The sequence below is a fragment of the Pseudomonas hunanensis genome (genome assembly GCF_013393325.1).
In the GTDB taxonomy this organism is placed as follows: domain Bacteria; phylum Pseudomonadota; class Gammaproteobacteria; order Pseudomonadales; family Pseudomonadaceae; genus Aquipseudomonas; species Aquipseudomonas putida_P.
This window is the reverse complement of record NZ_QJRC01000086.1, coordinates 1-55,436: the sequence shown is the minus strand read 5'-3', so window position 1 is coordinate 55,436 and position 55,436 is coordinate 1. Positions and strand designations below refer to the sequence as shown.

Sequence of the window (55,436 nt, the reverse complement as noted above, 5' to 3'; positions counted from 1 at the left end):
TGTAGGCCAGGGCGAGGTCACGGGCGGTGGCAGTGGGCTTGGAGAGTTCGACGCTCAGTTTCCCCGGACGAGGTTGAGCGTGATATTCGAGAGCGGCGGTTTTCAGGTCTGACATGGTGGGCATTCCGCTATTTACTGTTCTGACGGACCGCCGAGGATACGCAAAGAGCCGGGGAGTCACAAGACTGGTCGGTCACTTGTGTCAAGGCCTTTAGCCTACGACTTTACGCTATAACCCACGGGGCATACGGCTCACAGTGTGTACAATCCAATAGCGAAATGTCTACATCTTTTAGCCTGAAATTCGCTCCAACATGCTCGGATCGGTCAATGGCAACACCCAACGTCGCTGCCCAGGCTTGAGGCCGCCCCTGCGGGAACGATCCAGCACCCAACCACGCGCTTCGACCTGGCGTCCTTTGAGGTTATCGAAGAAGCTGGCAGGGAAGTTGCGCTGCAGACGAGCGGGAACCTGTAGCACCACAGCATCGTCCAGGGTCAGCCAGACCCCGCCGCGGTTGCGCTCGATGCCCTTGATGCGGCCACCGACCAAAGCAAAACCCGACTGCCTGACAGCGCTTGCGGGCACCACGGGCGAACGGCGCCACAGGTTGCTACCCGCCTTGCGCGCGGCTTGCTCCGCGAGCTGCTGGCAGCCGTTGAGGCGCACATTGGGGGCAACCGCCACGCGATAACCCAAGCCCTCGCTAAGCAACTGTGCTTCCAGATTGTTGCCATTACGGCCATAGACGTGCGCCAGTGTGCGGCCGTATTTGTCCTTGGATTCAACGCCAGGCACCAGCCCGACACGCCCGTCACTTTCCTGAACCAACGCCTGCAGGCGCCGCTTGGCTGCCTCGGCATAGGGCTCGCTGCTGCGCCCTTTGCGGCCGATTTCCGGAGCATTGATACCGATCAGCCGCACACTGCGGCCATCGGCCAGGCGCAAGGTATCGCCATCGACCACCTGTCGCACCGCTACCAACTGGGGCTTGCCTGGCAGCGGGCAGAACGCATGGGCCGAAGAATGCCAGATAGCGGCCACAAAAAAGGCGCCCACAAGGGGCGCCTTCTTCAGCAACAACGCGAAGCCCGAAGGATTCGCCATGCGCATGATTACTTCTTGGTACCGAACATACCGAAGCGGTCGGCGAACTTCTGTACGCGACCACCGGTGTCCAGGACTTTCTGCTTACCGGTGTAGAACGGGTGGCACAGGTTGCAAACGTCGATCGACAGGACATTGCCCAGGGTCGAACGGGTTTCGAACTTGTTGCCGCAGCTGCAGGTGACTGCAACTACTTCGTAGTTCGGGTGGATACCTTCTTTCATGGTCACTTCCTCGAGCTGCGTGCCGCCACCCAACACCAATTGTTGAATACCGCACGTAATTAGGCGGCGAATAATACCAGAGCACACCGTCAGCGCAAGATGTCGCTTGCACCGACCGTCGTCTGCTAGGCTCGCCAGTTCTTGTAACGCCCTCCGAGACTTTTTGCGTGTCCGACGTCATCCTGCGCCTTGCCCTGCCCTCCCCGCTGCGTCGCCTGTTCGACTACAAGGCGCCGGCGAGCATGGCACGCCAGACCTTGACCCCGGGCATGCGCATTCGCGTGCCCTTCGGTCGCCGCGAAATGATCGGCGTGTTGGTGGAGGTGTGCACGCAGAGTGAAGTACCCGCCGACAAACTCAAGCCGGCCAGCGCCTTGCTCGACCCGGTGTCCCCCATCCCGGCGTCGCTGTTCAAGTTCTGCTTATGGACAGCCCAGTACTACCAGCACAGCCTGGGCGACACCCTGAGCTGGGCCTTGCCCACGCTGCTGCGCCAGGGCGAACCCGCTGAAATGCGCCAGGAACGCTTCTGGCACATTGCCCCCGGCGCCCGCCTGGAAGACCCGCGCATCGCCCGCGCGCCGCGCCAGCGCGACGCCCTCAAGACCCTGGCCCAGCACCCGCACGGCGTGGCCCACAGCCTGCTGACCAAGCTCAACCTGAACAAGGACAGCCTCGACTTGCTGCTGGCCAAGGAGCTGGTTCAGATCGAGGTGCGCCGGCACCTGCCGGCGCTACGCCATGAGCACTGGCTGGCACAGCCAGAACTCCCGCTCAACGAAGAGCAACGCAATGCCTTCGACGCCGTGCGAGAAGGCTTTGACGGCTTCGGCGCGTTCCTGCTGGCCGGCGTCACCGGCAGCGGCAAGACCGAGGTCTACCTGCAACTGATCCGCGAGACGCTGGAGGCCGGCAAGCAGGCACTGGTGCTGATCCCGGAGATCAACCTCGGCCCACAGACCCTGGCGCGCTTCGAACAACGCTTCAATGCCCGCATCGCCCTGCTGCATTCGGCGGTCAACGACCGCGAGCGCCTGGACGCCTGGCTGGCCGCTCGCGACGGCGAGGCCGACATCATCATCGGCACCCGCTCGGCACTGTTCACGCCGATGAAAAACCCCGGTCTGATCATCATCGACGAGGAGCACGACGGCTCTTATAAACAGCAGGAAGGGCTGCGCTACCACGCCAGAGACCTGGCAATGGTACGCGCCCACCAGGAGAACATCCCGATCCTGCTCGGTTCTGCCACACCGTCGCTGGAAACCTTGCATAACGCCCTTACCGGCCGCTACCGCCTGCTGCGCATGAACCAGCGCGCTGGCGGAGCCCGCCCGCCGCGCATGCTGCGCCTGGATGTAAAGAGCTTGCCGCTGGACAGTGGCATCAGCGGCCCGTTGCAACAAGCCATCCGCCAGACCCTGGAGGCCGGCCAACAAGTGCTGGTGTTCCTCAACCGCCGCGGCTTCGCCCCGACCCTGCTGTGCCACGATTGTGGCTGGCTGTCCGAGTGCCCGCGCTGTGATGCGCGCATGACCGTGCACCAGCGCTCTGGCGTGCTGCGCTGCCACCACTGCGGCTATGACGAACGCCTGCCGCACCAGTGCCCGCAGTGCAATCACGTCGACCTGCGCCCGGTCGGCGCGGGTACCGAGCGTGCCGAAGAACGCCTGAAGGTGCTGTTCCCGGACTACCCGATCCTGCGCGTGGACCGCGACAGCACGGCGCGCAAGGACGCCATGCACAACCTGTTCAATACCATTCAGCGCGGCCAGCCGAGCATCCTTGTCGGCACGCAGATGCTCGCCAAGGGCCACCACTTCCCCCGGGTGACCCTGGTGGCCATCCTCGATGCCGATGGCGGGCTGTTCTCGGGTGATTTTCGCGCCAGCGAGCGCATGGCGCAGCTGATCGTACAGGTAGCCGGACGGGCCGGGCGGGCCGAAGAGCCCGGCAAGGTCATCATCCAGACCCACCTGGCCGACCACCCGCTGCTGGTGCAGTTGACCGAGCAGGGCTACTTTGCCTTTGCCGAACAGGCTCTGGATGAACGCCGCGCCGCCGGGCTGCCACCTTACTCCCACCTGGCCCTGCTGCGTGCCGAAGCGCACAAGCCGGGGCAGGCCGAAGGTTTCCTCGACGAAGCCTGCGCCGCCGCCGAGCGCCTGGTGGCCGAACAGCGCCTGCCAGGCATAGAGCTGCTGGGCCCGGTGCCGGCGCCCATGGAACGCCGCGCCGGGCGCTACCGCGCGCAACTGTTGATACAGGCCAATACCCGGGCGCCTTTGCATCGACTGATCAGCGCCTGGTTGCTAGTGTTGGAGCAAATGCCGAGCGGGCGCCAGGTGCGTTGGTCGCTGGACGTCGACCCGGTCGACCTGTACTGACCTCTGACGCTGCTTTGCAGCCCCAAAGGTTGGCAACCCGCTTCCAGCAACGGATAATGCCCAGTTTTTCCACCTGCGCATCCAGGCGCTCACCGCGCTTGCGGTCGAAAAGAGATCCCCATGAAAGACACCATTCGCCAGCTGATCCAGCAAGCCCTCACCCAACTCGTCAACGACGGTGTGCTGCCTGAAGGGCTGTCGCCGGCGATCCAGGTGGAAAACGCCCGGGACAAGACCCACGGCGACTTCGCCAGCAACATCGCCATGATGCTGGCCAAGCCGGCTGGCATGAAGCCGCGCGACCTGGCCGAGAAACTGATCAATGCCCTGCCGGCCAGCGCCGACATCAGCAAGGTTGAGATCGCCGGCCCCGGCTTCCTGAACTTCTTCCAGAACACCGACGCTTTGGCCAACCGCCTGGATGCCGCCCTGGCCGACGCCCGCCTGGGCGTGCGCAAAGCTGGCCCGAGCGAAAAGGTCGTCATCGACATGTCGGCGCCGAACCTGGCCAAAGAAATGCACGTCGGCCACCTGCGCTCGACCATCATCGGTGACAGCGTCGCGCGCGTGCTGGAATTCCTGGGTGACAACGTCATTCGCCAGAACCACGTCGGCGACTGGGGCACCCAGTTCGGCATGCTGATGGCCTACCTGCAGGAAAACCCGATCACCAGTGACGAGCTGTCAGACCTGGAAAACTTCTACCGGGCGGCGAAGAAACGCTTCGACGAATCGGAAGAGTTCGCCACTCGCGCCCGTGGCCTGGTGGTCAAGCTGCAGGCCGGCGACCCCGAGTGCCTGGCCCTGTGGACACGCTTCAAGGACATCTCGCTGTCGCACTGCCAGAAGACCTACGAGCTGCTCAACGTCAAGCTGACCATGGCCGACGTGATGGGCGAAAGCGCGTACAACGACGACCTGGCCAACGTGGTGGCCGACCTCAAGGCCAAGGGCCTGCTGGTCGAAAGCCAAGGCGCCCAGTGCGTGTTCCTCGAAGAATTCAAGAACAGCGAAGGCGAGCCACTGCCGGTGATCGTGCAAAAAGCCGACGGCGGCTACCTGTACGCCACCACCGACCTGGCCGCCGTGCGCTACCGCAGCAACGTGCTCAACGCTGACCGTGCCCTGTACTTCGTCGACCAGCGCCAGGCCCTGCACTTCAACCAGGTGTTCGAAGTGGCACGCCGCGCAGGCTTTGTCGGCCACCCGATGCAAATGGAGCACATGGGTTTCGGCACCATGAACGGCGCTGACGGCCGCCCGTTCAAGACCCGTGACGGCGGCACCGTAAAGCTGATCGACTTGCTCACCGAGGCCAAGGAGCGCGCCTACGCGCTGGTCAAGGAAAAGAACCCGAGCCTGACCGAAGCCGAACTGCGCCACATCGGCGAAGTGGTGGGCATTGGCGCGGTGAAATACGCCGACCTGTCCAAGCACCGCACCAGCGACTACAGCTTCAACTTCGAGCTGATGCTCAACTTCGAAGGCAACACCGCGCCTTACCTGCTGTATGCCTACACCCGCGTAGCCGGCGTGTTCCGCAAGCTGGGCAAGGGCTTTGACGAAGTTGAAGGCAACATCGTATTGCAGGCGGCCCACGAGCAGGACCTGGCCGCACGCTTGGCGCAGTTTGGCGAAATCCTCAACAACGTCGCCGACAAAGGCACGCCGCACGTGCTGTGCAGCTACCTGTACGACTTGGCCGGCTTGTTCTCCAGCTTCTACGAGAACTGCCCGATCCTCGCCGCCGAAACCCTGGAACAGCAGCAGAGCCGCCTGCGCCTGGCCGCCCTGACCGGCCGTACCCTCAAACAAGGTCTGGAACTGCTCGGCCTGGAAACCCTGGAGCGCATGTAAGTTGGCTGCCAAGAAAAAACCTGCCCCAAAGCGCGGCGCCAGCCGTCAGACGGCGCCGGCCAAACAGCCGATCCCCGGCTGGGTATGGCTGGCAGTCGGCCTGACCGTAGGCGCGTTCATCGTGTTCTTGATGAAGCTCGAACCCGGTGGCGACGACATCAAGCGCGCCAAACCCGAGCAGCAGAAGCCGGAGAAGGTGGCCGAGGCCAGCAAGCCCGCGCAGGCCACCCCGCAGCAGCCGGTGAAGCCGAAGTATGACTTCTACACCCTGCTGCCGGAGTCCGAGGTAATCGTGCCGCCAGAGGCCGTGCCAGAGAAGACGCCTCCGGTCCCGGCACAGCCGGTAACCCCGGTGACCCCGGCCGAAGCGGCGAAGATAGACACCGCTCGTGCACAGGCAGCCTTACTCGGTCAGACCCCGCCACCGCCACCACCGGTGATCAAGCCGGCAGCGACCACCCAGTACTTCCTGCAGGCGGGCTCGTTCCGCAAGCAGGCCGATGCCGACAAGGTGCGCGCACAGATCATTCTGCTGGGCCAGGCGGTAAAGGTGGAGTCAGGTACGGTCAAGGACGAAACCTGGTACCGCGTGCTGGTCGGGCCGTTCAGCAACCGTGAGCAGTTGACCGGCGCACAGAAGCAGCTGGCCGGGGCTGGGTTCAGCAACCTGTTGCTGCAACAGCGCCAGACCCGCCAGTAAGCCTTGGTTGGGGGCTGCGTTGCAGCCCCCGCCTACCTCATCCCCGCCCCGCATTCCGCTCGGAAACCTGGCTGTTCAGCGTCCAGAAGTCATACAGCACCCCCACCAGGAACAACCCGCCGGAAAAGAAGTAGATGATCGCGGTGATCCATTTACCCTGATACAGGCGATGCAGGCCGAACACCCCCAGGAAGGTCAGCAGAACCCAGGCGATGTTGTAGTCGATACGCCCCGACTGGAACCTCAGGTCAGCCTCACGGTCCATGGACGGGATCAGAAACAGGTCGATCAGCCAACCGATTCCCAGCAGGCCGAAGGTGAAGAACCAAAGGGTCCCCGTAATCGGCTTGCCATAGTAGAAACGATGGGACCCGGTGAAGCCGAAAATCCACAGCAAGTAGCCAATGGTTTTGCTGTGGGTGTCGTGAAAGGGCGCCCCCTGTTGATAACTGTTCATTCATAGCCCCTTTGGGTTATCCGAAAATTTTCTAAAAAAAAATGTGACTTTCTCGTCGCAGGCCGACGTACGGCACCTGGGCAATCGACCAACGGATCAAAGATTGATCAAAAAGCTGTTATAAAGTTGCGCGCCCAACACATAACTATTCATAAGAGCTTCATCTATGCCGCCTTTGATCAAGACATGGCTGACCCTCTGCCTATTATTGCCCCTGGCCGCCCACGCCACCAATCGTGAGCAACGTCTTCCCAATGGTTTCACCGGCTACACCACCAACGCCTCGGTGAAACACGCACCGGTCAAGCAAACCACACTGCGCGCTCGCCCAAGCAATGCCGCCAGCAGCCGCGGCGTGCAGGTTGCCGCCATGTCGCCGAAGCAAAGCAGCGATGTGCTCAGCCGTGCGGTGAATGTGCTCGGTACCCCCTATGTTTGGGGCGGCAGCAGCCCGAAAAAAGGCTTCGACTGCAGCGGGCTGGTCAAGTACGCCTTCAATGACGTCGCCGATGTCGACCTGCCGCGCACCTCCAATGCCATGGCCCAGGGCCACGGCGTGAAGGTGGCCAAAGGTGACCTGAAGCCTGGCGACCTGATTTTCTTCAACATCAAGAGCCGCCGGGTGAACCATGTTGCCATTTACCTGGGCAACGACCGCTTCATCCACGCCCCACGGCGCGGCAAGCGGGTGAGCATCGACACCCTGAGCAAGCCGTACTGGCAGAAGCATTACGTCGTGGCCAAGCGAGTACTGCCGAAGGAACAGCAGCAGCTGAGCCTGGCCAAGCGTTAAGCAGGCCAGCCTCTTCGCGGGCCAGCCCGCTCCCACAGCGATGACACAGCCCTCAAAATCTGTGCTGACCCTGTGGGAGTGGGCTTGCCCGCGAAAGGGCCGGTGTAAACACTACAGGTCGTTGATCAGCCCCTTCTCTTTCAACCCCCGCATCGCCCCCTCCATCGTCCGCATCCCCTCCACCCCTCCCGCCTGCATCACCGAACACAACTGCGCCACCCGCCCCTCCCGAACCAGATTGCGCACCGCCGGCGTCGCCACCAGCACTTCCCGAGCCGCCACCCGTCCACCACCCACACGCCTGACCAGCACCTGCGCGACCACCAGGCGCAGCGACTCGGCCAACATCGCCCGCACCAACGGCTTTTCCTCGGCAGCGAATACCTCCACCAACCTGTCGATACTGCTGGCCGCCGAACGTGCATGCACGGTTGCCAGCACCAGATGCCCGGTTTCGGCCGCGCGCAGGGCCAGGCGAATGGTTTCCAGGTCACGCAACTCGCCGATCATGATCACATCCGGGTCCTGGCGCAGCGCACTGCGTAGCCCCTGAGCAAAGCTGTGGCTATGACGCCCCACCTCACGCTGATTGACCAGGCTGCGCTGGCTGCCGTGGATAACTTCGACAGGGTCCTCCAGGGTAATGATGTGCAGCGCCCGCTCGCGATTCAGTTGATCAACCAGCGTCGCCAGGGTGCTGGACTTGCCACTGCCGGTCGGCCCACCCACCAGAATCAAGCCATCACGGCATTGGGCAACAGCTTGAAACACATCTGCCAGATCAAGCTCATCCAGCGTGGCAATTCGCCCCTGAATCAACCGAAAAGTGACAGCTGGACCATTCAATTGGCGAAACAGGTTCAGCCGAAAACGCCCAAGGGCAGGTAACTCCAGCGCCAGGTCCAGTTCATCGCCATGGGCCCACTGTCGTCGCTGGTGGTCATCCAGCACGGCAGCCATGCCATCGATCAAGGCATCCGCCCCCAAGGTCGGCAAATCCATCCCCTGCAACTCGCCATCCAAACGCAGCATCGGTATCTGGCCCGCCGCCAGGTGCAGGTCCGAAGCCCCCGCATCCACGGCCCGGGCCAACAGGTCAGTCACGTCCATGAGACTCCCCAAAGGCCTTCAAGTAGGTAGAATGCCGCAAACCCTTCAGTTGCCGGCATCCGTCCATGTCCACCCTAGCAGACAACCTTTCCGCGATTTCCGCCCGTATCGCCAGCGCCGCCCAGGCAGCCGGGCGCGATCCGGCCAGCGTTCAGTTGCTGGCCGTGAGCAAGACCAAGCCGGCCAGCGCCATCCGCGAGATCCACACCGCAGGCGTGCGCGATTTCGGGGAGAACTACCTACAGGAAGCGCTGATAAAGCAGCAGGAGCTCAGCGACTTGCCCTTGATCTGGCACTTCATCGGCCCCATTCAGTCGAACAAGACCAAGGCCATCGCCGAGCATTTCGACTGGGTACATTCCGTGGACCGCCTGAAAATTGCCCAACGCCTGTCCGAGCAGCGCCCTGCCGGTCTGGCGCCGCTGAACCTCTGCCTGCAAGTGAACGTGAGTGGCGAAGACAGCAAGTCTGGCTGCGCCCCCGCAGACCTGCCGGCCTTGGCCAAGGCCGTGGCCGGGCTGCCCAACCTGCGCTTGCGCGGGCTGATGGCAATCCCCGAGCCCACCGACGACCGCGCCGCCCAGGAGGCTGCCTTCGCCCATTTGCGCCAGTTGCAGGAAAACCTGGGGCTTGATCTGGACACCCTGTCCATGGGCATGAGCCACGATCTGGAAGCCGCGATCGCACAGGGTGCGACCTGGGTGCGTATCGGCACCGCCCTGTTCGGTGCCCGCGACTACGGCAACACCTGATTCCATGCTTCACTCACTCTTTTCCACAAGGACCTGACATGAGCAAGACACGTATTGCCTTTATCGGCGCCGGCAACATGGCCGCCAGCCTGATCGGCGGTCTGCGTGCCCAGGGGCTGGACGCCTCGCAGATCCGCGCCAGCGACCCGGGCGCCGAGACCCGCGGCCGCATCCAGGCCGAGCACGGCATCGAAACCTTCGAGGACAACGCCCAGGCCATCGAGGGCGCCGACGTCATCGTGCTGGCGGTCAAACCACAAGTCATGAAGGCCGTGTGCCAGGCCCTGCAACCCAACCTGCGGGATGGCCAACTGATCGTTTCCATCGCTGCCGGCATCACCTGCGCCAGCCTGCAAAGCTGGGTGGGCGCTCGCCCGGTGGTACGCTGCATGCCCAATACCCCCGCACTGCTGCGCCAGGGCGTGAGCGGCCTGTACGCCACCGCCGAAGTGTCCGGCGAACAGCGCCAGCAGGCCGAACAACTGCTGTCGGCCGTGGGCACCGCCTTGTGGTTGCAGCAAGAACAGCAACTGGACGCCGTTACCGCCGTATCCGGCAGCGGCCCGGCCTACTTTTTCCTGCTGATCGAGGCCATGACCGCAGCCGGCGAAAAACTTGGCCTGCCACGCGAAACCGCTTCCCAGCTAACCTTGCAGACCGCCCTGGGCGCCGCGCGCATGGCGGTTGCCAGCGATGTCGATGCCGCCGAACTGCGCCGCCGCGTCACCTCGCCCGCCGGCACCACGGAAGCGGCGATCAAATCGTTCCAGGCCAGCGGCTTCGAAGCCATCGTCGAGCAGGCGCTGCAAGCTGCAGCCACGCGCTCCGCCGAACTGGCCGAACAACTGGGCAAATAAGGAGCTTTAGATGAATGCACTGTCCGGCGCCGCGATCTTCGTGGTGCAAACCTTGGTCAGCCTGTACCTGGTGATCGTCCTGCTGCGCTTCGTGCTGCAACTGGTCAAGGCCAATTTCTACAACCCGCTGTGCCAGTTCGCGGTGCGTGCCACCCAGCCGCTGCTCAAGCCGATCCGTCGGGTCATTCCCAGTGTCGGTGGGCTGGACACCTCGTCTCTGCTGTTGGCAATCGTGATCCAGGCGCTGCTGATGGGCTTTGTGCTGATGGTCACCTATGGCACCTTCGGCGACATCCTGCACCTGCTGATGTGGGCGATCATCGGCATCACTTCGCTGTTCCTGAAGATCTTCTGGGTGGCCATGATCGTCATGGTGATCGTGTCCTGGGTAGCCCCCAACAGCCACAATCCGGCGGCCGAGTTGGCCTACCAGATCAGCGAGCCGGTACTGGCACCGTTCCGCCGCCTGGTGCCCAACCTGGGCGGCATGGACATCTCGCCGATCTTCGCCTTCCTGGCGATCCAGGTGATCCAGTCGTTCGTAATGCCCCCGCTGGCCGCCTACGCCGGCATGCCACAAGAACTGTGGCGCATGATCTGACCCTGCTTACCCCCAGCGGCAAGCCTTTGCTTGCCGCTGGGGGTAGCGCTCTTTAGACTTACGCCTCCGTCAAGCGTGAGCAGGGTCGATGTCCACTGTCTTTCCCGTAGATTCCGTCGGTCTGGTAGTACCGCAAACCGCCCGGTTCGATGAACCGCTGGCCCTGGCCTGTGGCCGCTCCCTGGCCAGTTACGAACTGGTCTACGAGACCTATGGCACCCTGAACGCCAGCGCGAGCAACGCCGTGCTGATCTGCCATGCCCTTTCCGGCCACCACCATGCCGCTGGCTACCATGCCGCCACCGACCGCAAGCCGGGCTGGTGGGATAGCTGCATCGGCCCCGGCAAGCCAATCGATACCAACCGCTTCTTCGTGGTCAGCCTGAACAACCTCGGCGGCTGTAACGGCAGCACCGGCCCCAGCAGTGTCAACCCGGCCACCGGCAAGCCCTATGGCGCCGATTTCCCGGTACTGACCGTGGAGGACTGGGTGCATAGCCAGGTGCGCCTGGGCGAACGTCTGGGCATCCAGCAATGGGCCGCCGTGGTCGGCGGCAGCCTGGGCGGCATGCAGGCGCTGCAATGGACCATCAGCTACCCCGAGCGCGTGCGCCATTGCGTCGACATTGCCTCGGCGCCCAAACTGTCGGCACAGAACATCGCCTTCAACGAGGTGGCCCGTCAGGCCATTCTCACCGACCCCGAGTTCCACGGCGGTTCGTTCCAGGACCAGGGCGTAATCCCCAAGCGCGGCCTGATGCTGGCACGCATGGTCGGCCACATTACCTACCTGTCCGACGACTCGATGGGTGAAAAATTCGGCCGTGAGCTGAAAAGCGACAAGCTCAACTACGACTTCCACAGCGTCGAGTTCCAGGTCGAAAGCTACCTGCGCTATCAGGGCGAGGAGTTTTCCGGCCGTTTCGACGCCAATACCTACCTGCTGATGACCAAGGCGCTGGACTATTTCGACCCAGCCGCCGCCCAGGGTGGTGACCTGGCTGCCACCCTGGCCCATGTCACGGCGGACTACTGCATCATGTCGTTCACCACCGACTGGCGCTTCTCGCCGGCCCGTTCACGCGAGATCGTCGACGCCCTGATGGCCGCGCGTAAAAACGTCTGCTACCTGGAGATCGACTCGCCTTATGGGCACGATGCCTTCCTGATCCCCACACCTCGCTACATGCAGGGTTTCTCGAACTACATGAACCGCATTGCCATCTGAGGACAGCATGAGAGCCGATCTGGAAATCATCCACGACTGGATCCCCGCCGGCAGCCGGGTACTCGACCTGGGCTGCGGCAGTGGCGAACTGCTGGCCTCGCTGCGTGACCGCAAGCAGGTCACCGGCTATGGCCTGGAGATCGACGCCGACAACATCGCCGCCTGCGTGGCCAAGGGCGTCAACGTCATCGAGCAGGACCTGGACAAAGGCCTGGGCAACTTCGCCAGCAACAGCTTCGACGTGGTGATCATGACCCAGGCCCTGCAGGCCGTGGAGTACCCTGACCGCATCCTCGACGAGATGCTGCGCGTGGGCCGCCAGTGCATCATCACCTTCCCCAACTTCGGCCACTGGCGCTGCCGCTGGTACCTGGCGACCAAAGGCCGCATGCCGGTCTCGGACTTCATGCCGTACACCTGGTACAACACACCGAACATCCACTTCTGCACCTTCGCCGACTTCGAAGAACTGGTGCACGAACGACGGGCCAAGGTGCTCGACCGCCTGGCGGTCGACCACCTGCACCGCAACGGGTGGGGTGGCCGGCTATGGCCTAATCTACTAGGTGAGATCGGCATCTACCGCGTCAGCAGCCCGAGCCTGCAAGAGCACCAGCTCGCGGTCTGACGCCCACCGGAGGAATCGCCCCATGCGTCGCCTAGCCCTGTTCCTGATCAGCCTGTGCCTGGCCCTGCCGGTACTGGCTGCCGATGCCGCCCGCCCCGAGCGCAAGGAAGTGTTTGGCGACGTGACGGTGCACTACAGCGCATTCACGTCGAGCATGCTTACACCCGAAGTGGCCGCAGCGACTGGTCTTGTACGCAGCAAGAACCAGGGCGTGCTCAACATTGCCGTGCTCAAGGCCAACAAGTCCACCCCGGCGTTGGTCAGCGGCACGGTCAAAGACCTGACGGGGCGCAGCAGCCCGCTGTCGTTCAAGCAAATTACCGAACAAGGCGCGGTGTACTACATCGCCCAATTCAAGATCGACCAACCAGAAACCGTCACCTTCGACCTGAACATCGAAACCGGCGGGATCAGCAACTCCCTCAGCTTCAACCAGGACGTGTTCCCAGGCGAATGATGAATTTCCAGCAACTCGTATTGGCCAGCCACAACGCCGGCAAACTCAAGGAACTCCAGGCCATGCTCGGCCAGTCCGTGCAACTGCGCTCGATTGGCGAGTTCAGCCAGGTCGAGCCAGAAGAGACCGGCCTGTCGTTCGTCGAAAACGCCATCCTCAAAGCGCGCAATGCCGCCCGTATTTCCGGCCTGCCAGCCCTGGCCGACGACTCTGGCCTGGCGGTGGACTTCCTCGGCGGCGCGCCGGGCATCTACTCGGCACGCTACGCCGATGGCAAGGGTGACGCGGCGAACAACGCCAAGCTGCTCGAAGCGTTGAAAGACGTGCCTGAAGCCGAGCGCGGCGCGCAGTTCGTCTGCGTACTGGCGTTGGTACGCCACGCCGACGACCCGTTGCCAATCCTCTGCGAAGGACTGTGGCACGGCAGCATCCTTTTTGAAGCCAGCGGCGAGCACGGCTTTGGCTACGACCCATTGTTCTGGGTACCGGAGCGAAGCTGCTCCAGCGCCGACCTGGCTCCGGCAGACAAGAACCAGCTCAGCCACCGCGCCCGTGCCATGGCCCTGCTGCGCCAACGTCTGGGCCTGGCATGATCGCAACGCTGTCCACTCCCGGCGCGGTGCGCTTCACCAGCCTGCCGCCGCTGGCGCTGTACATCCACATCCCGTGGTGCGTACGCAAATGCCCTTACTGCGACTTCAACTCCCACGCTGCCGGGCCTGAACTGCCGGAAGACGCCTACGTCACAGCACTGCTGGACGACCTCGACCAGGAACTGGCCGCCGTGCAAGGCCGCCCGATCAGCTCGATCTTTTTCGGTGGCGGTACGCCCAGCCTGTTCAGCGCCAACGCCCTTGGCCGTTTGCTGCGCGGCGTGGAACAGCGCATCCCGTTTGCGCCAGACATCGAAATTACCCTGGAAGCCAACCCAGGCACCTTCGAGCAGGACAAGTTCAAGGCCTACCGGCAAACCGGCATCAACCGCCTGTCCATCGGTGTGCAGAGCTTCCAACCGGCCAAGCTGGAGGCGCTGGGGCGCATTCACAACGGCGATGAAGCGGTGCGTGCCGCCGGCATGGCACGCGCCGCCGGCTTCGACAACTTCAACATGGACCTGATGCACGGCCTGCCCGACCAGTCGCTGGATGATGCGCTGGGCGACCTGCGCCAGGCCATCGACCTGGGGCCGACGCACCTGTCGTGGTACCAGCTGACCGTGGAACCAAACACAGTATTCTGGAACCAACCGCCAGAGCTGCCCGAAGACGACATCCTCTGGGACATCCAGGAAGCCGGCCAGGCGCTGATGACCGAGCACGGTTACCGCCAGTACGAGGTATCGGCGTATGCGCAGGCAGGCCGCGCCGCCCGGCACAACCTCAACTACTGGCGCTTCGGCGACTTCATCGGCATCGGTGCAGGTGCCCACGGCAAGCTCACCTTCGCCGACGGGCGCATCCTGCGCACCTGGAAGACCCGCCTGCCCAAGGACTACCTGAACCTGGCCAAGCCGTTCAAGGCCGGCGAGAAGCTATTGCCGGTGGACGAGCTGCCGTTCGAGTTCCTGATGAACGCCCTGCGGCTTACCGATGGCGTGGAAGCCGAACTGTTTACCCAACGCACGGGCTTGCCATTGGAACAACTGCGCGAGGCACGCCGCGCCGCCGAACAAAAGGGCCTTTTGCAGGTCGAACCGGATCGACTGGTGGCCACGCCAAGGGGCCAGTTGTTTCTCAATGACCTGCTGCAGTATTTCTTGACCTAAGGATGACCCATGGATCTGGTACTTGATCTGCTCGCGACGGTTTCCCGCTGGAGCCGCAGCAACCTGTCGGAGATTTCACTGGCCTTGGTAGGCTGCCTGCTGGTGCTGTTCGGCACCGATGTCAAAGCCTGGGCCGAGCAACGCCTGGGTGGCCTGGCGGGTGCCCTGCGCGTGCCGTTCATGGCATTGATGGTGATGATCGGCAGCGGTGCGGCGCTGATCTATGCCACACCGTGGGTGGTGAAGGGGCTGAGCCAGTTCAACAACTACGCGCTGGCACCGGTGTTGCTGGTGGTGCTGGTGTTGATTGGCGTGGTGGCTGATCGCAGGGGTTGAACCGCCGTCGGACTAACGCCTTACCCTGTAGGAGCGGGTTTACCCGCGAACACGGGCAAAGCCCGTGCCAGGCACCGCGTCGCCTTCTTCGCGGGTAAACCCGCTCCCACAGAAATCCCGAACGGTCTTGAGCACTATCAAGATCCGGACAAGCTTCCAGGCGCGGCTCAGCGCATCAAGCAAACGCTTCATATGCCTTGGCCTCCGTGTTGGCGGGCCAGTCTTCCAGCATCTAACTGGCGCTTCGATGCCTTCGAAAACTGTGTGAAGTCTTCAGTGAAGTGGCCAGGTTGATGGCCCTTCGAAGAGTGTCACCGGCATGGTTCTCAAGCCATGTCGAAGGGGCCGGAAAGCAGAATTCTTCTCCTACCCGGCCCATCACTGAATCTACACACAGGAGCGACGCGATAATACCTGGATCATCCAATCAAGGCTGTTAACCGCGCCGACACACGTGATGCCGGATACTTCCGCACATTGACCCAGTTTTCGAAGGCCCCTATGATCAGCTGACTGTGTGAAGTTTTCAGTGAAACCCCAGAGCGCAGGATACTCAGTCCTGTTGCTCACAAAAAAACCGCCTTTCTCAAGGCGGTTTTTTTCGCCTGCATTTCTGCAAGCACTAGCACATCAATAGGCTGACTCAGCCGTTCAATCCACCTTCTCGAACTTCAAGTCCCACACCCCATGCCCCAGCCGCTCGCCGCGGCGTTCGAACTTGGTGATCGGGCGCTCTTCCGGGCGTGGCACGTAAGTACCGTCGGCCGCACGGTTGCGGTAGCCGGGGGCGGCACTCATCACTTCCAGCATGTACTCGGCATACGGTTCCCAGTCCGTGGCCATGTGGAACACGCCACCGGGCTTGAGCTTGCGACGTACCAGCTCGGCAAACTCCAGCTGCACGATACGACGCTTGTGGTGACGCGCCTTGTGCCATGGGTCGGGGAAGAACAGCATCAAGCGGTCGAGGCTGTTGTCGGCCACGCAACGGTTCAGTACTTCGATTGCATCGCAGTCATACACCCGCAGGTTCTTCAGCCCCTGGGTCAGCACGCCGTTGAGCAGCGCGCCCACACCCGGGCGGTGCACTTCCACACCGATGAAGTCCTGTTCAGGCGCGGCAGCGGCCATTTCCAGCAGGGAATGGCCCATGCCGAAGCCAATCTCCAGGGTGCGCGGCGCCGAACGGCCGAACACCTGGTCATAGTCCACCGGGCTGTCGGCCAGCGGCAGGATGTACAGCGGGCCGCCCTGGTCCAGGCCGCGCTGCTGGCCTTCGGTCATGCGCCCGGCGCGCATCACGAAGCTCTTGATGCGGCGGTGCGGGCGAGCTTCGCCGTCGGGGGTGATCGGCGTATCGTGCGATTCAGTCATCAGTTGCTCTTACTTGATCAGACCATCCAGCGGCGAAGAGGCGCTGGCATAGAGTTTCTTCGGCATACGGCCGGCCAGGTAGGCCATGCGACCGGCGACGATGGCGTGCTTCATGGCTTCGGCCATCAGCACCGGTTGCTGGGCGTGGGCAATGGCCGAATTCATCAGCACCGCCTCGCAGCCCATTTCCATGGCGATGGTAGCGTCGGAAGCTGTACCCACACCGGCGTCGACCAGCACCGGCACCTTGGACTCTTCCAGGATGATCTGCAGGTTGTAGGGGTTGCAGATGCCCAGGCCGGTACCAATCAGGCCAGCCAACGGCATGACCGCGATGCAGCCCACCTCGGCCAATTGACGGGCGATGATCGGGTCGTCGCTGGTGTACACCATCACGTCGAAACCTTCCTTGACCAACACTTCGGCGGCCTTGAGGGTTTCGATCACGTTGGGGAACAGGGTTTTCTGGTCGGCCAGCACTTCCAGCTTTACCAGCGTCCGGGATTCATGCGATTTGCGCCCATCCAGCAGTTCGCGGGCCAGGCGACAAGTACGCACCGCTTCCACCGCGTCAAAGCAGCCTGCAGTATTCGGCAGGATGGTGTACTTGTCAGGCGACAGTACATCGAGCAGGTTCGGCTCGCCCGCATTCTGGCCCAAGTTGGTACGGCGCACGGCGACGGTGACGATTTCGGCACCCGAGGCCTCGGTGGCCAGGCGGGTTTCTTCCATGTCACGGTACTTGCCGGTACCGACCAGCAGGCGCGACTGGAAAGTACGCCCGGCCAGGGTGAAGGGCTTGTCGCTACGAACGTTGCTCATCGTTGTTCCTCGGGAAAAGGTTGCTGGGCTTGCTTGTGAACCGCCGGGCTGCTGTCAGCCGCCACCGATGGCGTGGACCACTTCGACCTGGTCGCCGTCGTTCAGCAGCGTGCTGTCGTGCTGGCTACGCGGCACGATATCCAGGTTCAGTTCCACTGCGACACGGCGCCCGGCCAGCTCAAGGCGGGTCAGCAGGGCTGCAACGCTTTCGCCAGCAGGCAGTTCGTAAGGCTCACCGTTCAATTGAATGCGCATGCGCACGGCCACCATTGTTCTTTGGGGCCCGCATTCTAGCGCCGAACCGCCCTGCAACCCAAGGGCGGTGCGCGCCATTAGTCGCGATTGTGGACCACTCGGTCAGCCCAGCCGCCAGGCCGCCAGGCCCAGGCACAGCCAGCCGGCCAAGAAGCACAGGCCGCCAATCGGGGTGATGATGCCCAGCTTGCCCAGACCGCTGAGGGTCAGCAGGTACAGGCTGCCGGAGAACAGCACGATCCCCAGCGCAAACAGGCCGCCAGCCCAGCCCACCAGGCGCCCGGGCAGGTGCACCGAGAGCACGGCAACGCCGAAGATCGCCAAGGCATGCACCAGCTGGTAGGTCACACCGGTATGAAAAATGGCCAGGTAGTCCGCCGTCAGGCGGTTTTTCAGGCCGTGGGCGGCGAAGGCACCCAGGGCGACCCCGGTAAAGCCGAAAAAGGCGGCAAGCATCAGGAAGCTGCGAAGCATGGGACGACTCCTTGTATCGGGTCTGTATAATGGCCCCTTCCACCCGTACGGCCAAGCCATCGCCATGCTGCCAACCCTTATCCGTCGCCTCTCCCGCGCCCTGCTCTGGTTCGCTGCCGGCAGCATCGTGCTGGTGCTGGTGTTCCGCTGGGTGCCACCGCCCGGCACGGCGCTGATGGTCGAGCGCAAGGTACAGTCATGGGTGAATGGCGAGCCGATCGACCTGCAGCGCGATTGGGAGCCGTGGGAGAATATCTCCGATGAACTGAAGGTTGCCGTCATCGCGGGCGAGGACCAGAAGTTCGCCAGCCACTGGGGCTTCGACATCCCAGCCATTCAGGCAGCGCTGGCCTACAACGAGCGCGGCGGTAATGTCCGCGGTGCAAGCACCCTGACCCAGCAAGTAGCCAAGAACCTGTTCCTGTGGTCCGGGCGCAGCTGGTTCCGCAAAGGGCTGGAAGCCTGGTTCACGGCGCTGATCGAGTTGTTCTGGTCGAAAGAGCGAATTCTCGAGGTTTACCTGAACAGCGCCGAGTGGGGCAAAGGCGTGTTTGGTGCCCAAGCGGCAGCGCGTTATCACTTTGGCGTTGATGCCAGCCGGCTCAGCCGCCAGCAGGCGGCGCAGTTGGCCGCAGTGCTGCCTAGCCCGATCAAGTGGAGTGCCAGCCGGCCGAGTGCCTATGTGGCGAGCCGGGCCGGTTGGATTCGCCGGCAGATGAGCCAGTTGGGCGGGCCCAGCTACCTGATGCAGCTCGATACTTCGCGCAAACTTTGAGCTTTTTGGGGCTGCTGCGCAGCCCATCGCGACACAAGGCCGCTCCTACAGGCGACCGCGATCCCTTGTAGGAGCGGCCTTGCGTCGCGATGGGCCGCAAGGCGGCCCCAAAATCTCACAGGCAAAAAAAAGCCGCTCACCCTATCCAGGCAAGCGGCTCTGTTTACGGCCAGGCTCGATCAGACCGCGATCAGTGCCTTGACCTTGTTCATCGCATTCTTCTCCAGCTGGCGAATCCGCTCAGCCGAAACGCTGTACTTGTCAGCCAGCTCATGCAACGTGGCTTTCTCTTCCGCCAACCAGCGCTGGTAGAGAATATCGCGGCTACGTTCATCCAAACCTTGCAGCGCTTCGTGCAGGTTGCTGGTGGAGTTATCACTCCAATCGGCATCCTCCAACTGCACCGCAGGATCGTAACGATGGTCTTCCAGGTAATGCGCTGGCGACTGGAAGGCGCTGTCGTCGTCAGCTTCCGCTGCTGGGTCGAAGGCCATGTCCTGGCCGCTGAGGCGGCTTTCCATCTCACGCACTTCGCGCGGCTCGACACCAAGGCTTTCCGCCACGCGATGCACTTCGTCGTTGTTCAGCCAAGCCAGGCGCTTCTTCTGGCTGCGCAGGTTGAAGAACAACTTGCGTTGGGCCTTGGTGGTCGCCACCTTGACGATGCGCCAGTTGCGCAGGATGAACTCGTGAATCTCTGCCTTGATCCAGTGTACGGCGAACGACACCAGGCGCACGCCCATTTCCGGGTTGAAGCGCTTGACGGCTTTCATCAGGCCGACGTTGCCTTCCTGGATCAGGTCGGCCTGGGCCAACCCGTAGCCGGCATAGCTACGGGCGATATGTACGACGAAACGCAGGTGGGCCATCACCATTTGACGAGCGGCCTCGACATCCTGCTCATAATAGAGACGCTCGCCCAGATCACGCTCCTGCTCGACCGTCAGCAGCGGGATGCTGTTGACCGTGTGCACATAGGCTTCCAGGTTTGCACCGGGCACCAGGGCATAGGCAGGTTGCAACGATGTGGTCATTCAAGAACCTCCGACTTACTAAACTCGCACCTTGTGGGCGCTGCCAACATTGACCTGGAACGACGGTACAAGTTCCGTAGTGAAGAAAATGTCAATGCTGGCACGTAAAAACTATCGCGGCGCCAGCTCGTTCAGGTGACGAGCGACGGCAATCCATGCACCGATATACCCCAACAGCACCGCTCCGATCAAGAGCGACAGACCATCGGACGCTGGCACCCCGCCAAGGGCGAAGTCACTGCCGTACAGCCCGGAAAGCCCCACAACCGCGTCATTCAGCCAGTTCAGGCCGAACGCCAGGATACCCCACGCCAGCACCCCCGCACCCAGGCCATACAAGGCGCCCATGTACAGGAAAGGCCGGCGCACGTAGGCGTCAGTGCCGCCTACCAGCTTGATCACTTCGATCTCGACACGGCGGTTTTCAATATGTAGACGAATTGTGTTACCGATTACTAAAAGCAGGGCAGAAATCAGCATCACGGCCAGGCCGAAGACAAAGCGGTCACCCAATTTGAGGATGGCTGCCAGGCGCTCGACCCACACCAGGTCCAGTTGTGCCACTTCCACCCGCGGCAGTTCCGACAAACGCTGACGCAAGGCATCCAGGGCCGGCTTGTCGACCTCGGTCGGGGTCACCACCACCACGCCAGGCAGCGGGTTGTCGGGCAGCTCGCGCAAGGCTTCACCCAAGCCAGACTGCTGCTGGAACTCCTCCAGCGCCTGCTCGCGGCTGACAAACTGCGCGTCCGCGACCCCGGGCATGCCCTTGATTTCGTCGCGCAGGGCCTCGCCATCGCGGCTACCGGCATCAAGCTTGAGGTACAGCGAAATCTGCGCAGCGCGTTGCCACGAGCCGCCAAGCTGCTCGACGTTCTTCAGCAGCAACGACAGGCCCATGGGCATGCTCAGCGCCACAGCCATCACCAGGCAGGTGAAAAAGCTGCCGATCGGCTGCTTGCCCAGGCGACGCAGGCTGTCCGCCATGCTGGCGCGGTGGCTTTCCAGCCAGGCATGCAGCAGCGTGCGGAAATCCGGTCCGTCATCGTCTTCGCCGCGCTTTTTCTTCGCCGGTTGCGGGTCGGCCGGCTTTGGCGCAACCCGCTCGGAAACTTTCGGCGTTCGTGTAGTGCTCATTGCCCGGCCTCCCCATCGCCGATCAAGCGGCCGCGCTGCAAGGTGAGCATGCGGTGGCGCATGCGCGCAATCAGTGCCAGGTCGTGGCTGGCGATCAATACCGTGGTGCCCAGGCGGTTGATGTCCTCGAATACACCCATGATCTCTGCAGCCAGGCGCGGGTCGAGGTTACCGGTGGGTTCGTCGGCCAGCAGCAGCGCGGGCTGGTGGACAATGGCACGGGCGATGCCCACCCGCTGCTGCTGCCCGGTGGACAGGTCGGCCGGGAACAGCTCGCCCTTGTCGGACAGCGACACACGCTCCAGCGCCGAGTCCACACGCTTGGCGATCTCGGCCTTGGACAGGCCAAGAATCTGCAGCGGCAGGGCAATGTTGTTGAACACCGTGCGGTCGAACAACAACTGGTGGTTCTGGAACACCACGCCGATCTGCCGGCGCAGGAACGGGATTTGCGCGTTGCTGATCTGGCCCAGGTCCTGGCCGGCCAGCATCAGCTTGCCGCTGGTCGGGCGCTCCATGGCCAGCAACAGGCGCAGCAAGGTGCTCTTGCCAGCACCCGAGTGCCCGGTCACGAACAGGAACTCGCCCCGACGCGCCCGGAAGCTCAGCTCATGCAAACCCACATGACCGTTGGGATAGCGCTTGGCAACCTGTTCGAATCGGATCATGGTCAGTCTCGCTCGGCGAACAGAGCCTTGACGAACGGCTCGGCTTCAAAGGTGCGCAGGTCGTCGATACCTTCACCGACACCGATGAAGCGGATTGGGATATTGAACTGCTTGGCCAGGGCGAAGATCACCCCGCCTTTGGCAGTGCCGTCCAGCTTGGTCAGGGCCAGGCCGGTCAGCTCGACGCTCTGATTGAAGTACTTGGCTTGGCTGATGGCGTTCTGGCCGGTGCCGGCATCGAGCACCAGCAACACCTCGTGCGGCGCCTCGGCATCGAGCTTGCCGATGACCCGGCGGACCTTCTTCAGCTCTTCCATCAGGTTGTCTTTGGTGTGCAGGCGCCCGGCGGTATCAGCGATCAGCACGTCGACGCCACGGGCCTTGGCAGCCTGCACGGCGTCGAAGATCACCGAAGCGGAGTCGGCACCGGTATGCTGAGCGATCACCGGAATCTGGTTACGCTCGCCCCATACCTGCAACTGCTCGACCGCCGCCGCACGGAAGGTATCACCGGCAGCCAGCATCACCTTCTTGCCGTCCAGCTGCAGCTTCTTCGCCAGTTTGCCGATGGTGGTGGTCTTGCCGGCGCCGTTCACGCCAACCACGAGGATCACATAGGGTTTGTTCTGTGCCTGCACTTTCAGCGGCTGTTCGACTGGGCGCAGCAGCGCGGCCAGTTCTTCCTGCAACGATTTGTACAGGGCATCGGCGTCGGCCAGCTGCTTGCGCGCGACCTTCTGGGTCAGGTTCTGGACGATGGCCGAGGTGGCTTCCACGCCGACGTCGGCGGTCAGCAGGCGCGTTTCGATTTCGTCGAGCAGGTCGTCGTCGATGACCTTCTTGCCAAGAAACAGGCTGGCCATGCCCTCGCCGATACTGGCGCTGGTCTTGGACAGTCCCTGTTTGAGCCGGGCGAAGAAGCCGGGCTTGGCTTGCTCGGTAACGGTTGCGGCGGCGACAGGGGCTGGCTCGGGCTCAGGCTGCACGGGCTCTGCCACCGGGCGCTCGGGGATCGCAGGCGGGGCCTTTGGCTCCAGGTCAGGGACGAGCGCGACGGGCTCTTCGGCAACGGGCAGGACCAGGTTGCTGACAGGGGGTTCGATGATTTGAGTGGCAGGAACAGCTACGGGCGCAGGGGTTTCGACCTGCGGGGCGGCAGACTGCGCACTCGCAGGCAACCCCGCGTCCACAGGGGACAGGGCAGGCTCAGGGGCCGAGGCAACCACCGGGGCGGGTGCAGACTCAAGGACCGGGGCTACCACTGGGGCATTTGCAGGCTCAGGGGCCAATGCTGGCTCGGCAGCTCGAGGGGCTTCAGTTGCAGGCGCTGGGGCCTGTGCAACCACCGGCTCCACTGGAGCAGCTTCAGGGCGGTCGACGGCGGGCTGCGGCGCTACCGGCTCTGCAGCCTGCGGCTCGGGGGCTTGTGGCTGTTCGGCGACAGGTTGCTGCGGCTTCTTGCGAAACCAGCTGAACAGGCCTTTCTTTTCGCCAGCTTCGGCCGGCGCTTTTTTGTCGTCGTTGGAACCAAACATGGAGGACGGCTATCTCAGGGTAGCGATGGGCCAGCTACGGCGCATCGGGAATTCTCTCTACGCAGAACAGACTATCTTGAAGCCGGCTGGTTCATGCGCAACGTTTTGTCTTAGTGTCCTGTGGGCCAGAACGGCGACAGGCATGGTCGCCAGGCAACCGGATCAGTATCCTAGCACCTCCTGGCCCGTCGACGCTAAACCCTGCGGGCCGCCGAACAGGTTGAACACCTTATGAATGCTCTAGCCCGCCGCGCCGCTGGCCTGTTGCTCGGCACGCTCTGCCTGCCGCTCGCGGCCTTCGCCGCCGATGTGCAACCCACCCACGAATTCATCCTCGACAATGGCCTGAAGGTCGTGGTGCGTGAAGACCATCGCGCCCCGGTGGTGGTCTCGCAGATCTGGTACAAGGTCGGCTCCAGCTACGAAACCCCGGGCCAGACCGGCTTGTCCCACGCGCTTGAACACATGATGTTCAAGGGCAGCGCCAAGGTCGGCCCCGGCGAAGCTTCGCGCATTCTGCGTGACCTCGGCGCCGATGAAAACGCCTTCACCAGCGACGACTACACCGCCTATTACCAGGTACTGGCCCGCGACCGCCTGCCCGTAGCCCTGGAGCTGGAGGCCGATCGCCTGGCCAGCCTGCGCCTGCCAGCCGACGAGTTCAGCCGCGAAATCGAAGTCATCAAGGAAGAACGCCGCCTGCGCACCGACGACCAGCCCAATTCCAAGGCGTTCGAGCTGTTCCGCGCCATGGCCTTCCCGGCCAGCGGCTACCACACCCCGACCATCGGCTGGATGGCCGACCTGGAGCGCATGAAGGTCGAAGAACTGCGCCACTGGTACGAGTCCTGGTATGCGCCCAACAACGCCACCCTGGTGGTGGTCGGCGATGTCACCGCCGACGAGGTCAAGGGCCTGGCGCAGAAGTACTTCGGCAGCATTCCCAAGCGCGCCGTGCCCCCCGCCAAGCTGCCCCTGGAACTTGCCGAGCCTGGCCAGCGTCAGCTCACCCTGCACGTACGTACCCAGTTGCCGAGCCTGATCTACGGCTTCAACGTGCCTGGTTTGCCCACCGCCAAGGACCCACGCACCGTACATGCCCTGCGCCTGATCTCGGCACTGCTCGACGGCGGCTACAGCGCCCGCCTGCCGGCCCGCCTGGAGCGTGGCCAGGAGCTGGTGGCCGGTGCGTCGTCCAGCTACAACGCCTTCACGCGCGGCGACAGCCTGTTCCTGATCTCGGCCACGCCGAACGTGCAGAAGCAGAAAACCCTCGCAGACGTGGAAAAGGGCGTCTGGCAGTTGCTTGATGAACTCAAGACCACACCACCCAGCGCCGAAGAACTGGAGCGCGTACGCGCCCAGGTCATCGCCGGCCTGGTCTACGACCGCGACTCCATCAGCAGCCAGGCCACCACCATTGGCCAGCTGGAAACCGTCGGTTTGTCCTGGAAACTGATCGACAGCGAGCTTGACGAGCTCAAGCGCGTCACCCCGCAGGACATCCAGAACGCCGCGCGCACCTACTTCACCCGCGAACGCCTGAGCGTTGCCCATGTACTGCCTGAGGAGTCCGCTCATGAGTAATCGCCGCGCACCACGCCCAACCCTGTTGGCCACGGGCATTCGCGCCCTGGCGCTGGCGGCAGTGCTGGTCGCCCCGGCAATGGCCGATAACGTGGCCAAGGCCGACAACAGTGCAGCCCGCCCGGCCAATACCTTGCAATCGCTGGCCGAACTGGATGGCAAGGCGCCCAGCCGACGCCAACTGAACATCCAGCACTGGAACACCGCCGAAGGTGCCCGGGTGCTGTTCGTCGAAGCACGCGAACTGCCCATGTTCGACTTGCGCGTCACCTTCGCTGCCGGTAGTAGCCAGGACGGCGGAACACCAGGCGTGGCCGCGCTGACCAACGCCATGCTCAACGAGGGCGTGGCCGGCAAGGACGTGACTGCCATCGCCGAAGGCTTCGAAGGCCTGGGCGCGGACTTTGGCAACGGCTCTTACCGGGACATGGCCGTGGCCTCGTTGCGCAGCCTCAGCACCAAGGACAAGCGCGAGCCGGCCCTCAAGCTGTTTACCGAAGTGGCGGGCAAGCCGACGTTCCCCGAAGACGCGCTCAAACGCATCAAGAACCAGATGCTGGCCGGCTTTGAATACGAGAAGCAAAACCCCGGCAAGATCGCCGGCAAAGCCCTGTTCGGCAATCTTTATGGCGACCACCCCTACGCTCACCCAAGCGACGGCACCGCCGAAAGCATCACGGCCATCAGCCTGGCACAGCTGCGTGCCTTCCACGCCAAGGCCTACACCGGCGGCAACGCGGTGATCGCACTGGTTGGCGACCTCAGCCGTGCCGAAGCCGAAGCCATCGCCGCCCAGGTATCCGCCGGCCTGCCCAAAGGCCCGGCGCTGCCCGCACCGGCCCAGCCCGCTGATGCCAAAGCCGGCCTGACCCACATCGACTTCCCGTCCAAGCAGACCCACCTGATGCTGGCCGAACTGGGTATCGACCGCCAGGACCCGGACTGGCCAGCCCTGTCGCTGGGCAACCAGATACTCGGCGGTGGCGCCTTCGGAACCCGCCTGATGAGCGAAGTGCGTGAAAAACGTGGCCTGACCTACGGCGTCTACTCGGTGTTCAGCCCGATGCAGGTACGCGGCCCGTTCATGATCAACCTGCAAACCCGCGCCGAGCTCAGCGAGGGCACGCTCAAGCTGGTGCAGGACATTCTTGCCGACTACCTCAAGAATGGCCCTACCCAGCAGGAGCTGGACGATGCCAAGCGCGAGCTGGCCGGCAGTTTCCCACTGTCCAATGCCAGCAACGCCAGCATCGTCGGCCAACTGGGCGCAATCGGCTTTTACAACTTGCCGCTGACCTGGCTGGAGGACTTCATGCAGCAGTCCCAGGCCCTCACCGTCGAACAGGTCAAGTCGGCCATGAACAAACACCTGTCAGCCGATAAACTGGTGATCGTCACCGTTGGCCCGAAAGTGCCACAAAAACCGCTGCCAGCACCCACTGAAAAGCCCTCCGAGCAACCGCTCGGGGTACCGGAGCACTAATGCCAAGATCCACCCCTCCCGCCCGCCCGCAAGCGGGCCAAAGCAAGGGCCAGGGCCACCTGCGCATCATCGCCGGCGAGTGGCGCAGCCGCCGCCTGGCGGTGCCGGAAGGCGAAGGCCTGCGGCCAACGCCTGACCGCGTGCGGGAAACCGTATTCAACTGGCTGGCACCCTACATCGAAGGTGCCCACGTGCTGGACGCCTTCACCGGCAGTGGCGCCCTGGTGCTCGAAGCCCTGTCACGCGGGGCCGAGGACGCTGTGGCGCTGGACAGCAACCCGGCGGCCATCGCCAACCTGAAGAACAACCTTGAGATCCTGCGCTGCCCGCGCGGGCAAATTCTGCAAACCGACGCCCTGCGCTACCTGCAAGGCCAGGCCAAGCAGCAATTCGATGTGGTGTTCCTCGACCCGCCGTTCCATCAGGACCTGCTGGCCAATACCTGTGACCTGCTGGAACAGAACCAGTGGCTGAACGAGCAGGCATGGGTGTACACCGAGAGCGAAGCCGCACCATCGACCTTGCAACTGCCCGGCAACTGGCGCCTGCACCGCGAGAAGAAGACCGGCCAAGTGCACTACGCACTCTGGCAGCGGGGCTGACCCCCTGACGGGTTGGGTGTATTTAGTTACCGCAACCCCGTCCAGGCTCTGGTTGAAGCTGCGCCTTCGTTTCCCGAAGGAGCACTTCAACCATGACCGAACGCCCCTCCCCACCCTTGCCGGCAAGCTCGGTAAGTGCGTTCACCCTTGCCAATGGCCTGCGCGTCTATCTACGCGAAGACCACCGCGCGCCGCTGGTCAGCGCGCAGTTGTGGTATCACGTCGGCTCCAGCTACGAGCCAGAAGGCCACACTGGCCTTTCCCATGCCCTGGAGCACTTGCTGTTCGAGGGCAGCAGCAAACTGGCTGCTGGCCAGTATTCAGCCCTGATGACCCTTTTGGGAGGAGAGCCGAATGCGTTCACCGGCGCCGAGGCTACCGTCTTTCCACTGACACTGCCTGCCAGTCGCCTGGAAATCGCCCTGGAGGCAATGGCCGACATCATGGCCAGCGCCACGCTCAGCGCTTCTCCTTTCGCTCGAGAGCTGGCAGTGGTCATGGCAGAACGACGAGAGGATGTCGACAACAACCCTTTGGCACTGGCAATGGAACATCACCTGTTGCTGGCCTATGGCAACAACGGTTATGGCACCCCGGTGATCGGCCACGCTACCGATCTCGGCCATATGACCCTGGCTGCCGCACGCACCTGGTACCAAACCTGGTACCACCCCAACAATGCTACGCTCGCGGTGGCCGGCAACGTTACCCTGCCACAGCTGCAAACGCTGGTGGCGCGGCACTTTGCAGCGATCCCCGCTCATCGCCTGCCTGTACAGCAAGTACCTACTACGCCCTCTGGGCAGGTCCGGCGCTGCCAGACCCTGCATTTGCAAGGTCTGAACACGGCCGTGATCATCAGTTTCAACCTCCCCAGCCAATGCACCGCCAGCTCTAGCAGCCAAGCCTATGCACTGCGTTTGCTTCCCGAAATGCTTGCCCAAGGCTATGCCAGCATCCTGCAGCGCAACCTGGTGCTGAATGAACCGCTTCTGCAAAGTTTGACGTCGAGATATGAACCCTGGCGGCGCGGTGACAGCCTGTTGACCCTTCACGCGTTCTGCAGCCCGCAGGTAACGCCGGAGGCCGCCGCCGAAAGGCTTACGCTCGAAATCGAAACGTTCCGCCAGTCGGTGCCGGCCACCGCAGACCTCAAGCGCGCCAAAGCGCGCTTGATAGCCCGGCAGGTGTTCGAACGCGATGACATCGCAAAACAGGCACATTTCATTGGCATGCAGGCCACCTGCGGCCTGGACCCGGTTGCGCTGGAGGATGAGCGTCAAGCCATCGAAGCCGTGACAGCCGAGCAGGTCGCAGAGACCGCGCATGCATTCCTCACCGAGGCGCGCACAGCAATCACCTTCATGCATCACAAGGAAAGTGCCGATGAATAATCCAGACGCAGGGGCGCAGCAGCTCGCTGCAGCCAACAGCATTCCTGGCAACCTGGTCTCAGCCCAAGGGCTTGACCTGGAACAGTTCGAATCCCTTCAAACGCCTGTGCATGCCTGGACCACCGAAGGCGGTGCAGGGGTGAAATTCGTCGAGGCCCGCGGGCTGCCGATCGTGGACATCATTTTGCGGTTCAAGGCCGGCACGGCCCAGGACACCGTGCAACCCGGCTTGGCGGCCCTGACGTTGTACATGCTCGATGAGGGTAGCCAGCATTTCACCGCCACCGAGCAGGCCGATCAGCTAGAGCGCCTGGGCGCGATCGTGGACAAGCAGGTACGCCTGGAGCACGCGACCCTGAGCCTGCGTAGCCTCAGCGCGAGCGCGCTGCTTGAGCCGGCGTTGGAGCTGCTCATTGACCTTGTCGCATGCCCCACGTTCCCGCCTTCGGCCCTGGAGAACATGAAGCAGCAACTGATCCTGAACAACGCAACTCGCGAGCGACAGCCCTCTTTCAGAATGATAAGCGAGGCCTACCGGCATTTGTTCCACAGCCACCCCTACGGCAACCCACTCGGGAGCACCCGCGAAGGTATCGAAGGCATCGCCCCTGCCGACTTGAAGCGTTTTCATCAGCGTGGTTATTGCGCCAGCAACCTGGAGATGGTGGTGGTTGGGGACCTTTCCCTGGCGCACGCCCAAGCAATTTCACAACGCATCAGCCAGGCATTGCCCCAAGGCTGGAGCGCCACTGAACTCCCCATCGTTCCACCAGCGACCCGTGCAACGATCAACGTCGAGCAGTCCGGTACCAGCAGTGCCGTCCTGCTTGCGCTACCCATGAATGTGCCAGCCAATGATCCGGAGTACCCGGCCTTGGTGTTGGCCAGCGAAGTGCTGGGAGCCGGTATCGAATCTCGCTTGATGAGGGAACTGCGCCAACGTCGCGGCTTGACCTACGGCATCGCTACCGATGTGAAACCCATGAGTGCTGGCGGCCTGTTCACCATCACCTGGGAAATTGCTCCGATGTATGTGGAAAGTTCTGCTCGTCTGGTTGAAGCCGTGCTAAGCGACTTCATCGAGCAAGGGCCAACCCAGGCCGAGCTGCAACTGGCACGGATAAAGTTGGCAGGGCAGTTATTGCGCGCTGTGGCGCAGAACGAGAGCATGGCAGCCTTGCTGACCGTCATAACCGATCAGCGCCAGCCCGCCGATCATCTCGACACCTACGTCGAACGTCTCCGCGCGCTGACACCGGCCGATGTCTGCGCCGTCATGCGCCGCAGGCTGCACCTGGCCGAAGAAAAGGTACTGGTCAGCGTCGGCCCATCGGCCGACCAGCAGCCTCTGCCAGATCTCGACCAATAGCGCAGGTACTGTGGCGCTGTTTCATGGCACTCTAGGCAGGCACATCACGAGTCGCCCAGCATGCCCAGCCTCAGCGCCACCTTCCGTCCGGCCATCGGCCTGTCCAATCCCCACCTGCAAACGCTGTGGGGGCCACTGTGGCGCAAGCTGCCTGAACTACAGCGCAACCGCGAGCGGCTGTGGCTGGCCGACGGCGACTTCATCGACCTGGACTGGCACGGCCCGCACCAGCCCCATGCGCCACTGGTGCTCGTGCTGCATGGGTTGACCGGCTCGTCTCACTCGCCTTACGTGAAAGGCTTGCAGCAAGCGTTGCAAGGTCGCGGCTGGGCCAGCGTGGCGGTGAACTGGCGTGGTTGCTCAGGCGAGCCCAACCTGTTGCCGCGCAGCTACCATTCCGGCGCCAGCGAAGACCTGGCGGAAATCATCAGCCACCTGCGCGCCCAACGCCCGTTGGCACCGCTGTATGCGGTGGGTTACTCGCTGGGTGGCAACGTGCTGTTGAAATACCTGGGCGAGAGCGGCGTTGCCAGCCAACTGGAAGCCGCGGTTGCAGTGTCGGTGCCATTTCGCCTGGACCACTGCGCCGACCGTATCGGCCAGGGGTTCTCCAAGGTGTATCAGGCGCATTTCATGCGCGAGATGCGGGCCTATGTTCAGCTCAAGCAGCGGCACTTCCACGACCAGGGCCAGCATGAGCGACTGGCGGCACTGGAACGCCTGGGCCAACTGACCCACTTGCGCACATTCTGGGACTTCGACGGCAAAGTCACGGCACCGCTCAACGGCTTTCGCGACGCGCATGACTACTATCGCCGCTCATCGAGTCATTATTTCCTTGGCCAGAACCGCACGCCAACGCTGATCATCCATTCAAGCGACGACCCATTCGTGTCCGGCCATAGCCTGCCAACCGCCCGTGAACTGGCACCACAGAGCCGCTTCGAACTGCACAGCCGCGGTGGCCATGTGGGCTTTGTCGATGGCAGCCTGCGAAATCCGGGGTACTACCTGGAGCGGCGGATTCCGCAATGGCTGGTGGACGGCCAATGAAGCGTTGAGCGCTTACTCGCCGGTGGCTACACCATGCTTAGGATCATTGATCCACTCGCTCCACGACCCGGCGTACAGCTTGCCCAGCGGGTACCCCGCCAATGCCATCGCAAACAGGTTATGGCAAGCCGTTACCCCAGACCCGCAGTAAGACACCAACTGCTCCGGTGCCCGCCCAGCGAGCTTTTCGGCAAAGCGCTGCTTGAGCTGGTCCGCCGGCAAAAAGCGCCCATCAGCCCCCAGGTTGTCGGTAAACGCTGCGCACAGGGCCCCGGGAATATGCCCTGCCACCGGGTCGATCGGTTCCACCTCGCCGCGAAAACGCGGTAACGCACGGGCATCGATCAAGGTCAGGTCGGTACTGCCCAGGCGCTTGCCCAGGTGCTCGGCATCGATCAACAGTTTCGCGTCAGGTTCACCACTGAAGGTGCCTTCACGCTTGGGCGCAGGGTCCAGGCTCAGCGGCAGGTGCGCCGCATGCCAGGCCTTCAAGCCACCGTCGAGGATCGCCACACCACTGCGCTTGCCCAGCCAGGCCAGCAGCCACCACGCACGGGCAGCAAAAGCGCCAGGGCCGTCGTCGTACAGCACCACCTCGCTGTCATTGTCCAGCCCCCACTCACGCAGGCGCGCGACCAGCCGCTGCGCATCGGGCAAGGGGTGGCGCCCGGTACGCCCTTTGCTCACCGGCCCGCTGAGGTCGCGGTCCAGGTCGGCAAAATGCGCCCCGGCAATATGCCCCTGGGCATAGCTGCGTTGGCCATAGTCCACATCTTCGAGGGCAAAGCGGCAGTCGAGGATCACCAACTTGGGCGAGTCCAGACGCTCGGCCAACTGCTGCGGGGTGATCAATTGCGCAAGGGGCATGACAATCTCCTGATCGATGGCACTCGTGCCCTGGGCTAATGCTCCAGGGCCTGGTTGAACGGTACATGGAATTCCTGGCACAGCGCGTCCACGGCAGTGCGGGCGCTGTCAGTGACGAAGCCGAGTTCCAGCACCAGCACCTGATAAACGCCGCGCTTGAAGGCTTCTTCACCCAGGTGCGCGGAATGTTCACGCGTGGTGCTGAGAAAACGGACCCACGATGTCAGCACGATCCAGGCGTTGATGGTCAGCGATTCGATCTGCGCCGGCGCCATGGCCAGGATGCCCGCCTCGACGAAACCGCGGTAGATCGCCTGGCCCTGGCGCAGGCAGCGCTCGGAAAAACGCCGATAACGGGCGGCCAGTTCGGCATCGCTGTCCAGCAGGTGCTCAAGGTCTCGGTGCAGGAAGCGGTAGTTCCACATCGCCGCCAGCAAGGCCTTGAGGTAGAAGCGCTTGTCCTCCACGGTGGCCGCGCGCCCTTGCGGCGGGCGCAGGAAGCTGTCCACCAGCGCTTCGTACTGGCTGAACAACAGGGCAATGATCGCCTGCTTGTTGGGGAAGTGGTAATACAGGTTGCCGGGCGAGATTTCCATGTGCGCGGCGATGTGGTTGGTACTGACGCTGCGTTCGCCCTGCAGGTTGAACAGCTCCAGGCTGTTCTGCACGATGCGCTCTCGGGTCTTCATGCGCGGGGCCATGCTCAGCTTCCAGTTCGCGGGCTTTCAATAAAGGGCCATCTTACGGCGATTCACCTCACGGGTGCACCGTTCTGTGCTGTGAAAATAGTCGCACCATGGTACAAATTAGAGTATAGGCTCTAGAGATTTCAAGCTCAGCCGGGAGACCGCCTTGACCTCGCCCATTGCCTTGCCTGCTGTGTATTCCGACACCAACCTCGACGCCACGTTCGCCGCCCAGCGCAAGGCCTTTGCCGGCAACCCCATGCCCCCTGCGGCGCAGCGGCGGCAGTGGCTGAAAAGCCTTTGCGAAGCGCTGCTTGCAGACCAACAGCAGTTGATCAAGGCGATCGATGCCGACTTCGGCGGGCGCAGTGCCGATGAGACCTTGCTGGCCGAGTTACTACCGTCGGTGCAAGGCATCCGTCACGCCGAACGCCACCTGCGGCGCTGGATGCGCCCGGCCAAGCGGGCTGTGGGCCTGGCGTTCCAACCGGCCAGCGCGCGGGTGCTGTACCAGCCCTTGGGCGTGGTTGGCATCATCGTGCCGTGGAACTACCCGTTGTTCCTCGCCATCGGCCCGCTGACCTGCGCCCTTGCCGCCGGCAACCGGGTCATGCTCAAGCTTAGCGAAGCGACCCCGGCCACTGGCCTGGCCCTTAAAGCACTGCTGCAACGGGTATTCCCCGAGGACCTGGTCAGCGTGGTCCTTGGCGAAGTCGAAGTGGGCCAGGCGTTCGCTCGCCTGCCCTTCGATCACCTGCTGTTCACCGGCGCCACCAGCATCGGCCGCCAGGTCATGCTGGCTGCCGCACAAAACCTGACGCCGGTGACCCTGGAACTGGGCGGCAAGTCTCCCGCCATCGTTTCGGCCAATGTACCGCTGGAGGTTGCCGCCGAGCGCATTGCCTTCGGCAAGACGCTCAACGCCGGCCAGACCTGCGTCGCCCCCGACTACGTGCTGGTGCCACGCGAGCGTCTGAACGATTTCGTCGATGCCTACCGCAACGTAGTAAGGCGCATGTACCCACGCATCGCCGACAACCCAGACTACAGCGCCATCATCAACCCACGGCAGCTCCAGCGCCTGGAGCATCTGCTGGATGATGCTCGCAGCAAGGGGGCGCAGGTGGTGGACCTGTACCCCGACGAACCGCGCCAAGGCCGACGCCTGCCGCCACACCTGCTGACCAAGGTGAACGACAGCATGCAGGTGATGCAGGATGAAATCTTCGGCCCGCTGCTGCCGCTGGTGCCTTATTCCACCCTCGATGACGCGCTCGCCTACATCAACCAGCGCCCGCGACCACTGGCGCTGTACTACTTCGGCTACGATCGCAGCGAACAGCAGCATGTCCTGCAGTACAGCCATTCCGGTGGTGTATGCCTGAACGACACCTTGTTGCACGTGGCTCAGGACGACCTGCCATTCGGCGGCATCGGCCCTTCAGGCATGGGCCATTACCACGGCCATGAAGGCTTCCTGACCTTCAGCAAAGCCAAGGCGGTACTGGCCAAACAACGCCTCAACGCAGCCCGGCTGATCTACCCGCCTTATGGCAAAGCCTTGCAGCGCCTGGTCTACAAGCTTTTCATCCGCTGAGGGCCAGCCTATGCAACGCCGCGACCTGCTGCGCTTGAGCCTTGGCGCCAGCGCCTTTCTGGCAAGCGCCAGCCTGATTGGCTGTAGCGCGCAAACAGCCGCGACCGGCTATCAAGCCCTGCGCGACGATGACCTGCCACTGCTGCGTGCGCTGATCCCTGTGGTACTGGCCGGTGCACAAGCCACCGAGACGCTGGTGTTGCGTAGCCTCGACCACAAGCTGGCGGCGCTGTCGCCGGAAATGCTCAAGCTGACCCGGCAATTGTTCGACGTACTCAGCCTGCCGCTGACTCGCGGCCCGCTGACCGGTATCTGGGGCAGTTGGGGGCAAGCTGACCCCCGGCAGGTCACAGCCTTCCTGCAGCGCTGGCAGGACAGCTCGCTGAACCTGCTGCGCATGGGGCACGCCTCGTTGCTGCAACTGCTGCAGATGGCCTGGTACGAACGCCCCGAATCCTGGGCCGCCTGCGGTTACCCAGGGCCACCGAAAATCTGAAAACAACAAGAGCATCGCCAATGCCTGTACCCGACCCGTTTCGCCAAGGCCTCGAACGCGGCTGGATCACCCACGACGCCTCACGCCTGGAGCACGATCTGAGCCTGGAGGCCGACATTGCCGTGATCGGCAGTGGCGCCGGTGGTGCCACCAGCGCGCAGATGCTCAGTGCTGCCGGTTTCAAGGTACTGCTGATCGAAGAAGGCCCGCTGAAAACCAGCAGCGATTTCCACCTGCTGGAGAGCGAAGCCTACGCCAGCCTGTACCAGGAAGGCCTGGGGCGTATGAGCAAGGATGGCGCCATTACCATCCTGCAGGGCCGCGCCGTGGGCGGTACCACACTGGTGAACTGGACCTCGAGCTTTCGTACCCCGCCGCAAACCCTGACGCATTGGGCTTCGGCCCACGGCGTGAGCGGCTTGGGCGAGGAGGACCTGCGCCCCTGGTTCGAGCGCATGGAGCAGGAGCTGGGCATAACGCCCTGGGCTTTGCCGCCAAATGCCAATAATGACGTACTGCGCCGTGGCTGCGAACAGCTCGGCTACCGCTGGGCGGTGATCCCGCGCAATGTGCGCGGTTGCTGGAACCTGGGCTACTGCGGCATGGGCTGCCCGGTAAACGCCAAGCAATCGATGCTGGTAACCCGTATTCCTGCCACCCTCGAGCAAGGCGGTGAGCTGCTGTACCTGGCCCGGGCCGAGCGTTTCACGCACAACGGAGCGCGCATCCAGAGCCTGACCTGCCAGGCCCTGGACGCCCAAGGCATACACCCCACCGGCAAGCAGGTCAGCGTGCGGGCACGCCATTACCTGCTCGCCGGGGGTGGCATCAACAGCCCGGCCCTGCTGCTGCGCTCTGCCGCGCCCGACCCGCATGGCCGCCTGGGCAAGCGCACCTTCCTGCACCTGGTCAACTTCAGCGCGGCACGCTTCAGCGAGCGTATCGACCCCTACTATGGCGCCCCGCAGTCGATCTACAGCGACCACTTCCAGTGGCAAGGCGGTGCGGACGGCCCGGTTGGCTACAAGCTGGAAGTACCGCCGCTGCACCCGGCCCTTGCCAGCACCCTGCTGGGCGGGTACGGCCACGAGAATGCCCAGCGCATGGCCGAGCTGCCGCATACCCATGTGATGCTGGCGCTGCTGCGCGACGGCTTTCACCCCGAAAGCCAAGGTGGGGCGGTGGAACTGCGCGGGGATGGCTCGCCCGTGCTCGATTACCCGGTCACCGACTACCTGCGTGACGGCTTGCGCCGGGCCTACCGCAGCATGGCGCAAGTCCAGTTCGCCGCTGGCGCCATCCAGGTAACCCCCGTGCACAGCGACGCCAGTGCCGCATCCAACCTGGAGCAGGCCCTGGCCATGATCGATACGCTGCGCCTGGAGCCCTTCCGCACGCGCCTGGGCAGCGCCCATGTGATGGGAGGCTGTGCCCTCGGCGAAGACCCGCGCCAGGCGGTGTGCGACAGCCTGGGCCGTCATCACCAGCTGGAAAACCTGTCGATTCACGACGGCTCGCTGTTCCCCACCAGCATCGGTGCCAACCCACAGCTGTCGGTGTATGCCATCAGCGCCAAGCTCAGCGAAGCGCTGGTCGCCCGCCTGGCACACAGCGCATGACAACGAATACGCCCGCTGTCTATAGTGCCATCAGCCGGCCGCATGACTTGGCCGAGGCGCCGTCGCTGCGCTACCATCCGACTCCCCAACGCACTCCAGCCAGGATGACGCGATGAACCGAGTGTTGTACCCGGGTACTTTCGACCCCATTACCAAAGGCCATGGCGACCTGGTCGAGCGCGCCTCGCGCTTGTTCGACCACGTCATCATCGCGGTGGCGGCCAGCCCCAAGAAAAACCCGCTGTTCCCGCTGGAACAACGGGTGGCGCTCGCCCGTGAGGTCACCAAGCACCTGCCCAATGTCGAAGTCATCGGCTTTTCTTCCCTGTTGGCGCATTTCGCCAAGGAACAGGGCGCCAACGTCTTCCTGCGTGGCCTGCGTGCGGTGTCCGACTTCGAGTACGAGTTCCAGTTGGCGAACATGAACCGGCAACTGGCCCCCGATGTGGAGAGCCTGTTCCTGACACCATCGGAACGTTATTCGTTCATCTCCTCGACCCTGGTCCGGGAAATTGCGGCGCTGGGCGGTGATATCACCAAGTTCGTCCACCCGGTGGTGGCCGACGCGCTGACTGAACGCTTCAAGAAGTAAGCCTGACGCCTGATTGTCGCGCCCGCGTGCACTGCGGGCGCGAATGCGGCACAATTGTGCCCATTGCGTTGAACATGCCCGGGCGAAGCGCCCCGGCCGGAGTCCCCATGTCCCTGATCATCACCGACGATTGCATCAACTGCGACGTCTGCGAACCCGAGTGCCCGAACGAGGCTATCTCCCAAGGCGAAGAGATCTACGTGATCGACCCTAACCTGTGCACCCAGTGCGTGGGCCACTACGACGAGCCGCAGTGCCAGCAGGTGTGCCCGGTCGACTGCATCCCACTGGATGAAGCGCACCCGGAAACCGAAGAACAGCTGATGGCCAAGTATCGCCGCATTACCGGCAAAGCCTGAGCCCCCTCAAGCCTGCTGGGTCCCTGTAGGAGCGGCCTTGTGTCGCGATGGGCCGCGCAGCGGCCCCGGCAATGTCTGCAGCGGAGCTGAAATTTTTGGGGGCGCTTCGCACCCCATCGCGACACAAGGCCGCTCCTACATGTAAGGCTTAGCGCTGGCAGCGCGGGCAGTACACGCTCGCCCGTTGCCCCAGCTTCACCTCGCGCAGCGCCGTGCCGCACACCTTGCACGGCTGCCCGCCCCGCCCGTAGACGAACAATTCCTGCTGGAAGTACCCCGGCTGCCCATCGCCACCGATAAAGTCGCGCAGGGTGGTACCGCCCTGCTCGATTGCCGCCGCCAGCACCCGCTTGATCTCGATCGCCAGCTTCAAATAGCGCGCGCGGGAAATCCCGCCCGCCTCCCGACGTGGGTCGATACCCGCAGCGAACAGTGCCTCGGTGGCGTAGATGTTGCCCACCCCCACCACCACCGCGTTGTCCATGATGAACGGTTTGACCGCCATCGATCGCCCGCGGGACAGCTGGAACAGGCGCTCACCGTCGAACAGGTCGGTCAGCGGCTCCGGCCCCAGGCGCAGCAGCAGTTCGTGGTTGAGCGGGTCCAGGCTCCACAACATGGCACCAAAGCGGCGCGGGTCGGTGTAGCGCAGCATCAGCCCCGACTCCAGCTCGATGTCGACGTGCTCATGCTTGGCCGCCGGCAAGCCCAACTCGACCAGACGCAGGTTGCCGGACATGCCCAGGTGGCTGATCAGCGTACCGACCTCGGCATTGATCAACAGGTACTTGGCGCGTCGTTCGACGCTGACGATACGCTGCCCTGACAGGCGCACATCGAGGTCTTCCGGAATCGGCCAGCGTAGGCGCCGGTCACGCACCACCACACGGCTGACGCGTTGGCCTTCCAGGTGCGGTGCGATACCGCGCCGGGTGGTTTCTACTTCTGGCAATTCCGGCATGTGTCAGTGCCCGCCCAGCTCGCGAATGTTCTGCTTGAGGTTTTCGAAATCGTATTCCGACAAGCCAATGTAATCGAGCACCAGTGGGCCGACTACATTCCATTCGTGGTCCACCGCCTGGTTGCCCAATACCCGGTAGGACGCGCAAATGTGCTCGGCCATCTTCAGTACCGCCAGCAGGTTCTTCAGCTGGCTCTGGGTATTGCGCGAGGTGTCGTCGCGGAACACAGCCAGGGCGTTGTGGTGGTTGGCGATGGCCCCGCTGAGGTGCTCGGGCAAACGCCAGGACTTGGCGGTGAAATAGCCAACCACCGAATGGTTGGTGTTGAACGTGCGGTTTTCGGTATCGACCACGCGCGTTGCTTCGTCGGCCTTGGCGTATGCCTCTTCCAGCACATCCATGTAATTGGGAAAGCGCTTGAGCATCAGCGGCACGCCACAATCATGGAACAAGCCAAGGGTGTAGGCCTCGTCCGCTGCCTGGATACCGGTACGCTTGGCCAGCGTCAGGCAGGTCATCGCCACATCCTGGGCGGTGTCCCAGAAGCGGTTGAGGGTAACGATGGTTTCGTCGCACATCTCGCCCTTGATCGACTGGGCGTTGATCAGGTTGATGATCGAACGGCTACCCAGCAGGTTCACCGCGCGCTGGATCGAGCCGATCTTGTTGGACAGGCCGAAATGCGGGGAATTGACCAGTTTGAGCAAGGCGCCAGAGAGGCCCGGGTCCTGGGAAATCAGCTTGGCGATGGTTTCCAGGTCCGGGTCAGGCATGTACTGCTCGAACTGCAGGTCGACCATGATCTGCGGTTGCGGCGGGATGGTGATGCCTTGCAAGGCTTGCTGGATCTGTTCGGCGCTGAGTTCTTGGGACATACGTGCACACTCGTTTAGGACGGGGGATTCTAACCCGGCAGGCGCAGCCTTGCCGCCCTTTGTCGAGGCCTGCACCGATCGAAAGGCCAACAGGTTATACTCCCGCTCTTTTTTCCCGGAGCGACGTCATGTCCCTGCCCAGCCTTCGCCTCAAAGCCAATGCCGACCGCCGCCTGCGCGCCGGCCACCTGTGGGTCTACAGCAACGAAGTCGATGTCAGCGCGACCCCACTGCAAGGCTTTCAGGCCGGTCAGCAGGCCATTCTCGAGGCCGCCAACGGCAAGCCGCTGGGCATCGTCGCGCTGAGCCCGAACAACCTGATCTGCGCCCGCCTGCTGTCGCGCGACATCAAGCTGCCGCTGGACAAGTCGCTGCTGGTCCACCGCCTGAACGTTGCCCTGTCGCTGCGCGAGCGCCTGTTCGACCAGCCGTGCTACCGCCTGGTCTATGGCGACTCCGACCTGCTGCCGGGCCTGGTGGTCGACCGCTTCTTCGATATCCTGGTGGTGCAATTGGCCTCGGCTACCATGGAAGCGCACAAGGACGACGTGATCGCCGCCCTGGTGCAGGTGCTCAAGCCCAGCGGCATCCTGTTCAAGAACGACTCCGCCGCGCGTGACGCCGAAGGCCTGCAGCGCTACGTCGAGACCGTCTACGGCGAAGTACCGGATTGGGTGCCGCTGGAAGAGAACGGCGTCAAGTTCGAAGCCCCGGTGCGCGAAGGCCAGAAAACCGGCTGGTTCTACGACCACCGCATGAACCGTGCGCGCCTGGCTCCGTACGTGAAAGGCAAGCGTGTACTCGACCTGTTCAGCTACATCGGTGGCTGGGGCGTGCAGGCCGGCGCCTTCGGCGCCAGCGAAGTGTTCTGCGTCGATGCTTCGGGGTTTGCCCTGGATGGCGTGGAGCGTAACGCCGCACTCAACGGCATCAGCGAGAAGCTGACCTGCATCGAAGGCGACGTGTTCGAAGCCCTGCGCGAGCTCAAGGCTGCCGAAGAACGCTTCGACGTGATCATTGCCGACCCACCCGCCTTCATCAAGCGCAAGAAGGACCTGAAAAACGGCGAAGCGGCCTACCGTCGCCTGAATGAACAGGCCATGCGCATGCTGAACAAGGACGGCATCCTCGTCAGCGCCTCGTGCTCGATGCACTTGCCCGAGGACGATCTGAACAACATCCTGCTGACCAGCGCCCGCCACCTGGACCGCAACCTGCAACTGCTCGAACGCGGCGGCCAGGGCCCGGACCACCCGGTGCACCCGGCCATCGCCGAAACCCGCTACATCAAGAGCATCACCTGCCGGTTGCTGCCCAACAGCTGATATCTGCTAAAAAGGGCCGCCCAGCGGCCCTTTCCTGCCGCAATCCCCCCGCCAACCATCCACATGCGCATTCCCTCGCCGCGCCAGCGGTGTAGAATCGGCCTATTCATCGCCAGTCATCCCCGGCGGGTTTATGAGCTCTGGCCAAGCACGCGGCGATCCCGCGCGGTCTTCGGCCCCATCCGTGCCAGTGGCAACCGGCCTGCGGCGCAAAGGACAAGAGAAGCTCACTCCCCTATTTGTGACCTGATTAAGCCGCCAGGAGTGTTTCATGCCTGATTATCGTTCCAAGACTTCCACCCAAGGCCGCAACATGGCCGGCGCCCGTGCCCTGTGGCGCGCCACCGGGATGAAGGACGAAGACTTCAAGAAACCGATCATCGCCATCGCCAACTCGTTCACCCAGTTCGTCCCGGGCCACGTGCACCTGAAGGACCTGGGCCAGCTGGTTGCCCGCGAAATCGAACGCGCCGGTGGCGTGGCCAAGGAATTCAACACCATCGCGGTCGATGACGGCATCGCCATGGGCCACGACGGCATGCTGTACTCGCTGCCAAGCCGCGAGATCATTGCCGACGCCGTGGAATACATGGTCAACGCCCACTGCGCCGACGCCATCGTCTGTATCTCCAACTGCGACAAGATCACCCCCGGCATGCTGATGGCCGCCCTGCGCCTGAATATCCCGGTGATCTTCGTGTCCGGTGGCCCGATGGAAGCCGGCAAGACCAAGCTGGCCAGCCACGGCCTGGACCTGGTCGATGCCATGGTGATCGCTGCCGACTCCTCGGCTTCCGATGAAAAAGTCGCCGAATACGAGCGCAGCGCCTGCCCGACCTGCGGTTCGTGCTCCGGCATGTTCACCGCCAACTCGATGAACTGCCTGACCGAAGCCCTGGGCCTGGCCCTGCCGGGCAACGGCTCGACCCTGGCCACCCACGCCGACCGCGAGCAGCTGTTCCTCACCGCCGGCCGCACCATCGTCGAGCTGTGCAAACGCTACTACGGCGAGAACGACGAGTCGGTACTGCCACGCAGCATCGCCAACTTCAAGGCGTTCGAAAACGCCATGATGCTCGACATCGCCATGGGCGGTTCGACCAACACCATCCTGCACCTGCTGGCCGCAGCCCAGGAAGGCGAAGTCGAATTCGATCTGCGTGACATCGATCGCCTGTCGCGCAAAGTGCCGCAGCTGTGCAAAGTGGCGCCGAACATCCAGAAGTACCACATGGAAGACGTGCACCGCGCCGGCGGCATCTTCAGCATCCTCGGTTCGCTGGCCCGTGGCGGCCTGCTGCACACCGACCTGCCGACCGTGCACAGCCGCAGCATGGAAGAAGCCATCGCCAAATGGGACATCACCCAGACCGATGACGAAGCCGTGCACACCTTCTTCAAGGCCGGCCCTGCCGGTATCCCGACGCAGACCGCGTTCAGCCAGTCGACCCGTTGGGAAACCCTCGACGACGACCGTGAAAACGGCTGCATCCGCAGCTTCGAGCACGCCTACTCGCAAGAGGGCGGCCTGGCCGTGCTGTACGGCAACATCGCCCTGGATGGCTGCGTGGTGAAAACCGCTGGCGTAGACGAATCGATCCACGTATTCGAAGGCAATGCCAAAATCTTCGAGAGCCAGGACAGCGCGGTGCGCGGCATTCTTGCCGACGAGGTGAAGGCGGGCGACATCGTGATCATCCGCTACGAAGGCCCGAAAGGCGGCCCAGGCATGCAGGAAATGCTGTACCCGACCTCGTACCTGAAGTCCAAAGGCCTGGGCAAGGCTTGCGCCCTGCTCACCGACGGCCGCTTCTCGGGCGGCACCTCGGGCCTGTCGATCGGCCACGCCTCGCCGGAAGCCGCTGCTGGCGGCGCCATCGGCCTGGTGCGCGACGGCGACAAGGTGTTGATCGACATCCCCAACCGTTCGATCAACCTGCTGGTCAGCGATGAAGAACTGGCCGAGCGCCGCGTCGAACAGGACAAGAAGGGCTGGAAGCCTGCGGAAGTACGCCCACGCAAGGTGACCACCGCGCTGAAGGCCTATGCCCTGCTGGCGACCAGTGCCGACAAGGGTGCTGTGCGTAACAAGGCGATGCTGGAAGGGCTCTGAAGCTCTGGCTGCATAAAAACCGGCGCCTTGAGCGCCGGTTCTTTTTATTGCTCATTGACGGTCAATGAAGCGAGGTGACGGGGTCCGTTTGAAACATTGACAGCTTTTGGAGAGCGATTCCAAGTGACTCGTCATCGAACAATTTGCTTTTTCGAGCAGCGGCACCTGCCCCTCCAGACCAACTTTTCAGATGTTCGCGAATTGCGCGAATCGTCGGCTCAACACCCTCTTCATGTAATAGCCAATCAACGGTGGCCAGTAGCTCCATACCAAACGGAGACTCGAAACCATCAATCAATTCGGCAGTGAACTCCAACGCCGGCAAATAGGCCTTGGCTTCACTGTTCAAATACGCCTGTACAAATGACTTGCGCCCCTCATCAAACCAGATCACGTCCAGAGGGCCTGCATCGCTGATCCGCTTTCCGCAGTGCAAATAGCTGCCATCCAGATTATCTAGCAGATGTTCAAGCCGGTTGGCGTAAGGACCATACTTATGAGCGACAAACTTCAACTCCAATGGGTTGGAACCTGGCGTGAACCGCTCGATTGATCGCTCCAGAAACCAGGCAAGCTTCTGGACTTCGAGCAAGCTGCACTCCATTCCCAGCACCCAGTAGCGGCGCACCAGCTCTGCGATCAAGGCTCGAGCCGGGGTTAAATTCTCAACACCACTGCGCTTGGAAACGTTCTGATAATTTGCCGTAGGCTCGAAAACGAGAATATCCGCATCCAGATCACCTAGAACACTCTCAATCTGTTCTCGTACCGCAGCCCAAGGCAACCCTCCGTTGCCAGCGCCAAGTGGCGGGACTGCAATCGATGCTACTTGGTTCTCGAGGATGAAGTTCCGCAAATCATGGAGACCATCGACGATCCAGCCGATTTGCGAAGGTGAGCGCCAATGCCGCTTGGTGGGAAAATTCACAATCCAGCGCGGACCATCCAGCTCACGCACCTCAGTAACAAACATCTTCCCGGTAACGACTTCTTTCGCTTTGCAGGCAGCAGCATACAGGCGATAGTTTTCGGCAAAACGCTCCTTGAACATCAGCGCAATGCCTTTCCCCATCACCCCTACTGTGTTGACTGTATTAACCAGCGCTTCGGCTTTTGCCTCCAGCAGGTTACCTTGCATAAAGCGAATCATCAGAAGTACCACCCAGGGCGAGCATATACGGCAAGATTCAGCTGACGTTGCTGAACCTCCTTGTCGATACGACGCTTCAAAGCTTCGTTGTAGCAGACTATTCCCAGAAGGCCAGCGACCGGGACATGTCCATGGATAAGGGCCTCAGCCTGATAGCGCTCCATTTTTCGGGGGTCATCAGGGTCACGCTTGAAGTCCCTGCGCTGCAAAACCTCCCAATCTATTTTGTCGAGCTGCGTAAGGTCGCTGTAGTAACCGGCCCAATGCGGGTAGGCATGTGCGTCCGTGAAGATAAACCGCAGACCCAGCGACTGCGCATGGTACAGGCTGGAGACAAGAATCACGATCTCTTCATTCCGCCGCTGAGAAACGCCCCACCCCGAATGGATGTTCTTCATCATCACGGAGAATGGGGTGAAGTAAAACGGCACATAATCTGCCAGCGTCCCATTGGGCTCTATGGGCACGTGGCGTTGCGCTCGCTTGCTGATCAGCTCTGGGTTCCCGATTCCAACGTAAGCACTGGATAGCTTCCCGGTGGAGACAGCGTGAAGCCCATGATCCAGAAGCCACGGCAGGTTATCGCGGTGAACAATTCGCCAGATGAGCGCCTTGGATGGGTTGAGACTGGAATAGATCATCTAGGTGGGAACATGTTTGGATTCGAGTCGATCCACAGATTGCCCATCCCCGCTCCTCTAGCCTCCCGCGCTACGGATTGCTGGATTTCAGGTGAAGGCGTATAGATTTTTGCAAACTGGGCCGCGAGTACAGGGCCCGGAGCTCAGCCATGCAAATGTGTTTGCACAAAGGATCACGATACTCTCGTCGCTCCATCATGTCCCAGTCAATCGCTCCAATCCCTGCGTCATAGTCCAGTAACTCAGGAGCACCACCGGCCAATGGATGCTTTGGTATCACCCGCCAGTTGGACTGCCGAGCGTGGCTTCGGGCCACGGCAATCAACACAAAACGCTCGCCCGGTCGGTCCTGATGCACTCTGCCATCGAAGGGGTTTTTCGCAAACCAGTGAAATGGCACAAACTGTTCCAGGGCCTCTCCCCGCCGGCCTTCGATAATTTCAGGATCAGCGATATCGGTGAAACCCGCATCCAGATGGGCTCTTGGAAGCAAGCCCCTTCGTACGATGGAAGGGACATTGTCGATACTTGTTAGGTGGTAGATGAACTGCTGATCTCGAATAGCCACTGGCAACCTCTGGCAAAAATGATATCCATATGCCATCAAACATAGTCATTGGATCCATATCTGCCAGGGCGCAGCCGGCTCAAATAAACCTAACCCTTACTGAATTTGCTCCGGCGTCACGATCACCCAGTTCTTGTCCGCCGTCACCGGCAACCCTTCCTTGGCCTGCGCCGCCGCATTCTTCGCAATCATCCCGTTCAGTTGGTCCATGTACTTGGCCTTGCGGTTTATCCACAAGTGGATGCCACCTTTGCCCACATCCACCCCGTGAAACTGCATGTAGCCATCGCTGGTCGGCGTGTCGCCGCCCACCAGCACCGGTTTCTTCCATTCATCGATATAGGTCAGGATCGCCGCCTGCTTGCCCGCCATCCAGGTGGCCGGGGTCCACAGGTAGGGCGTCAGCTCCAGGCCCTCGTTAGCCTTGGCATCGTAGTGCCCGGCGCCGATCTGCTTGCGCGCGGTGGTCAGTTGGCCGCTGGCGCGGTCCTTGAGCAGCAGGCTGACGCCAATCACGTTCTGCGGTTTCACGTTGTAACCGTACTTGGGGTCCGAGGCGACCATGCGCACCAGCTCTTCGGAGGCCGCCGAAATCACATACACCTCGATGCCGTTCTCCATCAACTTGTTGTACAGCTCGGCCTGGCCCTTGAACACCTTGGGCGGCTGCACCTCGATGGCCTTGACCTGGTCGCCTTCGTAATACGTGCTGGGGATTGGCTTGCTGGAGGCCATCAGCTCATCCACCTGCACCTTCAATTCCTTCAGGGTAAAACCGGAGAACACCTGGGCCACCCACGGGTAGCAGACCATGTCGTCGACTTCACACAGGCGGTAGTAGTAGCTGAACAGGCTTTCCTTGTGCTCGGCGGTGTCCTTGAATGGCATCAGCTTCAACGACGGGTCGAGCTTCTCGCGGCTCAGCAGGCCCTTGTTTTCCATGAACGGCAGCAAGGCTTCTTCCAGGTCATAGCGGTAACTGGTGTTGTCCATGTCGAACACCGCGTAGTTACCCTTGTTGGCATTGGCGGCGATCATGCTGTCGAGCTGCTTGGCGGCCTCGGCAGGCCAGTGCTTGAGCTCGGTGGCGAAGGTTTCGATACTGAACAGCAGGGACAGGCCGAGGGCCACGGCTTTCGGGGCGCGCTTCATGTACGAATCTCCTGAAATGACCCAGAAACGCTAGTGCAACAATCCCTAACGACAACCCTCGATAACGACCTCCAGACAGCTGCAAACGCCGTGTTCATTGCAATCCGCGACACGCCGTTATTCCATAAACGACTATGCACATTCCATTTGGGTATAAATTCGTTTGTTTTCAGGCTGTTAGCATTTCCGTTCGCAATCGCTCACAAGAGGCGATGCTTCCTTTGCTTTTTATGCTGGAGCTTCAATGAACCTGCCGCTGTCTCTTAACCTGCTGGCGTTCCTGGCCCTGTTGCTGGGCCTGGCACAAACCCGCCGCACCGACTGGAGCCTGGCCAAGAAAGTACTGCTGGGCCTGGTGCTGGGCGTAGTCTTCGGCCTCGTGTTGCACACGATCTATGGCGCGGGCCACCCCGTGCTCAAGGCCACCATCGCCTGGCTTGACCTGGTCGGCAACGGCTACGTCGGCCTGCTGCAGATGATCGTCATGCCGCTGATCTTCGCCTCGATCCTAAGCGCCGTGGCACGCCTGCACAATGCCTCTTCGCTGGGCCGCATCAGCGTGCTGAGCATCGGCACCCTGCTGCTGACCACCGCCATTGCCGCGCTGATCGGCATCGTGCTGACCAACCTGTTCGGCCTCAGCGCCGAGGGCCTGGTGGCCGGTGCCCAGGAAAGCGCACGCATGCAGGTTATCCACAGCGACTATGCCGGCAAGGTCGCCGACCTCAACATCCCGCAACTGCTGCTGTCGTTCATCCCCAGCAACCCGGTGGGTGACCTGGCGCGTGCAAAGCCGACTTCGATCATCAGCGTGGTGATCTTCGCCGTGTTCATCGGCCTGGCGGCGCTACAACTGATCAAGGACGATGCCGAGAAGGGCGAACGCGCGCTGTCGGCCATCGATACCCTGCAGGCCTGGGTGATGCGCCTGGTGCGGGTGGTGATGAAGCTGACCCCGTATGGCGTGCTGGCGTTGATGACCAAGGTGGTGGCCAGCTCCAACATGGAAGACATCCTCAAGCTGGGCAGCTTCGTGGTGGTGTCGTACCTAGGCCTGGCGCTGATGTTCGTGGTACACGGCATCATCCTCGCCGCCACTGGCGTGAGCCCACTGCGCTTCTTCCGCAAGGTGTGGCCAGTACTGACCTTCGCCTTTACCAGCCGCTCCAGCGCCGCCAGCATTCCGCTGAACATCGAAGCGCAAACCCGCCGCCTGGGTGTGCCGCAGTCGATCGCCAGCTTCAGCGCATCGTTCGGCACCACCATTGGCCAGAACGGCTGCGCCGGCCTCTATCCCGCAATGCTGGCGGTGATGGTGGCGCCAGCGGTGGGCATCGATACCTTCGACCCGCTGTGGATCGCTACTCTGGTAGCCATTGTCACGTTGAGTTCGGCTGGGGTTGCTGGCGTGGGCGGCGGTGCCACCTTTGCCGCGCTGATCGTACTACCGGCCATGGGCTTGCCGGTGGAATTGGTGGCGTTGCTGATTTCGGTGGAGCCGCTGATCGACATGGGGCGTACGGCGTTGAACGTGAATGGTTCGATGACGGCCGGCGTGGTGACCAGCCAGCTGTTGAAAGAGACCGACAAGGATGTGCTGGCGGGCGATGAGCATGCCGAACTGAGCCATACCTGACAGTTTGCCGGGGGCGCAACGCGCCCCCGGCAATTTCAAACCTTGTCCCAAACCTCGAAGTGATAAGCCGGCTTGCCTTCCTCAGCCTGTGCCTCGCTCGACACCCGCTTCCACTGCCCCTGATCGAACTCCGGGAACCAGGCATCCCCTTCCGGCGCCATTTCCACCCGCGTCAGGTACATGCGGCTGACCAGCCCTTTCTCCAGCGCCTGGCCATACAACTGCGCCCCGCCAATCAGCATCAGTTCCTCAACGCCCTGCTCGCGCGCCCACTGTTCGGCCCGCACCAGCGCTTCTTCAAGCGAGGCGAACACCTCGGCACCCAACAGTTCAAGCCCAGCCTGGCGGCTGACCACGATATTCAACCGCCCAGGCAGCGGCCGGCCCAGCGAATCCCAGGTCTTGCGCCCCATGATGATCGGCTTGCCCAGGGTGGTGGCCTTGAAGTACCTGAAGTCCCCCGGCAAATGCCAGGGCATGGAGTTGTCGATGCCGATCACGCGGTTCTCGGCGTAAGCCGCGATCAGGCTGAGGGGGAGTGATGTATTCATGCCAGCGAGGATAGCACCGGGCGTGTGGGTTATGCTTCTGCCTTGACCTGTGCAATGGAAGACCTTGTGACTGCACCCACGCCACTGGACAAGCGCTGGCTCACCGAAGCGGTACGCCTGCGCGAGGAACACGCCGGCCTGCTGGATGACCAGGAAGCCAACCGCCATGCTCGCCAGCTCGGCGGCGACCTGGCGACGCGCATCGAAAACCGGGCGCTGTTTCTGGCCGAACGCGACGGCATGAGCGCCGCCCTGCGCCACTGGAAGCAAGGCGCGCGCCTGGCGCTGCTGGCCTTGCTGCTGATGGCCGTGCTCAGCGGCGCCGGCCTGGCATTGGCCGCCCTGGGCGACGGGCAGCGACCGGTTAACGTATTCTGGGCCTTGGGCAGCCTGCTTGGGCTGAACCTGTTGATGTTGCTGGGCTGGGCCATCGGTTTTGCCCTGAGCGGCGAACATGGCGCGGGGCTGGGCCGCTTGTGGCTGTGGTTGAGCGAACGCTTCGCCCGCGATGCCAAGGCCGCGCACCTGGCGCCGGCGTTGCTGGTGCTGCTGCAGCGCCAGCGCCTCAACCGCTGGCTGCTCGGCCTGTTGGTGCATGGCCTATGGCTGCTGGCGATGCTCACCGCCCTGGGCATGCTGCTGGCCTTGCTGGCCACCCGGCGCTACGGCTTTGTCTGGGAAACCACCCTGCTTGCCGCCGACCCGTTCATTCACCTGACCCAGGCGCTGGGCGCCCTGCCCTCGTTGCTGGGCTTCGCCGTGCCCGATGAGGCCATGATTCGCGCCAGCGGCGACAGCCAGCCTGCCCTGGAGCTGGCACGCCAGGCTTGGGCCAGTTGGCTGCTCGGCGTGGTGTTGGTGTATGGCCTGCTGCCGCGCCTGCTGCTGGCCGGGTTGTGCCTGTGGCGCTGGCGCCAGGGCCGCGAACGCCTGGCGCTGGACCTGAGCCTGCCCGGCTATGCGCAGTTGCGTGAAGCACTGATGCCGCGTAGCGAGCGAATCGGCGTACAGGACGCCGCCCCCGAAGCCTTGCCGCAATTTGCCGCAGGCCAGTTGGAAAGCGGTAGCAGCGGTGCCCTGCTGGTCGGCCTGGAGCTGGACGACCAGCGCCCCTGGCCACCCGCCCTGCCGAAAAACGTGATCGATGCCGGCGTGCTCGACAGCCGTGAATCGCGCAACCGCCTGCTCGAGCAACTCAGCCGCTTCCCCCCGGCACGCCTCGCCATTGCCTGCGACCCACGCCGCTCACCCGACCGCGGCAGCCTGGCGTTGCTTGCAGAACTGGCGCGCAATGCCGGCGCAACGCGCATCTGGCTGCTCCAGGCCGCCCCCGGCCAGGCCCTGGATGCTCAGCGCCTGGGCGACTGGCACGAAGCCCTCGACCGCCTTGGCCTGGCACACGCCGACACCTCGCCTTTGACCTGGCTGGAGCATGGCCATGACTGAGCCACTGAAACTGGCCGTGGTCGGCCACACCAACGTCGGCAAGACTTCGTTGCTGCGCACCCTGACCCGCGACGTGGGCTTTGGTGAGGTATCCCATCGCCCCAGCACCACTCGCCATGTCGAGGGTGCGCGGCTGTCGGTGGACGGCGAACCCTTGCTGGAGCTGTACGACACCCCAGGCCTGGAAGATGCCATTGCCCTGCTCGACTACCTCGAACGCTTGGAGCGCCCTGGCGAGCGCCTGGACGGCCCGGCCCGCCTGGAGCGTTTTCTGCAGGGCAGCGAAGCGCGCCAGCGTTTCGAGCAAGAAGCCAAAGTGCTGCGTCAACTGCAGGCCAGCAATGCCGGCCTGTATGTGATCGATGCGCGCGAGCCGGTGCTGGCCAAATACCGCGACGAACTGGAAGTACTCGCCAGCTGCGGCAAGCCGTTGCTGCCGGTGCTCAACTTCGTCGCCAGCCACCAGCACCGCGAGCCGCAATGGCGTGAAGCCCTTGCCCGGCTTGGCCTTCACGCGTTGGTGCGGTTCGACAGCGTGGCCCCGCCCGAGGATGGCGAGCGCCGTTTGTACGAGAGCCTTGCCCTACTGCTGGAGGACGCCCGCCCAGCCCTGCAGCGGCTGATCGACGACCAGCAAGCGCAACGCCTGGCCCGCCGGCACAGTGGCAAGCGGCTGATTGCCGAACTGCTGCTGGACTGCGCCGCCTGCCGGCGCAGCGTCGAAGCCGAACCGGCGGCCGAAGCCCGGGCGATGGAAGCCCTGCGTCAAGACATACGCCAACGTGAGCAGCGTTGCGTTGAAGCCTTGCTCAAGCTGTACGCATTCCGCCGCGAGGATGCCCATGCCAGCGACCTGCCGTTGCTCGATGGCCGCTGGGGCGATGACCTGTTCAACCCCGAAACCCTGAAGTTGCTGGGCGTGCGCCTGGGCAGCGGTGTGGCAGCGGGTGCGGCAGCGGGCGCTGGGGTGGATCTACTGGTCGGCGGCCTTACCTTGGGTGCGGCGGCGTTGGCTGGGGCGATTGCCGGCGGCGCGCTGCAGACGGCGCGCAACTATGGTTCACGGTTGATGGGCAAGCTCAAGGGCAAGCGCGAGCTGACCGTGGACGATACCGTGTTGCGCTTGCTGGCTTTGCGTCAGCAGCAGTTGATGATGGCGCTGGAGAGCCGCGGGCATGCGGCACAGGACAGTATTCGTCTGGGTGAAGTGGATGAGAAAGCCTGGCGCGAGGGCAAGTTGCCGGAGGCACTGGTGAAAGCACGAGCGCACCCCCAGTGGTCCACGCTCAATCCTGGGGCGAAGTTGAACCAGGCTGAACGGCAAGAACAGCTTGAGGCGCTGGTTACTCAGATCTGAGTAACCAGGCCCATCTTTCAAAGGAGTGCCAGCGCCTTCTGCTTCAATCCCTCCAGATCAACCACTGGCATTCCAATTTCCTTGGCCATTTCATCCCATTCCCGCATCCGCAGGCTGACCTCGAACAGCGGATCCCGCTCGAACGCATCCGCCTCGGCCTCGCTCATCATGCCGCCCTGATACTCCAGGGTGCGCCTGCTCGCCTCACTCAACCGCTGGTAATACCCCGCTTGCCGCAAAGTCAGGTAACGCTTGGCCTCCACGTGATACTGCACCAGCCGCGCCATGCGCTCGCCAAAACCACAACGGCGCAAATATTCGGCGCCGATGCGTTCATGGCTGACCACGCCGTAACCGCCCATGCTGGCGTCACCACCACACAGATGGCCGATGTCGTGGAAGAACGCCGCCAGCACCACTTCATCGTCGAAGCCTTCGGCCATGGCCAGTTGCGCGGCTTGGGACATGTGCTCGAGCTGGGTGATGGCTTCGCCGATGTAGTCGTCGCTGCCATGGCGCGCGTACAGGGCAAAGGTGCTATCGATGATCTGGGCTGGAGTAGGCATCGGTATCTAGTAGTCCTGGCTTGATAGCGGCGGTGACCTCTTCGCGGGCGTGCCCGCAAAGAGGCCGGTACAGGTTACTGCTGGGCCACCTTCTCCGACTTGCCGTCATAGCGCTTGCGCCATTCGGTCAGGATTTCATCCCGGTTTTTCGAAGCCCAGGCAAAGTCGTTCTTGATCAGGCGCTGCTCATAGTCTGCCGGCAACTCAGTCTGCGGCTTGGCAATGCCTGGCGCGGCCAGCACGGCGAAGTTTTCCTTGTACAGCTCCATGGCCGCCGGGCTTGCCGAGAAATCAGCCAGGCGCTTGGCCGCATTCGCCTTGGGCGAGCCCTTGATCACTGCAGTCGCCTCGATCTCCCAACCCAGGCCTTCCTTCGGCAGCACGATGTCCAGGGGGGCGCCCTGGCGCTTGAGCTGCACGGCCGGGTATTCGAACGAAATACCGATCGGGAACTCGCCTGCCGCTGCCAGCTTGCACGGTTTGGAGCCGGAATGAACGTACTGGCCGATGTTCTGGTGCAGCGCGTCCATGTAGGCCCAGCCTTGCGGTTCACCGAAGGTCTGCAACCAGGCACTCACGTCAAGGAAACCGGTGCCGGACGAGGCCGGGTTGGGCATGACGATCTTGCCCTTGTACTCGGGCTTGGTCAGGTCCTGCCAGCTCACCGGTTTGCTCAGGCCCTGCTTCTCGGCCTCGATGGTATTGAAGCAGATGGTCGCGGCCCACACATCCATACCCACCCAAGCCGGAGGGTTGGCAGCGTCCCGGTAGTTGCCGGAGATCTTGCCCAGGTCTTTCGGTGCATAGGCTTCAAGCATGCCGTTCTGGTCGAGAATCGCCAGGCTGGACGCCGCCAGGCCCCAAACCGCGTCGGCTTGCGGGCGGTCTTTCTCGGCCAGCAGCTTGGCGGTGATGATGCCGGTGGAATCACGCACCCACTTTATCTCGATATCCGGGTTGGCTTTTTCGAAGGCTTGTTTGTAGCTCTTCAATTGCTCGGCTTCCAGCGCGGTGTAGACCGTCAGCTGGGTATTGGCGGCCGAAGCCTGCAGGCTGAACACGGCGCAAACAGCAGCGGCAAGTGCAAGGTGCTTGTACATGGGTAGGTTCCTTACAGGTCAGACGGTCGCGGCGCGTTGGCGCCAGGCTTGGGAGCGGCGCAGCAGGCCGCGTGAGGCTGCGGCCAGCAGCAGCGAAGCGCCGGCACTGGTCAGCAAAATCAGGGTGGACATGGCGGCGGCACCGCCAACGTTGCCGGCGTCGTCCATGTTCAGCACGGCAACGGCAGCCAGAATGGTGTCGGGGCTGTACAGGAAGATCGCCGCCGACACGGTGGTCATCGCCGAGACGAACAGGTAGCGGATGATGTCCAGCAACGCCGGCAGGCAGATTGGCACGGTCACCCGCAGGAAGTGCTTGTACAGCGGCGCCTTCAGCGACAACGCAGCGGCTTCGAACTCGCCGTCGAGCTGACGCAGGGCGGTGGTGGCGGTCATCTGCGCGGTGGTCAGGTAATGGGCGATGGTGCACACCACCAGCAGCCCCATGCCGCCGTACAGCACATGCAGCGGGTTGCCGTTGAGGTTGAAGAAGAAAACGTAGCCCAGGCCCAGCACCAGGCCCGGCACGGCCATGGGGATGAAGCTGAGCAGGCGCAGCGCCTGGTTGAGCAGGCGTTGCCCCTGGGTTTTCTCCATCAGGTAGGCACCGGTGAAGATCACGATGCTGCCGATCAGCGCGGTGCCGATGGCCATGGTCACGCTGTTGCGGTAGGCCAGCCAGCCGCCACCTGCGGTGTCGTCGAACAGGTAATGACGCAGTGACAACGAGAGGTTGTATGGCCAGAAGGTGACTAGCGAGGAATACACCGCCATACCGATCACCAGCAACAATGCCGCGCACACCAGCAGCACGATGGCCAGGAAGCAGGCATCGCGGCCACGCGATGGCTTGGGTACGAACACCTGGGCACGGCCGCTCATGGCCTCGCCCTGGCGCCGGCGCAGCCAGGCGTCGACGGTAAAGCTGAACAGCGCCGGCAACAGCAGCACCATGCCGATCAACGCGCCACGGCCAAACTGTTGCTGGCCGACCACCGCCTTGTAGGCTTCCAGTGCCAGCACCTGATAGTCGCCACCGACCACTACCGGCACACCGAAGTCGGTGATGGTCAGGGTGAATACCAGGCACAACGCCGCGAACACCGCCTGGCGTGTGGCCGGCCAGGTAATGCTGGTGAACGCCCGCCACGAGCCGGCACCCATGCTGGAAGCTGCATCGAACAGGCGAGCATCGGCCAGCGACAGCGCCGACAGCAGGATCATCAGCGCATGCGGGAAGGTGTAGATAGCCTCGCCCAGCACGATGCCCCAGAAACCGTAGATGTTGTCGCTGAGCAACCCGCGCAGCAGCCCCTGGTTGCCGAACAAGTAGACCAGGGCGATGGCCGGCAGCATCGACGGTGCCAACAGCGGCAGTAGCGAAATCCCCCGCCACAGGCCCTTGGCCGGAATCAGCGTGCGTTGCAGGGCATAGGCGAACAGGTAGGCCAGCGGCACCACGATGGCCGCAACCGTCAAGGCCACCGACAGGCTGTTGCCCAGCAACCAGTGGAAGTTGTCGCTGGCGAACAGTTCACGGGCCGCCAGCAATCCGCCGCCTTGGCTTGCTTCACCGCTGAAACCACGCCAGAAGATCGCCAGCAGCGGCATCAGCACGGCCAGCACCAACAGGATCAGCAGCAGGCTCTTGCCGCCGACGACGAACAACCGGTCACCCAGGGCGACGCCAGCACGCGGCGCGGCTTTGGCCTGGCCCAGTGGCAGGGACATTGGCGCGGCCATCTCAGGCAAACACCTGCAGGCTCTGCGGCGGCAGTGCCACCCAGATGTCCTGCGAACCCAGGCGCGGCATGGCTTCGGGGGCCAGTTCAGCCAGCAAGGCATGGCCTGGCAAGGCCTTGAGTTCAAAGCTCATGCGACAGCGATTACCGAGGAAGGTGATTTCGCGAACCATGGCCGGGAACAGGTTTTCTTCGTGTACCACCGGGTTGACCGTGATCGCCTCTGGGCGGCAGAACAGCCGACCGCTGCTGGCCTGGGCCGAACCCGGCGCCAGGCGCATGTTCATGCCGCCGACCTGGGCATGGCTGTCGCTGCTGCGCTGAAACGGCAGCCAATTACCCTGGCCGACGAACTCGGCGACGAACGGCGTGGCCGGCTGGTCGTAGATTTCCTGCGGGGTGGCGTACTGCTCGACCTGGCCGTTGTTCATTACCGCAATGCGGTCGGCCATCAACATGGCCTCGTCCTGGTTGTGGGTCACCATCAAGGTGGTGATGCCCAGCTGGCGTTGCAGCTGGCGCAGCTCGGTGCACAGGTGCTCGCGCACCCGCGCGTCCAGCGCCGACATCGGTTCGTCGAGCAGCAACAAGGAAGGCGACGGTGCCAACGCGCGGGCCAGGGCCACACGTTGCTGCTGGCCACCGGAAAGCTGGCCGGGGTACTTTTTCTCGCTGCCGGCAAGGCCCACCAGCTCGAGCATTTCGGCCACACGCTGACGGGCCTGCTCGCGGCCACTACCGGTCAGGCCGTAGGCGATGTTGGCTTCGACGGTGAGGTTGGGAAACAGCGCGTAGGACTGGAACAGGATGCCGTAGTCACGGGCCTGGGGCGGCAGCTCGGAAATATCGCGTTCGCCGATGTACAGCGTACCGCGGTCCTGGCGCTCCAGGCCGGCAATGCAACGCAACAGCGTGGTCTTGCCGCAACCGGACGGGCCAAGCAGGCACACCAGCTCGCCGGCGGCGATGTCCAGCGAGACATCGTTCAGCGCCGTGAAGGCACCGAAGCGCTTGTGGATGTTGCGCACGGTCATTTGTGCGCCGGGGGTGGTGTGGTTCATGGCAGGGCCTCATCGAAGAGATGGGGGCCATGCTAGGAAGGCTGTGCGAAGGTTCTGTGGCGTTTGGGCAAAAGTCGATGATAGTGATATAGGCAGATTTTGTAGAAGCGGCCTTGTGTCGCGATGGGCTGCGCAGCAGCCCCAGCAATTCAT

Annotated in this window: 57 protein-coding genes (1 of these 57 running past the window's edge); 30 read left to right on the top strand and 27 right to left on the bottom strand. The window is 62.9% G+C overall.

Features of this window, described 5'->3' with window-relative positions; all coding sequences use genetic code 11:
• The 3 genes from DM807_RS12820 to rpmE all read right to left on the bottom strand — a co-directional run.
• Positions 1–115, bottom strand: part of the annotated coding region (locus DM807_RS12820; protein WP_179027441.1) for a malic enzyme-like NAD(P)-binding protein (this coding region is incomplete at its 3' end). 978 nt of the annotated region lie to the left of the window's left edge; 115 of its 1,093 annotated nt are in view.
• Between the two features lie 177 nt (positions 116–292).
• Positions 293–1,114: a thermonuclease family protein gene (locus DM807_RS12815; RefSeq protein ID WP_012274638.1), complete on the bottom strand. Its 822-nt coding sequence runs from the start codon at positions 1,112–1,114 to the stop codon at positions 293–295.
• Positions 1,115–1,116: 2 nt separating this feature from the next.
• Positions 1,117–1,332, bottom strand: a complete 216-nt coding sequence (gene rpmE, locus DM807_RS12810; RefSeq protein WP_012274639.1) for a 50S ribosomal protein L31 — start codon at positions 1,330–1,332, stop codon at positions 1,117–1,119.
• A 167-nt stretch (positions 1,333–1,499) separates the two neighbouring features.
• Between rpmE and DM807_RS12805 the strand changes: the two genes are divergently transcribed.
• The 3 genes from DM807_RS12805 to DM807_RS12795 all read left to right on the top strand — a co-directional run bounded on the left by DM807_RS12805 (position 1,500) and on the right by DM807_RS12795 (position 6,276).
• Positions 1,500–3,719, top strand: coding sequence for a primosomal protein N' (locus DM807_RS12805; protein WP_179027440.1), 2,220 nt, complete (start codon positions 1,500–1,502; stop codon positions 3,717–3,719).
• 120 nt (positions 3,720–3,839) lie between these two features.
• Entirely contained in the window at positions 3,840–5,576 is a 1,737-nt protein-coding gene (gene argS, locus DM807_RS12800; protein WP_012274641.1) for an arginine--tRNA ligase, read from the top strand.
• Position 5,577: 1 nt separating this feature from the next.
• A complete protein-coding gene (locus DM807_RS12795) occupies positions 5,578–6,276 on the top strand; it encodes an SPOR domain-containing protein (protein ID WP_012274642.1) in 699 nt (232 codons plus the stop codon).
• A gap of 37 nt (positions 6,277–6,313) precedes the next feature.
• Here DM807_RS12795 and DM807_RS12790 read toward each other — a convergent pair whose 3' ends face one another.
• Entirely contained in the window at positions 6,314–6,733 is a 420-nt protein-coding gene (locus DM807_RS12790) for an NINE protein (RefSeq protein ID WP_179027439.1), read from the bottom strand.
• A 166-nt stretch (positions 6,734–6,899) separates the two neighbouring features.
• Here DM807_RS12790 and DM807_RS12785 point away from each other — a divergent pair, with 166 nt between their 5' ends.
• Positions 6,900–7,526 carry a C40 family peptidase gene (locus DM807_RS12785; RefSeq protein ID WP_012274644.1) on the top strand — a complete coding sequence of 209 codons (627 nt, stop codon included), beginning with the start codon at positions 6,900–6,902 and terminating at the stop codon, positions 7,524–7,526.
• A gap of 111 nt (positions 7,527–7,637) precedes the next feature.
• Here DM807_RS12785 and DM807_RS12780 read toward each other — a convergent pair whose 3' ends face one another.
• On the bottom strand, positions 7,638–8,636 hold the full coding sequence (locus DM807_RS12780) for a type IV pilus twitching motility protein PilT (RefSeq protein ID WP_179027438.1): 999 nt from the start codon (positions 8,634–8,636) through the stop codon (positions 7,638–7,640).
• A 65-nt stretch (positions 8,637–8,701) separates the two neighbouring features.
• Between DM807_RS12780 and DM807_RS12775 the strand changes: the two genes are divergently transcribed.
• The 9 genes from DM807_RS12775 (at position 8,702) to DM807_RS12735 (ending at position 15,260) form a co-directional block, all read left to right on the top strand.
• Positions 8,702–9,388: a YggS family pyridoxal phosphate-dependent enzyme gene (locus DM807_RS12775; RefSeq protein WP_179027437.1), complete on the top strand. Its 687-nt coding sequence runs from the start codon at positions 8,702–8,704 to the stop codon at positions 9,386–9,388.
• Positions 9,389–9,426: 38 nt separating this feature from the next.
• Positions 9,427–10,245: a pyrroline-5-carboxylate reductase gene (proC, locus tag DM807_RS12770; RefSeq protein ID WP_060492999.1), complete on the top strand. Its 819-nt coding sequence runs from the start codon at positions 9,427–9,429 to the stop codon at positions 10,243–10,245.
• 10 nt (positions 10,246–10,255) lie between these two features.
• Positions 10,256–10,846: a YggT family protein gene (locus DM807_RS12765; RefSeq protein WP_012274648.1), complete on the top strand. Its 591-nt coding sequence runs from the start codon at positions 10,256–10,258 to the stop codon at positions 10,844–10,846.
• An 88-nt stretch (positions 10,847–10,934) separates the two neighbouring features.
• Positions 10,935–12,074 (top strand): homoserine O-succinyltransferase MetX, encoded by a 1,140-nt coding sequence (gene metX, locus DM807_RS12760; protein ID WP_012274649.1) that lies wholly within the window; start codon positions 10,935–10,937, stop codon positions 12,072–12,074.
• Positions 12,075–12,081: 7 nt separating this feature from the next.
• Entirely contained in the window at positions 12,082–12,702 is a 621-nt protein-coding gene (gene metW / locus DM807_RS12755) for a methionine biosynthesis protein MetW (protein WP_012274650.1), read from the top strand.
• Between the two features lie 22 nt (positions 12,703–12,724).
• Positions 12,725–13,159, top strand: a complete 435-nt coding sequence (locus tag DM807_RS12750) for a DUF4426 domain-containing protein (protein WP_012274651.1) — start codon at positions 12,725–12,727, stop codon at positions 13,157–13,159.
• On the top strand, positions 13,156–13,752 hold the full coding sequence (gene rdgB / locus DM807_RS12745; protein WP_012274652.1) for an RdgB/HAM1 family non-canonical purine NTP pyrophosphatase: 597 nt from the start codon (positions 13,156–13,158) through the stop codon (positions 13,750–13,752). The genes DM807_RS12750 and rdgB overlap by 4 nt, the downstream gene beginning before the upstream one ends.
• The gene (gene hemW, locus DM807_RS12740; protein WP_012274653.1) at positions 13,749–14,924 is read left to right on the top strand and encodes a radical SAM family heme chaperone HemW; all 1,176 of its coding nucleotides are present in this window, start codon (positions 13,749–13,751) and stop codon (positions 14,922–14,924) included. The genes rdgB and hemW overlap by 4 nt, the downstream gene beginning before the upstream one ends.
• A gap of 9 nt (positions 14,925–14,933) precedes the next feature.
• Positions 14,934–15,260 (top strand): DUF3392 domain-containing protein, encoded by a 327-nt coding sequence (locus tag DM807_RS12735; RefSeq protein WP_003249095.1) that lies wholly within the window; start codon positions 14,934–14,936, stop codon positions 15,258–15,260.
• 39 nt (positions 15,261–15,299) lie between these two features.
• Here DM807_RS12735 and DM807_RS12730 read toward each other — a convergent pair whose 3' ends face one another.
• From DM807_RS12730 to DM807_RS12710, 5 genes are all read right to left on the bottom strand, one after another.
• Positions 15,300–15,452 (bottom strand): hypothetical protein, encoded by a 153-nt coding sequence (locus DM807_RS12730; protein ID WP_171577240.1) that lies wholly within the window; start codon positions 15,450–15,452, stop codon positions 15,300–15,302.
• 459 nt (positions 15,453–15,911) lie between these two features.
• Positions 15,912–16,634 carry a tRNA (guanosine(46)-N7)-methyltransferase TrmB gene (gene trmB, locus DM807_RS12725; RefSeq protein ID WP_004575478.1) on the bottom strand — a complete coding sequence of 241 codons (723 nt, stop codon included), beginning with the start codon at positions 16,632–16,634 and terminating at the stop codon, positions 15,912–15,914.
• A 9-nt stretch (positions 16,635–16,643) separates the two neighbouring features.
• Entirely contained in the window at positions 16,644–17,456 is an 813-nt protein-coding gene (locus DM807_RS12720) for a thiazole synthase (RefSeq protein ID WP_003249091.1), read from the bottom strand.
• A 54-nt stretch (positions 17,457–17,510) separates the two neighbouring features.
• Positions 17,511–17,711 (bottom strand): sulfur carrier protein ThiS, encoded by a 201-nt coding sequence (gene thiS, locus DM807_RS12715; protein WP_012274654.1) that lies wholly within the window; start codon positions 17,709–17,711, stop codon positions 17,511–17,513.
• Positions 17,712–17,813: 102 nt separating this feature from the next.
• Positions 17,814–18,185 carry a DUF423 domain-containing protein gene (locus tag DM807_RS12710; protein WP_012274655.1) on the bottom strand — a complete coding sequence of 124 codons (372 nt, stop codon included), beginning with the start codon at positions 18,183–18,185 and terminating at the stop codon, positions 17,814–17,816.
• Positions 18,186–18,249: 64 nt separating this feature from the next.
• Here DM807_RS12710 and mtgA point away from each other — a divergent pair, with 64 nt between their 5' ends.
• Positions 18,250–18,960 (top strand): monofunctional biosynthetic peptidoglycan transglycosylase, encoded by a 711-nt coding sequence (mtgA, locus tag DM807_RS12705; protein WP_060493015.1) that lies wholly within the window; start codon positions 18,250–18,252, stop codon positions 18,958–18,960.
• Positions 18,961–19,139: 179 nt separating this feature from the next.
• On the opposite strand, the gene rpoH is transcribed toward mtgA, so the two are convergent.
• The 4 genes from rpoH to ftsY all read right to left on the bottom strand — a co-directional run bounded on the left by rpoH (position 19,140) and on the right by ftsY (position 23,334).
• The gene (gene rpoH, locus DM807_RS12700; protein WP_015272155.1) at positions 19,140–19,994 is read right to left on the bottom strand and encodes an RNA polymerase sigma factor RpoH; all 855 of its coding nucleotides are present in this window, start codon (positions 19,992–19,994) and stop codon (positions 19,140–19,142) included.
• A gap of 111 nt (positions 19,995–20,105) precedes the next feature.
• On the bottom strand, positions 20,106–21,131 hold the full coding sequence (ftsX, locus tag DM807_RS12695; RefSeq protein WP_012274658.1) for a permease-like cell division protein FtsX: 1,026 nt from the start codon (positions 21,129–21,131) through the stop codon (positions 20,106–20,108).
• A complete protein-coding gene (ftsE, locus tag DM807_RS12690; protein ID WP_012274659.1) occupies positions 21,128–21,799 on the bottom strand; it encodes a cell division ATP-binding protein FtsE in 672 nt (223 codons plus the stop codon). Before ftsE ends, ftsX begins: the two co-directional genes overlap by 4 nt.
• Before the next feature lie 2 nt (positions 21,800–21,801).
• The gene (gene ftsY, locus DM807_RS12685) at positions 21,802–23,334 is read right to left on the bottom strand and encodes a signal recognition particle-docking protein FtsY (protein ID WP_179027436.1); all 1,533 of its coding nucleotides are present in this window, start codon (positions 23,332–23,334) and stop codon (positions 21,802–21,804) included.
• 231 nt (positions 23,335–23,565) lie between these two features.
• On the opposite strand from ftsY, the gene DM807_RS12680 reads away from it, so the two are divergent.
• The 6 genes from DM807_RS12680 (at position 23,566) to DM807_RS12655 (ending at position 30,822) form a co-directional block, all read left to right on the top strand.
• On the top strand, positions 23,566–24,921 hold the full coding sequence (locus DM807_RS12680) for a M16 family metallopeptidase (protein ID WP_012274661.1): 1,356 nt from the start codon (positions 23,566–23,568) through the stop codon (positions 24,919–24,921).
• Positions 24,914–26,404, top strand: coding sequence for a M16 family metallopeptidase (locus DM807_RS12675; RefSeq protein ID WP_179027435.1), 1,491 nt, complete (start codon positions 24,914–24,916; stop codon positions 26,402–26,404). Before DM807_RS12680 ends, DM807_RS12675 begins: the two co-directional genes overlap by 8 nt.
• Positions 26,404–27,006, top strand: coding sequence for a 16S rRNA (guanine(966)-N(2))-methyltransferase RsmD (gene rsmD, locus DM807_RS12670; protein ID WP_012274663.1), 603 nt, complete (start codon positions 26,404–26,406; stop codon positions 27,004–27,006). The genes DM807_RS12675 and rsmD overlap by 1 nt, the downstream gene beginning before the upstream one ends.
• A gap of 92 nt (positions 27,007–27,098) precedes the next feature.
• A complete protein-coding gene (locus DM807_RS12665) occupies positions 27,099–28,400 on the top strand; it encodes a M16 family metallopeptidase (RefSeq protein ID WP_179027434.1) in 1,302 nt (433 codons plus the stop codon).
• The gene (locus DM807_RS12660) at positions 28,393–29,769 is read left to right on the top strand and encodes a M16 family metallopeptidase (RefSeq protein ID WP_179027433.1); all 1,377 of its coding nucleotides are present in this window, start codon (positions 28,393–28,395) and stop codon (positions 29,767–29,769) included. Before DM807_RS12665 ends, DM807_RS12660 begins: the two co-directional genes overlap by 8 nt.
• Positions 29,770–29,829: 60 nt before the next feature.
• Complete coding sequence (locus tag DM807_RS12655) at positions 29,830–30,822, top strand: hydrolase (RefSeq protein WP_012274666.1); 993 nt, start codon at positions 29,830–29,832, stop codon at positions 30,820–30,822.
• Between the two features lie 12 nt (positions 30,823–30,834).
• Here the strand turns inward: DM807_RS12655 and DM807_RS12650 are convergent, their stop codons facing one another.
• Both DM807_RS12650 and DM807_RS12645 read right to left on the bottom strand, forming a co-directional pair.
• Complete coding sequence (locus DM807_RS12650) at positions 30,835–31,689, bottom strand: sulfurtransferase (RefSeq protein WP_012274667.1); 855 nt, start codon at positions 31,687–31,689, stop codon at positions 30,835–30,837.
• Positions 31,690–31,724: 35 nt separating this feature from the next.
• On the bottom strand, positions 31,725–32,390 hold the full coding sequence (locus DM807_RS12645; protein ID WP_060493828.1) for a TetR/AcrR family transcriptional regulator: 666 nt from the start codon (positions 32,388–32,390) through the stop codon (positions 31,725–31,727).
• Between the two features lie 151 nt (positions 32,391–32,541).
• Between DM807_RS12645 and DM807_RS12640 the strand changes: the two genes are divergently transcribed.
• The 5 genes from DM807_RS12640 (at position 32,542) to DM807_RS12620 (ending at position 37,038) form a co-directional block, all read left to right on the top strand.
• Positions 32,542–33,972 (top strand): coniferyl aldehyde dehydrogenase, encoded by a 1,431-nt coding sequence (locus tag DM807_RS12640; RefSeq protein WP_060514436.1) that lies wholly within the window; start codon positions 32,542–32,544, stop codon positions 33,970–33,972.
• Positions 33,973–33,982: 10 nt separating this feature from the next.
• Positions 33,983–34,468, top strand: coding sequence for a hypothetical protein (locus DM807_RS12635; RefSeq protein ID WP_012274670.1), 486 nt, complete (start codon positions 33,983–33,985; stop codon positions 34,466–34,468).
• A gap of 20 nt (positions 34,469–34,488) precedes the next feature.
• The gene (locus DM807_RS12630) at positions 34,489–36,087 is read left to right on the top strand and encodes a GMC family oxidoreductase (RefSeq protein WP_179027432.1); all 1,599 of its coding nucleotides are present in this window, start codon (positions 34,489–34,491) and stop codon (positions 36,085–36,087) included.
• A gap of 112 nt (positions 36,088–36,199) precedes the next feature.
• Positions 36,200–36,679 carry a pantetheine-phosphate adenylyltransferase gene (gene coaD, locus DM807_RS12625; protein WP_012274672.1) on the top strand — a complete coding sequence of 160 codons (480 nt, stop codon included), beginning with the start codon at positions 36,200–36,202 and terminating at the stop codon, positions 36,677–36,679.
• Between the two features lie 107 nt (positions 36,680–36,786).
• Complete coding sequence (locus tag DM807_RS12620) at positions 36,787–37,038, top strand: YfhL family 4Fe-4S dicluster ferredoxin (protein WP_009683359.1); 252 nt, start codon at positions 36,787–36,789, stop codon at positions 37,036–37,038.
• 148 nt (positions 37,039–37,186) lie between these two features.
• On the opposite strand, the gene mutM is transcribed toward DM807_RS12620, so the two are convergent.
• Both mutM and DM807_RS12610 read right to left on the bottom strand, forming a co-directional pair.
• Positions 37,187–37,999, bottom strand: a complete 813-nt coding sequence (gene mutM, locus DM807_RS12615; RefSeq protein WP_012274673.1) for a bifunctional DNA-formamidopyrimidine glycosylase/DNA-(apurinic or apyrimidinic site) lyase — start codon at positions 37,997–37,999, stop codon at positions 37,187–37,189.
• Positions 38,000–38,002: 3 nt separating this feature from the next.
• Positions 38,003–38,821 (bottom strand): HDOD domain-containing protein, encoded by an 819-nt coding sequence (locus DM807_RS12610; protein WP_171577246.1) that lies wholly within the window; start codon positions 38,819–38,821, stop codon positions 38,003–38,005.
• A 182-nt stretch (positions 38,822–39,003) separates the two neighbouring features.
• Here DM807_RS12610 and DM807_RS12605 point away from each other — a divergent pair, with 182 nt between their 5' ends.
• Both DM807_RS12605 and ilvD read left to right on the top strand, forming a co-directional pair.
• Positions 39,004–40,200 (top strand): class I SAM-dependent rRNA methyltransferase, encoded by a 1,197-nt coding sequence (locus tag DM807_RS12605; RefSeq protein ID WP_012274675.1) that lies wholly within the window; start codon positions 39,004–39,006, stop codon positions 40,198–40,200.
• A 271-nt stretch (positions 40,201–40,471) separates the two neighbouring features.
• Positions 40,472–42,313: a dihydroxy-acid dehydratase gene (ilvD, locus tag DM807_RS12600; protein ID WP_012274676.1), complete on the top strand. Its 1,842-nt coding sequence runs from the start codon at positions 40,472–40,474 to the stop codon at positions 42,311–42,313.
• 61 nt (positions 42,314–42,374) lie between these two features.
• On the opposite strand, the gene darG is transcribed toward ilvD, so the two are convergent.
• The 4 genes from darG to DM807_RS12580 all read right to left on the bottom strand — a co-directional run bounded on the left by darG (position 42,375) and on the right by DM807_RS12580 (position 45,824).
• Positions 42,375–43,463, bottom strand: a complete 1,089-nt coding sequence (gene darG / locus DM807_RS12595) for a type II toxin-antitoxin system antitoxin DNA ADP-ribosyl glycohydrolase DarG (protein WP_060493824.1) — start codon at positions 43,461–43,463, stop codon at positions 42,375–42,377.
• On the bottom strand, positions 43,463–44,104 hold the full coding sequence (gene darT, locus DM807_RS12590) for a type II toxin-antitoxin system toxin DNA ADP-ribosyl transferase DarT (RefSeq protein WP_071984741.1): 642 nt from the start codon (positions 44,102–44,104) through the stop codon (positions 43,463–43,465). Before darT ends, darG begins: the two co-directional genes overlap by 1 nt.
• A 70-nt stretch (positions 44,105–44,174) precedes the next feature.
• Positions 44,175–44,672, bottom strand: a complete 498-nt coding sequence (locus DM807_RS12585) for a DarT ssDNA thymidine ADP-ribosyltransferase family protein (protein ID WP_342356483.1) — start codon at positions 44,670–44,672, stop codon at positions 44,175–44,177.
• 96 nt (positions 44,673–44,768) lie between these two features.
• Complete coding sequence (locus DM807_RS12580; protein WP_060493822.1) at positions 44,769–45,824, bottom strand: HAD family hydrolase; 1,056 nt, start codon at positions 45,822–45,824, stop codon at positions 44,769–44,771.
• Positions 45,825–46,068: 244 nt separating this feature from the next.
• On the opposite strand from DM807_RS12580, the gene DM807_RS12575 reads away from it, so the two are divergent.
• Complete coding sequence (locus tag DM807_RS12575; protein WP_060493821.1) at positions 46,069–47,460, top strand: L-cystine transporter; 1,392 nt, start codon at positions 46,069–46,071, stop codon at positions 47,458–47,460.
• Positions 47,461–47,495: 35 nt separating this feature from the next.
• On the opposite strand, the gene DM807_RS12570 is transcribed toward DM807_RS12575, so the two are convergent.
• A complete protein-coding gene (locus tag DM807_RS12570; RefSeq protein ID WP_179027431.1) occupies positions 47,496–48,011 on the bottom strand; it encodes a dihydrofolate reductase in 516 nt (171 codons plus the stop codon).
• 54 nt (positions 48,012–48,065) lie between these two features.
• Between DM807_RS12570 and DM807_RS12565 the strand changes: the two genes are divergently transcribed.
• Together DM807_RS12565 and DM807_RS12560 are read left to right on the top strand one after the other, a co-directional pair.
• The gene (locus DM807_RS12565) at positions 48,066–49,457 is read left to right on the top strand and encodes a DUF2868 domain-containing protein (protein ID WP_081366133.1); all 1,392 of its coding nucleotides are present in this window, start codon (positions 48,066–48,068) and stop codon (positions 49,455–49,457) included.
• Entirely contained in the window at positions 49,450–50,814 is a 1,365-nt protein-coding gene (locus DM807_RS12560; protein ID WP_012274682.1) for a GTPase/DUF3482 domain-containing protein, read from the top strand. The genes DM807_RS12565 and DM807_RS12560 overlap by 8 nt, the downstream gene beginning before the upstream one ends.
• A gap of 17 nt (positions 50,815–50,831) precedes the next feature.
• On the opposite strand, the gene DM807_RS12555 is transcribed toward DM807_RS12560, so the two are convergent.
• The 4 genes from DM807_RS12555 to DM807_RS12540 form a co-directional block, all read right to left on the bottom strand.
• Positions 50,832–51,380: a phosphonate degradation HD-domain oxygenase gene (locus tag DM807_RS12555; RefSeq protein ID WP_012274683.1), complete on the bottom strand. Its 549-nt coding sequence runs from the start codon at positions 51,378–51,380 to the stop codon at positions 50,832–50,834.
• Between the two features lie 74 nt (positions 51,381–51,454).
• Complete coding sequence (locus tag DM807_RS12550) at positions 51,455–52,480, bottom strand: putative 2-aminoethylphosphonate ABC transporter substrate-binding protein (protein WP_012274684.1); 1,026 nt, start codon at positions 52,478–52,480, stop codon at positions 51,455–51,457.
• An 18-nt stretch (positions 52,481–52,498) separates the two neighbouring features.
• Positions 52,499–54,223 (bottom strand): putative 2-aminoethylphosphonate ABC transporter permease subunit, encoded by a 1,725-nt coding sequence (locus DM807_RS12545; protein WP_012274685.1) that lies wholly within the window; start codon positions 54,221–54,223, stop codon positions 52,499–52,501.
• A 1-nt stretch (position 54,224) separates the two neighbouring features.
• Positions 54,225–55,283, bottom strand: a complete 1,059-nt coding sequence (locus DM807_RS12540) for a putative 2-aminoethylphosphonate ABC transporter ATP-binding protein (protein WP_012274686.1) — start codon at positions 55,281–55,283, stop codon at positions 54,225–54,227.
• Positions 55,284–55,436: the final 153 nt, after the last annotated feature.

Excerpts from the sequence above, each read along its gene's own strand:
- DM807_RS12550 (WP_012274684.1), bottom strand. The coding sequence starts at position 52,480 with ATGTACAAGCACCTTGCACTTGCCGCTGCTGTTTGCGCCGTGTTCAGC.
- metW (WP_012274650.1), top strand. The coding sequence starts at position 12,082 with ATGAGAGCCGATCTGGAAATCATCCACGACTGGATCCCCGCCGGCAGC.
- metX (WP_012274649.1), top strand. The coding sequence starts at position 10,935 with ATGTCCACTGTCTTTCCCGTAGATTCCGTCGGTCTGGTAGTACCGCAA.
- DM807_RS12580 (WP_060493822.1), bottom strand. The coding sequence starts at position 45,824 with ATGAAGCGCGCCCCGAAAGCCGTGGCCCTCGGCCTGTCCCTGCTGTTC.
- coaD (WP_012274672.1), top strand. The coding sequence starts at position 36,200 with ATGAACCGAGTGTTGTACCCGGGTACTTTCGACCCCATTACCAAAGGC.
- DM807_RS12730 (WP_171577240.1), bottom strand. The coding sequence starts at position 15,452 with ATGAAGCGTTTGCTTGATGCGCTGAGCCGCGCCTGGAAGCTTGTCCGG.
- rdgB (WP_012274652.1), top strand. The coding sequence starts at position 13,156 with ATGATGAATTTCCAGCAACTCGTATTGGCCAGCCACAACGCCGGCAAA.
- DM807_RS12780 (WP_179027438.1), bottom strand. The coding sequence starts at position 8,636 with ATGGACGTGACTGACCTGTTGGCCCGGGCCGTGGATGCGGGGGCTTCG.
- rpmE (WP_012274639.1), bottom strand. The coding sequence starts at position 1,332 with ATGAAAGAAGGTATCCACCCGAACTACGAAGTAGTTGCAGTCACCTGC.
- DM807_RS12660 (WP_179027433.1), top strand. The coding sequence starts at position 28,393 with ATGAATAATCCAGACGCAGGGGCGCAGCAGCTCGCTGCAGCCAACAGC.
- DM807_RS12620 (WP_009683359.1), top strand. The coding sequence starts at position 36,787 with ATGTCCCTGATCATCACCGACGATTGCATCAACTGCGACGTCTGCGAA.
- mtgA (WP_060493015.1), top strand. The coding sequence starts at position 18,250 with ATGCTGCCAACCCTTATCCGTCGCCTCTCCCGCGCCCTGCTCTGGTTC.
- darT (WP_071984741.1), bottom strand. The coding sequence starts at position 44,104 with ATGATCTATTCCAGTCTCAACCCATCCAAGGCGCTCATCTGGCGAATT.
- argS (WP_012274641.1), top strand. The coding sequence starts at position 3,840 with ATGAAAGACACCATTCGCCAGCTGATCCAGCAAGCCCTCACCCAACTC.
- DM807_RS12555 (WP_012274683.1), bottom strand. The coding sequence starts at position 51,380 with ATGCCTACTCCAGCCCAGATCATCGATAGCACCTTTGCCCTGTACGCG.
- hemW (WP_012274653.1), top strand. The coding sequence starts at position 13,749 with ATGATCGCAACGCTGTCCACTCCCGGCGCGGTGCGCTTCACCAGCCTG.
- DM807_RS12655 (WP_012274666.1), top strand. The coding sequence starts at position 29,830 with ATGCCCAGCCTCAGCGCCACCTTCCGTCCGGCCATCGGCCTGTCCAAT.
- proC (WP_060492999.1), top strand. The coding sequence starts at position 9,427 with ATGAGCAAGACACGTATTGCCTTTATCGGCGCCGGCAACATGGCCGCC.
- DM807_RS12605 (WP_012274675.1), top strand. The coding sequence starts at position 39,004 with ATGTCCCTGCCCAGCCTTCGCCTCAAAGCCAATGCCGACCGCCGCCTG.
- DM807_RS12565 (WP_081366133.1), top strand. The coding sequence starts at position 48,066 with ATGGAAGACCTTGTGACTGCACCCACGCCACTGGACAAGCGCTGGCTC.
- mutM (WP_012274673.1), bottom strand. The coding sequence starts at position 37,999 with ATGCCGGAATTGCCAGAAGTAGAAACCACCCGGCGCGGTATCGCACCG.
- ilvD (WP_012274676.1), top strand. The coding sequence starts at position 40,472 with ATGCCTGATTATCGTTCCAAGACTTCCACCCAAGGCCGCAACATGGCC.
- DM807_RS12540 (WP_012274686.1), bottom strand. The coding sequence starts at position 55,283 with ATGAACCACACCACCCCCGGCGCACAAATGACCGTGCGCAACATCCAC.
- rpoH (WP_015272155.1), bottom strand. The coding sequence starts at position 19,994 with ATGACCACATCGTTGCAACCTGCCTATGCCCTGGTGCCCGGTGCAAAC.
- DM807_RS12815 (WP_012274638.1), bottom strand. The coding sequence starts at position 1,114 with ATGCGCATGGCGAATCCTTCGGGCTTCGCGTTGTTGCTGAAGAAGGCG.
- DM807_RS12570 (WP_179027431.1), bottom strand. The coding sequence starts at position 48,011 with ATGAATACATCACTCCCCCTCAGCCTGATCGCGGCTTACGCCGAGAAC.
- DM807_RS12710 (WP_012274655.1), bottom strand. The coding sequence starts at position 18,185 with ATGCTTCGCAGCTTCCTGATGCTTGCCGCCTTTTTCGGCTTTACCGGG.
- DM807_RS12765 (WP_012274648.1), top strand. The coding sequence starts at position 10,256 with ATGAATGCACTGTCCGGCGCCGCGATCTTCGTGGTGCAAACCTTGGTC.
- ftsX (WP_012274658.1), bottom strand. The coding sequence starts at position 21,131 with ATGAGCACTACACGAACGCCGAAAGTTTCCGAGCGGGTTGCGCCAAAG.
- DM807_RS12750 (WP_012274651.1), top strand. The coding sequence starts at position 12,725 with ATGCGTCGCCTAGCCCTGTTCCTGATCAGCCTGTGCCTGGCCCTGCCG.
- DM807_RS12575 (WP_060493821.1), top strand. The coding sequence starts at position 46,069 with ATGAACCTGCCGCTGTCTCTTAACCTGCTGGCGTTCCTGGCCCTGTTG.
- trmB (WP_004575478.1), bottom strand. The coding sequence starts at position 16,634 with ATGACTGAATCGCACGATACGCCGATCACCCCCGACGGCGAAGCTCGC.
- ftsY (WP_179027436.1), bottom strand. The coding sequence starts at position 23,334 with ATGTTTGGTTCCAACGACGACAAAAAAGCGCCGGCCGAAGCTGGCGAA.
- DM807_RS12785 (WP_012274644.1), top strand. The coding sequence starts at position 6,900 with ATGCCGCCTTTGATCAAGACATGGCTGACCCTCTGCCTATTATTGCCC.
- DM807_RS12735 (WP_003249095.1), top strand. The coding sequence starts at position 14,934 with ATGGATCTGGTACTTGATCTGCTCGCGACGGTTTCCCGCTGGAGCCGC.
- DM807_RS12720 (WP_003249091.1), bottom strand. The coding sequence starts at position 17,456 with ATGAGCAACGTTCGTAGCGACAAGCCCTTCACCCTGGCCGGGCGTACT.
- DM807_RS12545 (WP_012274685.1), bottom strand. The coding sequence starts at position 54,223 with ATGGCCGCGCCAATGTCCCTGCCACTGGGCCAGGCCAAAGCCGCGCCG.
- DM807_RS12665 (WP_179027434.1), top strand. The coding sequence starts at position 27,099 with ATGACCGAACGCCCCTCCCCACCCTTGCCGGCAAGCTCGGTAAGTGCG.
- DM807_RS12635 (WP_012274670.1), top strand. The coding sequence starts at position 33,983 with ATGCAACGCCGCGACCTGCTGCGCTTGAGCCTTGGCGCCAGCGCCTTT.
- thiS (WP_012274654.1), bottom strand. The coding sequence starts at position 17,711 with ATGCGCATTCAATTGAACGGTGAGCCTTACGAACTGCCTGCTGGCGAA.
- DM807_RS12790 (WP_179027439.1), bottom strand. The coding sequence starts at position 6,733 with ATGAACAGTTATCAACAGGGGGCGCCCTTTCACGACACCCACAGCAAA.
- DM807_RS12650 (WP_012274667.1), bottom strand. The coding sequence starts at position 31,689 with ATGCCCCTTGCGCAATTGATCACCCCGCAGCAGTTGGCCGAGCGTCTG.
- DM807_RS12775 (WP_179027437.1), top strand. The coding sequence starts at position 8,702 with ATGTCCACCCTAGCAGACAACCTTTCCGCGATTTCCGCCCGTATCGCC.
- DM807_RS12680 (WP_012274661.1), top strand. The coding sequence starts at position 23,566 with ATGAATGCTCTAGCCCGCCGCGCCGCTGGCCTGTTGCTCGGCACGCTC.
- rsmD (WP_012274663.1), top strand. The coding sequence starts at position 26,404 with ATGCCAAGATCCACCCCTCCCGCCCGCCCGCAAGCGGGCCAAAGCAAG.
- DM807_RS12675 (WP_179027435.1), top strand. The coding sequence starts at position 24,914 with ATGAGTAATCGCCGCGCACCACGCCCAACCCTGTTGGCCACGGGCATT.
- DM807_RS12630 (WP_179027432.1), top strand. The coding sequence starts at position 34,489 with ATGCCTGTACCCGACCCGTTTCGCCAAGGCCTCGAACGCGGCTGGATC.
- ftsE (WP_012274659.1), bottom strand. The coding sequence starts at position 21,799 with ATGATCCGATTCGAACAGGTTGCCAAGCGCTATCCCAACGGTCATGTG.
- DM807_RS12645 (WP_060493828.1), bottom strand. The coding sequence starts at position 32,390 with ATGGCCCCGCGCATGAAGACCCGAGAGCGCATCGTGCAGAACAGCCTG.
- DM807_RS12560 (WP_012274682.1), top strand. The coding sequence starts at position 49,450 with ATGACTGAGCCACTGAAACTGGCCGTGGTCGGCCACACCAACGTCGGC.
- darG (WP_060493824.1), bottom strand. The coding sequence starts at position 43,463 with ATGATTCGCTTTATGCAAGGTAACCTGCTGGAGGCAAAAGCCGAAGCG.